The sequence below is a fragment of the Streptomyces sp. NBC_00775 genome (assembly GCF_036347135.1).
Classification (GTDB): Bacteria; Actinomycetota; Actinomycetes; order Streptomycetales; family Streptomycetaceae; genus Streptomyces; species Streptomyces lutosisoli.
In genome coordinates this window covers 738,567-793,447 of sequence record NZ_CP108938.1, presented here as the reverse complement: position 1 = coordinate 793,447, position 54,881 = coordinate 738,567, and the positions used below count along the sequence as shown (strand labels likewise).

Below are 54,881 nucleotides of genomic sequence, written 5' to 3'. Positions count from 1 at the left end.
TTCGTCGGCGCGCACACCGTCGCCGTGGACGGCCGGGTGCTCCTGCATGTGCCGGAGGACAGCGCACTGCTCGCCGCCGCGATCTGCGCGCCGCGCGGCGAGCCGTCCGCCGTCCTCGAGTTCGCCGATGTCGCGCCGGTTCCGGTACGCAACCGGATCCGCGCCCGCCTGTGGCTCGCCGGCTGGTTCATCCCCGAGGACGGTCACCTGGCGTTCCGGCCGACCCGCGCGGTGCTGCGCCGGCCGTCCGGAACGGTCGTGCTCGACCTGGACGAGTTCGCCGACGCGGAGCCCGACCCCCTCGCCCTCGCCGAGGCCCAGCTGCTCACCCATCTCGCCGACGCCCACCCGGACGCCATCGAGCGGCTCACCCGCCTCGTCGAACCGGACAGCCTGCACGGCGCGGTGCGCGTCCAGCCGCTCGCCGTCGACCGCCACGGACTCACGCTGCGGATCGAACGGGCGCGCGGCAACGGCGACGTACGCCTGCCCTTCCACGCGCCCGCCGACGATGTCGCCTCGCTCACGGAACGCATGCACGTCCTGCTGACGCAGGCGAGCGCCGCGTCCTGTCCCCGCGCGCTACAGCGGCAGCGCACAGACGGCGACCGGTGAGGCGAACGGCTCGCCCGCGAGCCGGAGTTCGCCGCTCCCGCCGTCGACGTGGAAGACGCTGACGGTGCTCGACCTCTGGTTCGCCGCGAACAGCAGCCGTTCGTCCGGTGAGAACGCGATGTGGCGCGGGAAGTCGCCGCCGGCCGGAACCGTGTCCAGGAGCCTCAGGCGGGCCCCGTCCGCCTCGATCGCGTAGCGCGTCAGACTGTTGTGGCCGCGGTTGGCGAGATAGGCGTACGACCCGTTCGACGTCACCAGGATCTGCGCCGGGTAACTCGTGCCCTCACCCGTGCCCGTGGACTGCGGGTCGCCCGGGGTGAGCCTGCCGGTGGCCCGGTCGTAGGCGCAGACCACCACCGTGTTGTCGACCTCGTTGGCGAGATAGGCGTGGCGGCCGCCGGGGTGGAACGTGAGATGGCGCGGGCCCGCGCCCGGCCGTGTGTGCGCCTGGGAGACCTCGGTGAGCGTGCCCTTCGACTGGTTCAGCCGGTAGCTGTAGACGGTGTCGGTGCCCAGGTCGACGGCGAGTACATGGCCGCCGTCGGGGCTGGTGACGAACTGGTGGGCGTGCGGGCCCTGTTGACCCGGGCCGGGCGCCGGAGTGGAGTGCGTGACCAGGTCGGTGCGCTCGCCGAGCGCGCCCGAGGCGTCGATGGGGTGCACCGCGACACTGCCCGAGGTGTAGTTCGCGCTCAGCAGCCAGTTCCCGCTCGGATGCACCGACAGATGACAGGGGCCCGCGCCGCCGGTGCCGCGTGTGCCGAGCACCTTGTTCTTGGCGAGCCGTACGGCCGTCACGCCGCCCTCGTCCCGCTCATTGACGGTGTACAGCGTGCGGCCGTCCGGATGCGTCGCGAGATACGACGGGTTGCCGACGCCCGTGATGGTGCCGGTGCCGGTGATCAGGCCCGTCGTGGGGTCGTAGGTGGCGAGGCCGATCCCGGTGCCGCCGCCGTCGACCGAGGTGTAGGTGCCGAGGTACAGCGGGCGGGGGCCGGAGCGATGAGTGGGGGACGGGGAGGCGCCGGTGCCCGGCGCTGTGGGTGTCGCGGGTGTCGTCGGAGCCGCCGCGGGGTCCGCCTCGGGCGCGGCCGGTGCCGGGACCGTCGTCACGGCGGCGGCTCCCGCCAGCGCGCCCACGAAGCGGCGCCTGGTCCAGCCGCCGCCCGCGCCTCGCGCCGGTTCTGCACCACTGCTCATGCCTGCACCTCGGGTGTCGGTTGCCTCAGCTGTGACAGCCACCTTGGCGTGAGAGACCCGTGAAGTGCAAGACCGGCAACGGCCGTTGCATTCTGTGCAACGGCCGTCCTTGTCTCTTCCTCGCTTACCAGTCACCGTCCTCGACCGGCTTGCCCGGCGCGTCCTTGAGCGGCTTCACCTGGTGGGGCGCGGGCTGCTGCCAGGGCTCGTGGTCGTCGCCGAGCCAGTCGCCGACCGGCTGCACCGAGCCCAGCGTGTTCGTGGGGGCCAGGTCGGTGGCGTCCTGGTCGTAGTAGTCGAACCAGGGGAGCCCGGCCCGGGTGTAGGCCGCGCGGTCCACCGGGGACGGCGGGGGAGCCTCTCCGGTGATGCGACGCCACTCCGGAGGCGTCACGAGATGGACGAACACGCGCCCGGCCGGCTCCTTGGCCCACGACTTCAGCGGCCGGTCGTCCCGGTAGACCTCCTGGCGCATCGAACCGCCGACGCCGAGGCCCATCGCCGGAGCGCTCCGTGGACGTCCCGCCGCTCCGCCCACGGGAGGCGGAGCGGCACCCGGTGCGGCCGGCGCGGCCATGGGGAACGCGGCGCCGTAGCCGCCCGCCGCCAGGGTCGGCTCCCTGCGCTCCTCGGCCCTGCGGCGCTCCGCCTCGCGCCACGCGGCCAGCTCCCGGTCGTTGAGCGGGAACGACTGCAGCTGTACGCCGCCCCACACCTCCTCGCCGGTGACCTGACCCTCGACGGTGGCGCCCAGACCGAGAGGCACCGCCACGAACTGGCGGACGGTCCCCTTCCCGGAGTTGATGCCGTCTAGCCACGGCTGGCGGGGCAGCACCACATAGTTCTGCGGTTTCCTGGTGAGACGAGAACTCCACGGCTCGCCCGAGACCGCGCACACCTTGCCTACGCCGACCTGCAAGGCGGCCGGCTCCGACGTCCCGCCGAAACTCAGCCACATGGCCTCGCGCAGATACACCGGCAGCATCACACCGCCGCGCGCCCGCCACTCGGCGGGCACCGTGTCCGCGTAGTCCTCGACGCGCCGTATCGGGAACTCACCGAGCCCCGGAGGCAGCGCGTGCGTGCCCGTCTCGGGCAGCCGCAAGGTCCGTATGAACCGGACCCGCACCCCGCCCGGCAGCCGCAGGGTGTTCCCGTCGATCCGCACGGTGTCCTCGGTCATCCGCCCGACCCCTCGTCGTATCGCTCGGCCGACGTCGTGCCGCCTCCACGCCGTCGGACGAGTCTCGATCCCCGACGTCATACGGCTCCGGCGATGTCGTACCGCTTCCTTACCTAGAACGTCGAGAGGCGGCGGGGCGGTTCCGCTTCCGGCGCAGTCGCCGTGGGACGCGCAGGTGTCGCCGCAGGCGCGTGAGGTGCGGCCGGCGTTCGCGCTCCTCGCGGGTGCAGCGGTCCAGCTCTTCCAGGAGCCGCCGGGTGCGGTGCTCCGTGTCGAGCTCGTCGAGGATGCGGTTGACCTCCGTCAGGACGGCGCCGTGCAGCTGCCACTGACGGGCGTCCCGCTGGACCTCTTCGAGGAACAGCTGGGCCAGCTTGTCGCGGGTGGCGGCCGCCGTGGTGAGTTCCGCGCTGAGCCGCTCCTCGGCCGAGGCGGCGCTCTGGCTCACATCGGTGGTCACCAGGACGGCGAAGCTGACGATGGCGTCGGCGACCTCGGACAGCAGCTGTTCCAGGGCGGCCCCGGCCTGCGGCTCGAACAGCGGCTGGGGTTCGCGCTCCTTGGCGAGATCGGTGAGGCTGCGCGAGAGGACGCGCAGGACCACGGTGCAGATCTCCAGCGTGTCGAGCCCGGTGCGCAGCACCACCCGGTGCAGCAGTCCCTCGCGCACGCGCGGGTTGAGCTTCAGGCTGTCCTCGGCCTGCCGCAGCGCCGCGTCCACCTCGACGATGTCGTGGTCGAGGCGGCGCGCCTCGTGCAGCCGCTCGGCCGCCAGCTCGAAGGGGGTACGGCCGGCGGCCTCCTCGCCGACGCGCAGCATCAACTGGCGCATCCGGCGCGCCAGGTCCTCGATGGACTCACCGGCCTCCTCCACCCACACCGGCGGCGCGAGCACCAGATTGAAGGCGAAGCCCACGAGCGCCCCGATCAGCGTCTCCAGCACCCGCGCCCACGCGGTGTCGCCCACTCTGGTGACGCCGAGGACCAGCATGGCGCTGATCGCCACCTCGGGCACGAACTCGCTGACCCGTACGAGATGTCCCACGGCCAGCGAGGCGACGATGATCAGGGCCAGGCTCCACCAGGTCAGCCCCACGAGGCTGCTGAAAACGATGGCGATGACGACGCCGGCCACCACGGAGTTCACCCGCCGGATTCCGGTGGTGATCGTGGCGTAGACCGTGACCTGCACGACCAGCAGCGCGGTCAGTGGCGCCGTGAGCGGCGCGGGCTCGGGGCTGAGGTGCAGCGCGACGACGTACGCGATGGTCGCGGCGGCCGCCGACCGCAACGTCTGGACGACCACGGGCTCCCGGCGCCGCTCCACGAACCGGGCGACGGACGCCGCCCACTCACCACGTACCTCTTGCATCCTTGGGCTTTTCCCGTTCCACAGCCGTACCGAACGTTTTCATTGCGGACCGTATCTGTCCGCGAGTCGGCCTAGTTTGTTCTCATCAGGCGGAAGGCACAAGGAGGGGACCAGGGGATGAGCAAGGTCGAGGGCGTCGAACTGCTGAGGCGGGCACACACCTGCCTGCGCGAGGTGGTCGCGGCCGTACCGGAGGGGGCATGGGGTTCACCGACGCCGTGCAGTGAGTGGACGGTACGCCAGGTCCTCAACCACGCGCGACTCGATCAGCAGGCGTACGGCGCCGCGATCACCGGCGCGGGATGGCCCGACTCGGACCCCTTCCACCCCGCCGACGCGCTGGACGCCGACGCGCGGGCGGCGCTCGCCAAGGTGCTGCGGGACGTCGCCGACACCTACGCGCAACTGCCCGCCCGCGCCGAGGAGGTGGCGACCCCGCTGGGCCCGCTGCCGCTGCGTCTCGCCGCCGCCGCGGGCGCCATGGACGCGGCGGTGCACGCCTGGGACATCGCCGTCGCGACAGGCCAGGACGCGCCGCTGGACGAGGAGCTGGCCGAGGGCATCTGGGCCGCGGCGGAGCGGCTCGCCGATCATCTCCGGGACTCGTTCGGGGTGTTCGCCGCGGCGCGCGAGGTGTCCGAGGGGCAGAGCCGGGCCGAGGCGCTGCTCGCCTTCCTCGGCCGGGACCCGCACTGGACGCCCGCGGCGTCCTGACGTACTCCCGTCGGGGCTGAGGAACGCCGGCGGGGGAAACCCGCCTGATGAAGCCGGCCGGGGAAAGCAGGCTCTGGAAAGCAGGCTCTGGAAAGCGGGCTCGGGAAAAGTGCAGGGCCGCCCGCGAGGCTTTCTCCCGCCCCCATACGGACGCCTGCCGGATGGTCCGCGGGAGCCCCGCACGGGACCCTCGGATCATCAAATGGCACCGGCCCGCATCCGCTTTGGCCCTGCTCATCTGCCTCGGCACGCCCCTGGCCGGGAGGATCCGCGCTCGGCCGCAGCCACGACATCCTCATCCGCCCTCACCGGGTCGAGGCGGCGCGGCTGCGGGACCGGTAACCGGCCACCTTCGCGAGGTTGCCGCAGCGGTCCATGGAGCACCAGCGGCGGCGGCGGGCCTGGGAGTCGTCCAGGAAGAGCAGCGAGCAGCCGGGGTTCTCGCACTCCTTGACCCTGGCCAGCAGGGGACTGGCGACCAGGAGAACGGCATCCCGGGCCACGGTCGCCAGGGCCGCCGGGGCGGGATCTGCGGCCTTCCACCGCAGGGGCGACCGCGGGCCGTCGTCCCCCTCGCCGAGCTGGGGAGCGAGGTCGGGACGGGCGGCCGCTTCGTTGACCTGAGCGACATCGGCCGGGTCCGGGGCGGCCGAGTCCATCGCGGTGCGTACGAGGCGGTAGAGGGCCTCGCGCAGGGTGCGGGCGTACGCCAGATCGCCCTCGGTGACCCGCGCCGGCGCGTCGTCGGCCCCGGCTCGCAGGTCCGCCTCGGCGATCCAGCGGGCGAGGGCGCCGGTGTCGGGGAGCCGCTCGAAGGGGGTGTCGCCGTGGCGTCTGCCGAGCGTGGCGACGAAGTTCAGGCACGGGCGGCCGCCGATGAAGGGGAACGCCGACATCGGGTCGGGGGCGGGACTGGTCATGACCCGAGCTTAGCGCTTGACACTGGTTCATGGGGTGTCGCATGGTGACACCAGTTGAACCGGTGTCACCGCTCCCGGGTGGGGAGCGGTATCCGGCGTCGCCATGAGAGAGCGGGTAGGGAAATGCGTGCGGTGCGGATCGATGAGTTCGGCGGGCCCGAGGTGCTGGTGCCGGTGGAGGTGCCCGACCCCGTCGCCGGGCCCGGCCAGGTGCTGGTGAAGGTCGTGGCGGCGGGCGTGAACCGGGCGGACGCGCTGGTCCGCGCCGGGCTCTACCACCGGGCCGGACGGCCGCCGCTGATCCCCGGCGTCGAGGCGGCCGGCATCGTCGCCGCGGTGGGGGAGGGCGTGACCGGCCTCCGCGTCGGGCAACGGGTCATGGCCCTGGACGGCGTCAACGCCCCCGGTTTCTATGCCGAGTTCGCCGTCGTACCGGCCACGCAGGTGACCGTCCTGCCGGACGGCGTGGAACTGACGGAGGCCGCGGCCCTGCCCGTCGCCTGGCTCTCCGCCTGGTACTGCCTGCGCCACCTGGCCAAGGTGACCAAGGACGACACCGTGGTGGTGAAGGCCGCCGCGAGCGGGGTCGGCAGCGCGGCGGTGCAGATCGCCGCCGAGACCGGCGCCCGGGTCATCGCGGTCGCCGGTTCACCGGAGAAGACCGCCTGGGCCGCGGAACTGGGCGCCCACGTCACCCTCGACACCTCCGCGCACCCCGACGACGCCGAGGTCGACGAGGTGCTCCGGCTGACCGAGGGGCGCGGCGCGGACGTCGTGCTCGACACCGTCGGTGGCCGCGCCTTCGGGCGAAGCCTGCGCGAGATCGGGCACGGCGGGCGGGTGGTGGCCCTCGCCAATGTCGCGCTGGAGCCGAGCACGATCGACACCCGCGACTTCTACCCCAAGAACGTGGCCGTCCTCGGCTTCCAGCTCACCAATCTGCAGATCCACGGCTACGACCCCCGCGAGGATCTGCGGGAGTTGGCCGATCGGGTCGCGGCCGGCACCTACCGCGTACCGGTGGAGACCGTGCTGCCGCTGGACCGGGCGCGCGCGGCCCACGAGCGCCTGGAGCGGCGCGACAACCGGGGCAAGATCGTGCTCGCCGTCGGGGAGAACTGACACCACCGGGGACGCGAGGCTCAGGCGAGCGTGCCGAGGAGCCCTTCGAGGACCGCTTCCTGCCGCCGGGCTCCGGTGGTGTGCGGAGCGAGCAGGGCGTTGATCTGGAACCCCATGAGGGTCGCCAGCAGGGTGTCGATGACGGGTTCGTCCGGTGTCGTCGCGGTGACCTCTCCGGCCTCGCGGGCCTGCCGCAAGTAGGTCCGCATCTGGTCGCGCCAGAGGCTCATGGCCTGCTCGTGCACGTCGGCCATCCGCTGGTCGTGCAGTGCGCGGTCCCAGAAGGCGATGACCACCCGGGCCTCCAGGAGCCGGACCTCGTCGAGGGGCATGATCTCCAGACAGAGCCTGCGCAGGGCGGTCAGACCGCTCGCGTCCCCGATGGCCTGCTCGGCACGCGTGTTGGTGCTCTCGAACGCGTACTGGAACGCGGCCTGGAGGATCTCGTCCTTGTTGCGGAAGTACGGCGCCAGCGCGCCGTTGGAGTACCCGGCCTCGGCGGCCAGGTCCCGCATGGTGACGGCGTCCAGGCCGCGGCGTGCGATCAGGGCCCACACGGCTTCGACGATCTGCCGACGTCGTACGTCATGGTCGACGATCTTCGGCATCCGTGTGTCGCCCCTCGTCCCGGTTCTCGTCCTCGGCCGCTGCGAGCCTGGCCTTCGTCCAACTCGACCTTAGCCAAGACCGCGACCACGCCCGCGACCACGTCCGTGCCCTCGCCCGTGGTCAGCCGAGCATCCCGGCCATGCCCGCGATCATCAGCAGGCCGCCGGTCTCGCCGAGCAGCGGGGTGCGGCCGGGCGGCGCGGGAACGTCACGCCAGATCCGTGTGAACAGCATGGCCCCGGCCCGGGCGACGGCCCAGCACGCGAGGAAGAACAGGGGCAGCGGCCAGGAACCGTCGCCGTGCGCGTGCGGCCCGTGGGACGGCACCATCGCCGCCGTCAGTACGGCCATCACGGCGAGGTCGACGCTCCGGGCGGCGCACCCGCCGCGGGCGCTCCACGCGCAGGCCGAGGCGGTGGCGGCACAGGCGAACAGCAGCTCACGCACGTCCGCTCCCGGGGCCGTCGCCGTCATCGCGGCGAGCGCGACCGCGTGCGGACCCCACCGCCGTACCGGACCGGGCAGGTGACCGGCCAGGCACAGGGCGGCGCCCGCCAGACCGGTCACCCACAGCAGTTCACGCACGACGGCGCACCGCGGACAGCGCGCCCGCCGCGAAGGCGAGCACGACCAGCGCCTCGAAGGCGTGCGCCAGCCAGGCCGAACCTCCGATCAGTGTGGTGAAGTTGGCCAGCACCAGCCACAGGACGACCGCCAGGCCGACGACGCCGAGCACCGGCGCGACCCGGGTGTGCCACGGCCGGGGGTCCACGCCGGTGCGGGCGAAGTAGGCCACGACGGCGACGCCCACCAGGATCATCAGGACCAGGATCCCGAGCGTGGCCAGCCCGCTCATCCAGGTGAAGAGGTCGAGGACGGGGTCGGCACCGGCGAGTGTGAACACACCGACGATCACCACCGCCGAGACGGTCTGGGCCAGCGAACCGGTGTGCGGCGAACCGTGCCGGGCATGGCTGCGGGCGAGCACCGAGGGGGCGCTGCCCTGGCGGCCCAGCGAGAACAGATAGCGGGCGATGGCGTTGTGGAAGGCGAGCAGCGCGGCGAACAGGCTGGTGAGCAGGAGGACTTCCATGAGGTCGGAGGCCGCCGGGCCGACGTACTGCTCCGCGATCGCGAAGACGAGCCCCGAGGTGTTCTTGCCCGCCGCCTCCTGCACCGTGTCGCTGCCGACGGCCAGCACCACCGCCCAACTGGAGAGGGCGTAGAACACCCCGATCAGGATCACCGCGAGGTAAGTGGCCTTCGGGACGCTGCGCTTGGGGTCGCGGGCCTCCTCGCCGTAGATCGCGGTCGCCTCGAATCCGATGAAGGAGGCGACGGCGAACATCACGCCGATGCCGGGCGATCCGGTGGTGAAGGCATCCGGGGTGAAGGAGGTGAGGTCGATGCCGTCGGCGCCGCCCTGGACCAGTACGGCGACCGCGACCACCGCGACGATGCCGACCTCCAGGATCAGCAGTACCGACAGCAGCTTCGTGCCGACGTCGATGTTGCGGTACCCGAGCAGTGCGACACAGCCGAGGAGCAGCCCGCTCCACAGCCACCAGGGCAGGTCGGGGCCGTGGTACTTCACGACCAGGCCGTCGAGTGTGGTGCCCGCGAGGCCGTAGACGCCCGCCTGGACGGCGCTGTAGGCGAGGAGGGCCAGCCCCGCCGCTCCGGTGCCGGTGACCCTGCCGAGTCCGGCGGTGACGTACGAGTAGAAGGCGCCGGCGTCCACGACGTGCCGGCTCATCGCCGCGTAACCGACGCTGAAGAGCAGCAGCACGACCGCGACGACCAGATAGGCGGCAGGCACGCCGGGGCCGTTGCCGATGGCGAGCATCACCGGCAGCGCGCCGCCGATCGCGGTGAGCGGGGCGGCCGCGGCGACCACCAGGAAGACGATCCCGGCGACCCCGACCGAGCCGCGCAGCCCGGACGCGGGTGCGGTGCCGGCCTCGACGACCTCTGTCTGTTCACTCATGGCAGCTCCCGGTGGAACAGGCGGTGTGGGCTGAGGCGTTGGGCGGCACGTCGAGGGTGGGGTTGCGGTCGAAGAAGCCGACCGGCTTGAGCTTGAAGCCGGTGTAGTCGACCGGCATGATCGGCCAGTCCTCCGGGCGCGGTGCGTGGGTGAGGCCGAAGGTGTGCCAGACGACGATGTCCTGGCCGTCGATGTCACGGTCGGCGGCGGTGTAGGCGGGCAGCCCGGCTCCGCCCGGGTGCTGGTTGACGAAGTCCCCGGCCGGGTAGCGCTCGGCGGGGTCGTAGCGGGTGACCCACAGGTGCCTGGTGGCGAACGCGGCGCGCGCGGCCACGGACGACGCCGGGTCGGCGAGCAGGGCGGGCTTGCCCTCGGGGAACAGCGCGTAGCCGACCGGATGGCCGAGTCGGTTGAGCTCGGTGGGGTTGGAGATGTGCCAGACCCGGTCCACGGAGGCATCCGCGCTGCGCTGGGCCTCGCTCTCCCTGGTCAGCGGCGTACGGCGCAGGCTGAAGGCGTTGCCGCGCGGGTTGTCCGGGCCGATGGGCACGCGAGCGGCGTCGACTTCCTCGACCCGGTTGACGGTCCCGTCGAGCGTCATGTCGAGCCGTGCGCAGAACAGGTGCTGGTGGTAAGGGGCGCCGAGACCCGGCGCGATCTCGGTGGCGTACGGGTAGTCGCCGCCCGGGTGCGCGGAGGTGAAGACGACGCCGGTGGCCTTGGCCTCGAACTCGATGGTGCCGTCGAGGTAGAGGTACCAGTAGAAGCCATAGTCGTAGTTGCCGACGGTGGTGAAGAAGGAGAGCACCATACGGCGCTGGCGGCGCGTCTCGGTGGAGCCCGCCCACAGGTCGGTGTGCTTCCAGAGGATGCCGTAGTCCTCCTCGTGCAGACAGATTGCGTTGGTGAGCGTCCGCGGAGCACCGGATTCGTCGGCGATGACGGCGTCGACGTAGGTGATGTCGCCGAGACAGTCGCAGCCCAGCTCAAGGGAGTTGGCGTAGCGGCCGATCAAGTACTCACCGGTGTCGAAGTAGTTCTGCCAGGACCGTACGGGGGAGGGGTCGGCGTACGGGACGACCATCTCGGCGATGGAGGCGCGGTGGATGAGCGGTCGCTCGCATCCCTTGTCCCGGTCGTCGAAGGCGATCTGATGGAGGATCAGGCCCTCGCGAGCGTCGAAGCCGATGCGCAGCGACCAGTTCTCCCAGCGCAGGAGATGGCCGTCGAGGGTGAAGCTGGGGCCCTCGGGCTGGGTGATCTCCAGGGGCTTCTGGGTGGTGCGGAGCGGACCGGTGACGGCCGGGTCGTCGAAGTTGCCGGACTCGGTGGGTATCGGGACGGGGCCGAGGTCGACGACCTGGTCGACGGTGCGGCCGATGACATCGACGTAGGCGACGAGGCCGTCGACGGGGTGGGCCCAGGCGTGGTCCTTCTCGTGCTCCTGGACGAAGGCGAGCCCGCGCAGGATGCGGCGCCCGGACTCCCGCGGATACTCGTCGCCGTACACACCGGCGGACAGCGGCGCGACCCGGACCCGGGCCACGTCCAGGTCCCGGGCCCGCAGGGCGGCGAGCCACCGTTCGTCCTTGGCGAGGATCTCCTCGACGAGCCCGAACTCCTCGTCCAGTACCGGGAGTTGTCCATCGGCGACGGGGTCCAGGAAGCGGTCGCGGTGCACCGACGCGCGGGACAGCGACACGATCACATCATGGGCCGGTGCTCCGTCCGTGTCCTGGAGCAGGACCCGAGCGCGACGGTCGACCGGTGCGTCCGGTGTGCGGCCGAGCAGATCCTGCTTGGCCGGTTCCTCCAGGCCGAGGTAGGCGAACCGGGTCGTGTCCGTCAGGAGGCCCGCCGCGAGGAGGACGTCGCGTGTGGCGGAGATTTCCTCGGGGGTCAGCGGGTCGAGCGGGTGGGGCGGAGTGCTCATGAAGTCTCCAGGGGAGCGGTGCGATGTTTTTCTTCTACGTACGTAGAGAAAAAATGCGCCACTCATGTTTCCCTCGGGCTCGCGCCCCAGTTTCCCCATGGTTAACAAGTCGCCCGTCACCTCCGCATGGCGACTCAGGTCATGAGCTTCTCCAGGAACGCGGAGAGATTGCGCACCGTGCGGGCGATCTGCTCCTCCACGGTGAGGGTTTCCTCGAAGCGGCTCCCTGGCTGGGGGACCTTCTTGCCGCGTACGTACAAGGAGCAGTCGAGGTCGGCGCAGATGTAGACGCCGACCGAGTTGCCCTCGCGGCCGGCCGCGCCCGCCTTGCGTGCCGTCATCAGCGAGACGCCGTCGCCCGGGTGGGTCGTCAGGCACAGCGAGCACATGCTGCGGCGCAGGAAGCCGCGTTGGGAGGAGGGGAGGCGCAGGGTGATGCCGACGAGGGCGTCGTCCCGCTCGGTGACGACATAGCTGCGGTCGGGGGCTCCGGGGTCCCGCCAGCCCAGGAAGTCGAGGTCGTCCCAGGGGAGTTCGTCGAGATCGCGGGGTATCGCGAGCCGCTTGCCCTCTCCCTTGGAGCAGTTGATGAAGGAGTTGCGGATGTCCTGCTCGGTGAGTGATCTCATGGGGGAGTCCTCCTGGGGGGCGGTGCGCTGACTTCGGCAAAACCTAGGGGTACTAGGTTTTGTCCGAAGCTACCTAGCCTCATGGGAGCGGTCCAATGGATTTCGAGAGGGTCGGTACGTCGCCGTGTCATGGTGGCGCGGCGGGGAGCCGCGGCACGCCGGGGAACAGCTGCCGCACACCGCAGGAGCAGGCTCTGCGTCACGTCGCGGCCCACTCGCGCGGCCCCGCGCTGGACCCGGCGCTGCGGGTGACCCTCAACTTCCACCCGGACCGGCTCGTGCACGGGCTGCCGATCCTGGAGGCTCTGGCCCAGGACGGCACGTACCGCTCGCAGTTCGTCACGGGCACCAGCAACGGCGGGCTGACCGCGCATCCCGGCGGCGACCGCTGGCGCTGGGAGAGCCGGATCTTCGGCACGGCGTACGACTACGCGCCCGCGCACGAGCGCCCCGTGTACGGCGGGCTGAACTTCCGCCGCCAACTGGTCGGCGCGTCACCCCGGTTCGGCTCCTCGCACTTCCGGATGACCGGCGAGGCGCTGCGGCGAGCCACCTTCTGCTACCCCGACAGCGCGGCCGAGCCCTCCGCGTTCGGGGTCGCGGCCGGCATGTCGCTCATCGAGCTGGCCGAGGCGGACGAGCAGGACGCCCTCAACGACTACATCGAGGCGCAGGTGCACGGACAGGTCGTCCTGGCCCTGGACATGGAGGCCCTGGTCCTCGACGCGTCGTACCGCGGCACTCCCGTCGAGGCCGCGGCCCTGCGGCTGCCGTGCCCGGTCGAGTGGCATCCCGGATACCGGCTCTCCGTCGAGGAGTTGCGCCGCCACCCCGACTTCCGGGGGCCGGAGTTCGTCGAACTGGGCGCCAGTATCGCCGTGGACGGTTACCTCGACCCACGGATCATCGGGCACGCGGCACGCACGGGACGCTACGAACCGCAGGACCTGAAGATGGTGTGGCACTGCCTCGCCCGCTTCGGTGCTCCTCAGGGCGCGGGAACGGCCGTGGGCGGCCACACCCCGGGAGCCAGTACCCCCAACGCGTAGGCGCGGGCGACCAGTTCGTACGGGTGGCCGCTCCCCAGCGCTCGGACAGGCGCCGAAGGTGGTAGGTGACACCGTCCACGGTCAGGCCCGTCCCCCGGGCGGCCCGCGGCCGTGGTCGCGCCGGCGCGCAACTGGCCCCGGCTGCCTGCTACTTCGGCCGCGACGCCCCGGACAGGGACATCCTGCACGCCGACGAACTCCGCGCCGCCGAGGCCGCCGGTGCGGTCTCCCCGCGGCCGGCCTTCAGTGCGGCCCCGGCCGACGGCGTGGCGTTCGCGCTGAGCGACCTGATCGCGTCGGGCCGTCACGTCGAGGACGTGTACGCAGCCGGACAAGCCGTGTCCGTCTGTGGGCCCACGTGGCAGAGTGGGCCCACAGACGACTAGGGGGCTGTGGTGGACGGCTGGGAGCGGGCGCGGCAGGTTCTCGACATGGCGGGTCTGCCGTCCGGCGGTCTCGCCGACCGCCGTGCCCTGACGGGCGGGACGTACAACGAGGTCGAGGAGCTGCGACTCACCGACGGCACCCGGTACGTACTGAAAGTCCCTCCGTCGGCCACCACTCCCGGCCTGACGCACGAACAGGAACTCCTCGTCTCCGAGGCCGAGTTCTACCGGGGCGCGGCTACGGTCGGCGTACAGGCGCCCCGGGTTGTCGGAGACCGCTTCGACGGCCATCTGCTGATGACGCACTGCGCCGGCGCGCCCTGGGGCGACCTGCCGCCAGGTGAACAGGCCGCCCTGCGCGAGGAGTTGGGCCGCCTGGTGGCCCGCCTTCACCACGTGACCGGTCCCGGCTTCGGCTACCCCTCCGGTGCCCTCGGCCCCCTCGCCCCCGACTGGCGCACCGCCTTCACCGCCATGTACGACGCCGTCCTGGACGACGCCCGCCGCTACCGCGCCTGGCTGCCCCGCCCCGTGGACGAGGTGGCCCGCACGGCGAAGACCGCGTACGACGCGCTGGACGAGGTCGCCGTGCCCCGCCTCGTCCACTTCGACCTGTGGCAGGGCAACATCCTGGTCGAGCGGACGGAGGCGGGACCCCGGATCGGTGGTCTGATCGACGGCGAGCGCATGTTCTGGGGCGACCCCCTGGCCGACTTCGTCTCGCTGGCCCTGCTCGGCGACATCAGGCAGGACGAGGATTTCCTGACCGGCTATCAAGAGGAGCGCGGCCAAGTCGAGTTCGACGCCCCGGCCCGGCAACGCCTCGCCCTCTACCGCAGCTACCTCTACCTGATCATGCTCGTCGAGACCGTGCCCCGCGCACCAGGCGACGAACACGTCGCCTGGAGACGCGAGGCGGTGGCCCCGGAACTCGTCGCGGCCCTGGACGAGATCGCCTAGGGCAAGGCGTGCGGGCGCCCCCTGGGAGACCCGCGCCAAGGATCCGCATGAGATGACCCGGGGGATGGAGTCCCGCGAGGGGCCGTCCGCCGGCCGGTGTCAGGCCGCGTTGCGCCCCCTCCCGCCATGCGCCCGGATGATGTCCGCGTACCGGTGCCCGCTGCCCTTCACCGTGCGCTTCTGTGTCTTGTAGTCGACGTGCACGAGCCCGAAGCGCTTGTCGTAGCCGTACGCCCACTCGAAGTTGTCGAGCAGCGACCAGGCGAAGTAGCCGGCGAGCGGAACGCCCTTGCGGACGGCTGATGTGCAGGCGGCGAGGTGCTGTTCGAGGTACGCGGTGCGCTCGGGGTCGTCGACGGTTCCGTCGGGGCGTACGACGTCGGGATAGGCGGAGCCGTTCTCCGTGACGTAGATCCTGCGGGCGCCGTAGTCGTCCGTCAGGCGGAGCAGCAGGCGCTCGATGCCGGCGGCGTCGACTTCCCAGTCCATGCCGGTGCGGGGCACTCCGAGACGGCGGACCGTACGCACGCGCGGGGCCGGTCCGCTGGGGTCGTCGGCGACGGTGGACGGGAAGTAGTAGTTGAGGCCCAGCCAGTCCAGCGGCGCGGCCATGGTCTCCAAGTCGCCGGGAAGCTCCGGGAGTTCGACCCCGTACACCTCGCGCATGTCTGCCGGGAAGCCGCGGCCGTGGACCGGGTCCAGCCACCAGCGGTTGGTGTGACCGTCCATTCGGAGGGCGGCCGCGATGTCCTCGGGGCGGTCGGTGGCGGCCTCGACGCTGGCCAGGTTGTTGACGATGCCGACCTGGGCGTTCGGGACCGCCGAACGGATCGCCTGCACCGCCAGACCGTGGCCGAGGAGGAGGTGGTACGAGGCGCGGACCGCGGCCGTGAGATCCGCCAGACCGGGAGCCATCCGCCCTTCGAGGTGTCCGATCCACGCCGAGCACAGCGGCTCGTTGAGCGTGGTCCAGTGCTGGACACGGTCGCCCAGCCGGTCGGCGACGACCGCCGCGTACGAGGCGAAGTGGTGAGCGGTGTCGCGTACCGGCCAGCCGCCCCGGTCCTGGAGCACCTGCGGCAGGTCCCAGTGGTAGAGGGTGACCGAGGGGGTGATGCCCGCCTCCAGGAGGGCGTCGATCAGGCCGTCGTAGAAATCGAGCCCCTTCGCGTTGACCGGGCCGTCGCCGCCCGGCATCACGCGCGGCCAGGCGATCGACAACCGGTAGGCGTTGGTGCCGAGTTGACGCATCAGTGCGATGTCCTCGCGCCAGCGGTGGTAGTGGTCGCAGGCGAGGTCCCCGTCGTCGCCGTTGTCGATCTTGCCGGGGGTGTGCGAGAAGGTGTCCCAGATGGAGGGGGAGCGGCCGTCCTCGGCGACGGCGCCCTCGATCTGGTAGGCCGACGTGGCCGTGCCCCACAGGAAGTCCTCGGGGAGTGCGGCAAGGTCGATGGTCACGGAAGTCCTTTCGTTCTGGGAGGAGTTGGTCACTTGACGGCTCCGGCAGTGAGCCCGGCGACGAGATAGCGCTGGAGCAGCAGGAACCCGGCGACCACGGGCACGCTGACGACGAGCGAGGCGGCCATGATCTGGTTCCAGTACACGTCGTTGAGCGTGGAGTAGCCCTGGAGCCCGACGGCGAGCGTGCGCGTGGTGTCGTTGGTCATCACCGACGCGAACAGCACCTCGCCCCAGGCGGTCATGAAGGCGTAGACGGCGACCGCGACGATGCCCGGAACCGCGGCGGGCACGACCACACGGAACAGGGCCCCGAGCGGCCCGCAGCCGTCGACCAGCGCCGCCTCGTCCAGGTCGCGCGGCACCGAGTCGAAGTACCCGATCAGCATCCAGATCGAGAACGGCAGGGAGAAGGTGAGATACGTGAGGATCAGGCCGCCGCGCGAACCGAACAGGGCGATGCCGGTGGCGTTGCCGATGTTGACGTAGAGGAGGAACAGCGGGAGCAGGAAGAGGATGCCGGGGAACATCTGCGTCGACAGCACGGTGACCGTGAAGACGCGCTTGCCGCGGAAGGAGTAGCGGCTGACCGCGTACGCCGCGAAGACCGCGATCACGACGGAACAGACCGTCGCCGCGCCCGCCACGATCAGCGAGTTCACGAAATACCTCGCCAGCGGGACCGTCGACCAGATGTCGATGTACGGGCGGAACGTGAGCCCGCTCGGCAGCCAGCGGAACTTCCCCGACACGTCCGCGAGCGGCTTCAGGGAGCTGGAGACCATCACGTAGACGGGCACCAGGACGAACCCGGTGAGCAGGGTGAGGAAGATCCGCCGGGACCAGAGGAAGGACCGCGGTGGCGCCATCGGGGAGCGGCGGCTCGTCGTGGAGGTGCTAGACATCGGCCGTCTTCCTTCCTCGGGAGGTCAGCAGCAGGTAGACGCCCGTCACGGCGAGCAGGAAGAGCAGCAGCAGCACGGACATGGCGGAGCCGGTGCCGAAGTTCCAGGTGACGAACGAGGCCTGATAGATGTGGACCGAGATGAGGTCCGCGGCCTCCGGAGCGGTCTTGCCGAACAGGACGTACGGCGTGTTGAAGTCGTTGAACGTCCACAGGAACAGCACCAGGACCAGGACCTGGTTGACCGGGCGCAGTGACGGCAGGGTGATGCGGCGGATCCGTTGCCACATGCCGGCCCCGTCGAGGGCCGCCGCCTCGTACAGCTCGCCCGGGATGTTCTGCAGGCCGGCCATGACGATGAGGAAGGCGAACGGCCAGCCCTTCCACACCGACACGGTGAGCAGGGCGTAGAAGCTGTTGTCGCCGATCAGCCAGAAGGACGGCTTGTCGGTGAGGTGCAGCTGGTCGTGCAGGACGTGGTTCACCAGGCCGTTGTCGTGCTGGAACATGAACACCCAGGTGATGACGGCTGCGTACACCGGCAGTGCGTAGGGGACGAGGAAGAGTGCCCGGAGCAGGCCGCGGCCGCGGAAGGCGTCCTGCATGTAGACCGCGGCGGCCGTGCCGATCAGCCAGCACAGGCCGACCGAGAGCAGGGTGAAGCCGACGGTGACGAGGAACGAGTGGAGCAGCGCCTTGCCGATGGGCGCGCTGAAGTCCACGGAGACCTTGTAGTTGTCGAAGCCGGACCAGGGCGCGGTGCCCCAGTCGCGGATGTAGAACTGGGTGAGTTCCTTGAAGCTCATCACGATGCCGATCACCATCGGCACCAGGTGGACGAGGAGTTCGAGGAGCAGGGCGGGCAGGAGCAGCAGATAGGGCAGTCCGATGCGCCGGACGCGCCCGGTGCGGCGGGGACCGCGTGCCGCACCGGGGGAGCTCTTGCGCACCGTCCGCTCGCCGGAGTCGGCGGAGGCGGCGGTCGTGGTGGTCATGTCGGTGCTCGCGCTCACTTCGTCGGCATCTGCTGCTGGGCCTTCTGGAGCGCCGCCTTCACCGACGCCGTGGTGACCGGGTGTCCGGCGGCGGCAGCGGCGAACAGCTCCTTGACCGCCGTACCGACCGCCGTCTCGAACTGGGACTCGTCGGCGACCTGCGGAAGCGCTGCGGCGCTCTTGGCCAGGGTGTCCTTGAGGACCGCGTTCGCCGGGGTGTTGAAGGTGGCGTCCGTCTGGGCGGTCTTGACCGGCGGGATCGAGCTGTACGCCGTGTTGAGGACCTTCTGCTCCGCGTCACTGGTCATGAACTTCACGAACTTCGTGGCACCGTCGAGGTTGTCGGTGTTCTTGAAGACGGCCAGGTTGATGCCCGCGACCATCGAGTTGACGTTCGTGCCCGTCCCCGGGGTGCCGGACTGCACGGGCACCGGCGCGATGCCGTACGCGTCCTCGCTCATGCCCTGGGACTTCAGGTTGGCGGAGGCGGACTGCCACAGCAGCATCGCGTTCTTGCCCTTGGCGAAGTCGCTCACGGACTGGTTCTGCGCGTACTCGGCGTTGCCCGGCGCGATGATCTTGTCCTTGGCCATCAGGTCGACGTACTGCTTGACCGCGGCGACCGTGCCGTCCGAGGTGAAGTCGGGCTTGCCGTCGGCGGTGAAGAACCCGGCGCCGTGCTGCTGGGCGAAGACGAAGGTGTGATGGATGTTCTCCGACGGGTTCGAACCCTCGGCTCCCAGGCCCCACTTGCCGTCCTTGGAGAGCTTCTTGCCGTCGGCGATCAGCTCGTCCCAGGTGGTCGGCGGCTGGGATATCCCCGCGTCGGCGAACATCTTCTTGTTGTAGTAGAGCGCGTACGCCATCGAGTACAGCGGCACCGCGGCCGGGTCCTTGCCCTGAGCCCCCGTCGAGCCGAGCGCCGAGTCGACGAAGCGGTCCTTGCCGCCGATCTTGGCGAAGTTCTTCGCGTCCCACGGCAGCAGCGCCCCGGTGGCCTGCAACGAGGCGCTCCAGGTGTTGCCGATGTTGAGGACGTCGGGGCCCTGACCGGACGTGGTCGCGGCGAGGATCCGGTTGAGCAGGTCGGACCAGGGCACGACCTCCACCTTGACCTTGATCCCGGTCTGCTTCTCGAACTTGTTGAGTTCGGGCTGGAGGACCTTCTTGTCCACCTCGATGCTGGCGCCCTGGTTGGAGGCCCAGTACGTGAGCGTCTTCGGCGAGTCGTTGGAACCGCCATTTGACGAGCCGCCGCCACAGGCGGTCACGGCGGTCAGCAGGGAGATGGTGACCGCACCGGCGGCCGCGGCTCGGATTCTGCGCATGGCTGGGTATGTCCCTTTCCCGGAGGGAGAGCCACGAGAGCCGTCTGCGTTCACTTCCCGAACGACCCTCATGGCTTAATTTAGGACGTGAGTTAAGACCCGGAAGAAAGTCGCGTCAAGGGATCGCGCAGGGGTATCTTGCAGGTCGGGCAGGCGGGAAGGGATTCTCATGGCGGGGCGGAACGGGCGGACAGTGCGTGACCTGCGGCGGGGCAATCGCACCGCCGTGCTGCAACGGTTGTATTTCGACGGACCGATGAGCCGCTACGAGCTGGGGCCGGCCACGGGTCTGAGTTCCGGTTCGATCAGCAATGTGGTCGCCGAACTCGTTGCCGACGGACTGGTTGAGGAGGCGGGCAGCGTCGACTCCGACGGCGGCCGCCCGCGCACCCTGCTGCGCGTGGTGCCGGGCAGCGGCCACATGATCGGCGTAGACGTCGGCGAAACCCGCGTCCGCGTCGAGCTGTTCGACCTGACCCTCACCGAACTCGCCCGCACCGAACGGCCGTTGGAGCGCCAGGGATACGAGGCCGACCGGCCGCTGAAGCCCCAGGAGTACGACGTCGACGTCATCGTCGGCCATATCCGCGACGGCATCGCCGAGGTCCTCGCCGAGACGGGGATCGCCCCGGAGCAGCTCCTCGGCGTCGGTATCGGCGTCCCCGGCATCGTGGCCCGCACCCCGGAGCGCGGCGCGGTCGTGCACGGCCAGACGATCGGCTGGGACGCCGTCCCGCTCGAATCCCTGCTCCGCTCCACCTGCGAACTCCCCGACACCGTCCCGTACTTCGCGGACAACGGCGCCCGGACCCTCGGCCAGGCCGAGATGTGGTTCGGCGCCGGACGCGGCGCCCGCAACGCGGTCGTGGTCCTCTTCGGCTCCGGCGTCGGCGCCTGCCTCGTCACCGAGGAGGTGGAGAACGGCCGGTCCGTCGAATGGGGGCACCTGACGGTACGCGTCAGGGGGCGCCGCTGCCGCTGCGGCGCCCTGGGCTGCCTGGAGGCCTACGCGGGGGCGGAGGCGCTCCTCGACCGCTGGCGTGAGGCAGGCGGACGCCCGCCCGAGGGCACCGACGAGGAGACGGCGCTCACCGCGATGCTCGCCGCCGCGTACCCGGCCGGGGACACCGAGCCCGACCCGGTGGCGCTCGCCGTCCTGGAGGAGACCGCCGAGTACCTGGGCGCGGGCCTCTCCGACCTGATCAACCTCTTCCAGCCCGAGCGGATCCTCATCGGCGGCTGGGCGGGCCTCCAGCTCGGCACCCGCTTCCTGCCCGCCGTACGCCGGTACGCCGCCTCGTACGCCCTGCGCTACCCCGCCGAGCGCGTCTCCATCGACCTCGGCAGACTCGGCCCGGACGCCGTCACGGTCGGCGCCGCGATCCTGCCACTGGCCGACTTCTTCGCACGGGGCGGGCGGCGCGCCGAACCCGCGAGCGAGGGCCCGCCCCCGGCCTGGCGCACGGCCCTGGAGGAGCGCGCTCCGCACTGATCGACGTCAGCGGGTCCTCCCCGCTCCCGTTCGTATGACCTGTGAGGTAATCGACCAGGCCACCGCCTCCCGGAACCATGAAGGGCGTACCCACTCGCCCGTCACCGGATTCCGGGAGGATCCCCATGCCGTACTTCGAGAGCCCCGTCGATGGCGCCCGGCTGCACTTCGTGGACTACGGGCCCGCCGACGGCCAGGTGGTCGTGTTCGTCAACAGCTCCTACTTCGGTACGGAGATGTGGGAGTACCAGATGCTCCCGCTCGCCGAGGACGGGTTCCGCTGCGTCGGGTTCGACCGGCGGGGGCACGGACGGTCCGACGACGTGTGGGGCGGCTTCGACCTCGACAGCCTCGCCGACGATCTCGACGGGCTGCTCAGGCACCTGGACCTGCGGGAGGTGACGCTGGCCGGGCACTCGCTGGGGACCGCCGAGATCGTGCGCTGCCTGACCCGGCACGGAGCCGGGCGGGTGGCCGGGGTGGCGCTGGTCGCGGGCATGGTGCCGGGCGCCGTCCGGTCCGTGGATCACCCCGGAGGCGTCGACCCGGCGCTCATCCGGGCCGGCAACGACACCTTCCGACGCGACCGGGCCGCGTTCTTCGCGGACGGCGCCCGCGCGTTCTTCGCCCTCGACCTCCCGGGGAACGACCTCTCCGAGGCGTACGTGCGCTCCATGGTCGACCGCTGCCACGGAGCGACCGCGCGAGCCGGGGCGGCCCTGGGCGACCTCGTGGTCACCCTGAACGTGGCCCCCGAACTGGCCAAGCTCGACCTGCCCGTCCTCGTCGTGCACGGCACGCACGACGCGTCGGCGCCCCTGGACCTGACCGGCCGGCGGTCGGCGGAACTGCTGCCCGACAGCACCCTCAAGGTCTACGAGAACGCGGGCCACGGCCTGTTCGCCACGCACGCCGAGCGACTCACGGCGGACCTGCGGGAGTTCATCACCCGCTCATGACCCTGTTCGGTCCTGCGGTCCTGCGGTCGTACGGCCGTCACGCGAACGCGTTCACCCCGGTCAGCTCCGCCGACAGCTCCCACAGGCGCGCGGCCTGCTCGGGGTCGGTCGCGTAGTCGCGTACGCCGACCCGGGTGCCGTCCGCCGGAGCGGGCTCGGCGATGTCGCAGTCCTCGCAGTACACCCCGCCCATGCCGGCCAGCTGCGGCGAGGTCGCGGCCCACACCTGGGTGGCCGCGCCCTGCTCGGGCGTCTTGAAGCCCTCGGGGTTCAGCAGGGTGCCGCTCTCGTCGATCCAGCCGCGCTCGACCATCTCCTCCCTGGGGATGTGACGCTGGAGCGGTGTGAGGATGCCACCGGGGTGCAGGGAGAAGGCCCGTACGCCGGAATCCCGGCCGAGCCGGTCCAGGTGCACGGCGAACAGCACGTTCGCCGTCTTCGCCTGGCCGTACGCCTCCCACTTGTCGTAGCCGTTCTTCCAGTGCACGTCGTCCCAGCGGATGCCGGAGAAGTGGTGAGCGGCGGACGACACGGACACGACGCGCGCTCCGCCCGGCTCGATCGCCGGCCAGAGCCGGTTCACGAGCGCGTAGTGACCGAGGTGGTTGGTCGCGAACTGGGCCTCCCAGCCGGGTCCGACCCGCGTCTCGGGGCAGGCCATGATTCCGGCGTTGTCGATGGCGATGTCGATGACGCGGCCCGAGGCGAGGAACCGCTCGGCGAAGGTGCGCACGCTCTCCAGGTCGCCGAGGTCGAGCTCGTCCACCTCGACCCCGTCGACGCCGTCCAGCGCCTCCCGGGCGACGGCCGGGCGCCGCGCGGGAACGACGACACGGGCGCCGGCTTTGGCGAGCGAGCGCGTCGCCTCCAGTCCGAGGCCTGAGTAGCCGCCCGTGACGATCGCGAGCTTTCCGGAGAGGTCGATGCCGTGAAGGACGTCGTCGGCGGTGCTCCGGGCACCGAAACCCGAGCCGATCTTGTGCTGTGCAGTGGTCATGACGTGCACGCTACGAATTGGAGCGGACTCGAAGTCAAGCGGACGCCGCCGTGCCGGTGAGGGGTGACTCCGCGCCCCGGGCAAAGAGGGCAAAGAAAAGACCCCGACCGGACGGGGGAATCTCGGTCGGGGTCGCCTGTGGTGGGCACGGACGGCGGTCGCCTCACGGCGGGGGCTCCACAGGGCTTCAGCCGAACGATCGTCCCTGTGGGCAAAAGGTTAGGCCCGGGGACACTGTTCCATCCGCACCCACGTCCTGTTCAACGGAGAACCACCGGCAGGTGTTCCCCGGGACCGCGGCGACCCCGGTGACGTGCGTCACGGGGTGTTCACAGCTTCACGGCGACCGCGCCGAACTGGGGAAGTACGGCGGGGGAGCCGGCATCGGCACGCCACTGCGAGCACGGGACGATTCCCGGCGTGATCACCTCCAGGCCGTCGAAGAAGGCCGTGATCTCCGCGCGGCTACGGGCCGTGATCGGCGGGGTGGCGTTCTCGTTCCAGAACTTCATGGCCTCGATGTTGCCCTCGCCGCCGACATCGGCCTCGGTGGTGGGGTGGGTGAGGACGAGACAGCTGCCGGAGGGGACCGCGGCCATGATCCGGCGCACGATGTCCTGTGCCTGCCCGGTGTCGAGGACGAAGTTGAGGATGCCCAGCATCATGACCGCGACCGGTTCGCCGAGGTCGAGGGTCGCGGCGGCGCCCTCGACGATGCTGTCCGGGCGGTGGACGTCGGCGTCGAGGTAGTCGGTCGCTCCCTCGGGCGTGCTGGTCAGCAGCGTACGGGCGTGGACGAGCACGATGGGGTCGTTGTCGACGTAGACGATCCTCGACTCGGGCGCGATCCGCTGGGCGATCTCGTGGGTGTTGTCCAGGGTCGGCAGTCCGGTGCCGATGTCCAGGAACTGCCGCACCCCGCGGTCGGCGGTCAGATGGCGGACCGCGCGGCCCAGGAAGTCGCGGTCGGCGCGTGCCACGTCCCGGATGACCGGGAACATCGCCGCGACCTGGTCACCGACCGCCTGGTCGACCTCGTAGTTGTCCTTGCCGCCGATCCAGTAGTTCCAGACCCGGGCGTTGTGCGCCACGCGGGTATTCAGCCTCGCCGAACCGCCCACCGGGCCCTGGCTCGCGCTCACGTCTTCCCCTCTCCGCGCGCCGAGCGGGTGTGCCGGGCGCATGCGACAGCCGCCACGGCGGCACCGGACCGTCGCCGTCATTGTGCCGCCCGCCGATCTCGGTGTCCGGGGAACCGGGCGGGTCCCTGTCCGCCCGCTCGACGGCACGGGCGTGCCGGGTGGGCGGTTCCGCGCGAGGGACACGTCAGGGGCTCGTCGCGCGTGCCGGTGTCTCCCGGTCCGCCGCCCAGGCCAGTAGCTCCTCCGCGGTCCATGTCGTGATCACCCGCTCGGCCGGCACCTCGCACTCCTCGGCCCGTGCGCAGCCGAGGATCTGCCAGTCGAGCTGGCCGGGGGCGTGGGCGTCGGTGTCCACGGAGAACAGCACGCCCGCGTCGACCGCCCGGCGCAGCAGCCGGCGCGGCGGGTCGAGCCGCTCGGGACGGCTGTTGATCTCCACGGCCGTCCCGGACTCGGCGCAGGCCGCGAACACCGCGTCCGCGTCGAAGTCCGACTCGGGCCGGCCGCGCTCGCCGATCAGCCGGCCGGTGCAGTGCCCGAGCACGTCCGCCAGTGGATTGCGTACGGCGGCGACCATGCGGCGGGTCATCGACCGCGCGTCCATGCGCAGCTTGGAGTGCACGGACACGACGACGACGTCCAGCCGCTCCAGCAACTCCGGCTCCTGGTCGAGCGATCCGTCGTCGAGGATGTCGCACTCGATGCCGGTGAGCAGCCGGAAGGGGGCCCAGCGGTCGTTCAGTTCCGCCACCACGGTCAGTTGTTCGCGCAGGCGCTCGGGGGACAGGCCGCGCGCCACGGTCAGCCGCGGCGAGTGGTCCGTGAGCACCGCCCACTCGTGCCCGAGCCGCGCGGCGGTGCGGCCCATGTCCTCGATCGGACTGCCGCCGTCCGACCAGTCGGAGTGCAGATGGCAGTCCCCGCGCAACAGCGCCCGCAGCCGCTCACCCCCTCGGGCGAGCGGAGCAGCCCCGGTCTCCCGCTCCAGCTTCTCCAGGTAGGCGGGCACCTCACCGGCCAGCGCCTCACGTACCACCTGCGCCGTCTTCGGACCGATCCCCTTGAGCGACTCCAGCGTCCCGGCGGCGGCCCGCTCCGCCACCTCGTCGGCGGGCAGCGCGGCCAGTACGGCCTCCGCGGTGCGGAAGGCACGTACGCGATAGGTGGGGGCCAGGGCCCGCTCCAGCAGGAACGCGATCCGGTCCAGGGCTTCGACGGGGTCCATCGGCACCTCCTGCCTCCAGCGTTGCCCAGCCCTCGGGGGCCCGCACGGCGGAGGACGGGCGGCCCTGCGACTGGGGCGCCACCCGGCCGCTCACCCGGCTGGGCGAACACGCCGACTCCGGCCGTCCGGCCACACGAGGGGCCGCCGGGGCCGAGGTGCTCCCACCGCTCAGCCGCTGCCCCGGGGGAACCGATCTACGCTCTATTCATGACCGAAATCGCGAGCCCCCACATCTCCCACCCACGGATCATGGTGCTCGGGGTACAGCCGGGCACGCCGCCGTTCCGGATCATGGAAATCGACGGCGAAGTGGTCGGCGCGGCCAAGGCGATCACCGATGTCCTGGAGACCGCCGCGGCCTACGGCATCACCGTCCACGATCTCGACGACCCTGAGGTCGTCCGCTGGGTGGGAGGCGACAAGCTCACCTGGAGACCGCGCTGACACCGGGCACGGCTCGCGCGGGCCGGGCAGAGGCTCGGGAGCGCTGGGCAGGGACCCGGGACACCCGTCCGTGAAGCGGTGGCGTACGGCCGTGACGAGGCGGCGCACGGCCACGAAGCGGTGGCGCACGGCCATGAAACGGCAGTGCTCACGCTTGACGCCGCAGCGCCCGGCCATGAAGTCCGAGCGGCCCGTGGAGGCCGGGGGAGCGCGCGGACCTGCGGGTTTCGCGCCGGTGTGAGCCGCTGGGGGCCGAATGCCCCCGCACCCCAGCAAAGATCATCATTCGGCGGGAACCGGGCATGGGCTCGCACCCGCCAGGGCACGTTGATCTTGCCGGGTGATCACGACCGCCCCGGCGCCCCCTCTTCCCTACGGGAGTCGTCATGTTCCGTGGCTTCGCCGTGCCCGCAGCCGCCCTCGCCGCCACCGTCCTGGCCGCCACCACCCTCCTGAGCGCTTCCCCCGCCACCGCGGCAGGCAGGCCGCTGGCCGGAGACGTCTGCTTCTGGACCGCCGCGGGACAGCACGGCTCGTCCTGGTGCTACACCCCACCCGGCTATACGGATGTGCCCGACTTCCTCCACGACAAGGCCGCCTCCTTCCGCTCCAACGCCGACAGCGCCGTGTACGCCATCGACTGGGGCCGCGACACCTGTTACTACCGGCTGATCCGCGCGCACGACCTGGCCGACAACTGGCCCTGGGGCGCCCGGCTCGACGGCGTCGCCGATACGACGATGGGCTGCGAGGTCGGCTGACGCGTGCGATCACTTCGCGCGCTGTGCGCCACCGCGCCCGCGGTGCTGGCCCTGCTGGGAGCGCTGACGCTGACCGGATGCGCCACGACGACGGAGACAACGGGGGCGACGGCCGGGCGGGGCGCCCTCGCGCTGCCCACCACCGAGCGCGGCAAGGACGCTCTCATCGACACCGCCCAGCAGGTGCTCGTCGACCAGTGCCTGACCCGCCAGGGCCTGACCCCGCGCCACCCGTGGGACAAGCGGCGCGCCTCGGGCGACCCGAACCGCCACCCTGTGCCCGCGGACGACCGTGCGCTCCAGGCCGCCCTCTTCGGCCGCGGCCGACCCGAACTCTCCGTCACCCTGGCCACCGGCTACACCGTCACCGCCCACACCGACGGCTGCCTGGCCGCCGCGCAACGTGAGCTGTACGGGGACCAGGCCCGATGGTTCCGAACCCGGGTCGTGGTGAACAATCTGCGGGCCGAGGCCCAGCAGCGCATGCGACGCGACCCGGACTACCGCGCCGCCACCACCCGTTGGGCCCGCTGCGCCACCCCGGCGCACGCCCCCCGGCCCGAACGCCCCGAGACCGCCGTCTCCGCGCGCTGTGCGCGCCAGAGCGGCCTGGCCCGGCTCCGCGCCCGGCTGGAGCCGGCGCTGCTGGCCCGCGTCCGCGCCGACCGGCGCGACCAGCTGACCACCTACGAGCAGCTGCGCACCCGCGCACTGCACCGCGCGGCGGCCCTGTACGCCGAGCGGACCGTTCCGGTAACCCGTGAGAAAGGCAGTACCTCTTCGTGATCATCAAGCGTCTCGCCACCTCCGCCGCAGCGGCCCTCCTCGCCCTCGGGGGCGGTCTGGCGTTCGCCACGCCGTCCGGCGCCGCGGACTGTCCCAGCGGCAACTTCTGCGCCTGGGAGAACGCCAACTTCGACGGTCAGCGCGCCAACTGGTCGGGAGACGACGGCTGGTGGGAGAGCTGGATCGCCGACACCGACTCCTCCTGGGCCAACCACGGCATCTCCGGACCAGGCGTCAAGGACCACGTCAAGGTCTACGAGGACGCCTGGCAGGGCGGCGACATGACGATCTGCCTGGCACCGGGCGAGGAGGTCGGCTACAACGCCGTCGCCAACGACCGCGGCGACTCCCACACCTGGTCCATGGGCTGCTGACCGGCCGACACCGGGCCGCCTCGGTTCCGTCCGCCCGCGGTGGGGGCCGCGGGCGGACGGTCAGAAGCCCTGGGACCGATGACCGAACGACACGGAGGGTCCGGCCGGGGCATCCCGGCCGGACCCTCCGCCCGCCCGCCCGAGCGGTCTCTCAGTCCGCCGTCAGCCCACCGTCCACTTCTGGTTGGCTCCACCGGAACACGACCAGATCTGCAGCCGCGTACCGTTGGCCGAGTTGTTCCCGGTGACGTCCAGGCACTTGTTGGCCTGCGGATTCACGATGTCGTGGGCCGCGGTGACCGTCCACTTCTGGTTCGGGCCGCCGGTGCAGTCCCACAGCTGGACGGTCGAGCCGTCCGCCGTGCCGTTGCCGGTGACGTCCAGGCACTTGCCCAGTGCGCGAAGGGTGCCGTCCGAGGACACGGTCCACTTCTGGGCGGCGGTGCCGTTGCAGTCGTAGAGCTGTACGGCGGTGCCGTTCGCCGGGTTCGCCCCGGCCACGTCCACGCACTTGCCCCCGAGACCCGTGATCGGGGCGCCGGTGCCGCCCGAGCTGTCGCTCGTCGTCACCTTCACCTCGTCCACGACGAGCTGCTGCGGGAAGACGGTGGAGCCGTCGGGGTCGCCGGGCCAGTAGCCGCCGACCGCCAGGTTGAGGATGAGGAAGAACGGCTTGTTGAACACCCACGAGTTGCCGCCCAGATCGGCGGGCGTACGCCGCTGGTAGACCGTCCCGTCCACCGACCAGGTGATCGAGTCGGGCGCCCAGTCGACCGCGAAGGTGTGGAAGGCGTCCGCGAAGGCCTGGCCGTTCGGCAGGGAGTACGCGGCGCCGATGCCACCCGAGCCCGAGTACCCGGGACCGTGGATCGTGCCGTGCACGGTGGACGGCTCGTAGCCGACGTTCTCCATGACGTCGATCTCACCGGAGTTCGGCCAGCCGACCTGTCCGATGTCGTTGCCGAGCATCCAGAACGCGGGCCACATGCCCTGCCCACGCGGAATCTTCATCCGGGCCTCGACATGGCCGTACGCGGTGGTGAACTTCCCGGCGGTGTTCAGCCGGGCCGAGGTGTACTGGCAGGTTCCGTACCAGCACTGGTAGTTGGCCGGATTCTCCTTGCGGGCGGTGATCACCAGATGGCCCTGGCCGTCCAGGGCCGCGTTGTTGCTGCCGGACGTGTAGTACTGCCGCTCGTGGTTGTTGACGTTGTCGCCGGTCTCGATCTGCCACTTGGACGAGTCGACGGCCGAACCGGCGGGCCCGTCGAAGGTGTCCTGGAACGTCACGGCCGCTGCGGCCGCCGCGGCCCCCGCGTGAGCGGGTGCGACGGCGGCGGACGCGGACGCGACGAGAACGGCGGACAACGCGGCGAAGAGGCATCTTCGGAGCAGGCGCGGGGAGTCCATGACTCTCCCTTCCGTACGGCGACCCGGGAGACGGGTGGGCCGACTGAGGTGGGGGTGCATGCTTCGCCTCTTGATTTAAGAAGTGAGGTAAGGGGGTGTCAAGAGTCTGGTCCGGACCTTTACTTGAGGTGACTCGTCAGGCGCGACGACCACTCTTGGGGTGCACCGCCCGGCCGAGCCGGCGCCCCAGTAGCAGATAACCCACCAGTGCCCCCGCCGTGTTGAGGATGACGTCGTCGACGTCGAAGGCGCGCCCGGTGATGAGTGCCCCCTGGACCAGCTCGACCAGCAGCATGACCGCGGCGGTCAGCGCGAGAACGCGCAGGATTCCCCGGGCCTTTGGAGCCAGCACGGGCAGCAGCACACCGAAGGGCACCCCGAGCAGAAGGTTCCCGCCGATCTGCTTGACGGCGTCGCGCAGCTCAGGCTGGGAGAGGTAGGCGTTCAGGGACCGGCCGGGGTGGAGATTGCTGTGGACCAGTGCGGTTGACGCCGGAGACGGTTCCAACGTCAGCCGGGCCAGCGCGGCGGCGAACGCCACCATGGCCGCGAAGGCCAGCGCCATGGTCAGCAGTCGTAGCGGAAGCGGGAGCGCCCCTCGCTCCCGGGGCGGCGCCGAGGCCCGGCCACCGGACTTCGCCGCCGGTGTCTGGCGCTCGGACTTCGTTGTCGGTGTGCGGCGGCCGGATTTCGCTGTCGGTGTCCGGCGCCCGGCTTTCGCGGCACCGCTGCGTAACGCCGTACGGACCATGCGATCCTCCCGGTTTCAACTGCCCTCTGGATAAAGGCGGTTACCCCGGATGGAGGCATAGATGCCGATTGGCACGCCGACTGGGGGAGCTGTGCACCAAGGGGCGGCGAGGGGGCTGTGAGAGGGACGGCCAGAGGGCGCGGCGAGGGTCCAGTGGGGCGATCACCTCACCCCACTGGACCCTCACGCCACTGGACCCTCGCCGCGGCGCCTAGTCGTTCGTCGGCTTCGCGTACGTCGTCGCCATGCCTCCCGCGAAGTCGTACACGATGACCTGTTCGTCGCCCACGACCCATGCGTCGTGCCCCGGCGGGCACACGAACACATCGCCGGGTCCTACTTCTCCTTCGCCGCCGTCGTCCATGCGGATGTGCATCCGTCCCTGGACGACATAGCCGTTGTGGTGGATTTCGCAGCTCTCGGTCCCCGCGAGGGGGGCCACGGACTCGGACCAGCGCCAACCCGGTTCGAAGGTCCCCACGGCGAAGTCGAGCCCGGTCATGTGGACCGCTTCGAGGTGACCGCGGGGGAAATCACGTCGTTCATCCGGCTTGTCGACCGTCTTGATCTCCAGCATGACGGCTCCCTTCACTTGCCCCCTCCATCGTCAGCCCGCCGACAGGGGACTGCCATCCGGGAAGACGACCGCTGCAGGACGGTTGCCCCGTGGGTCGTGGGAGCGCTTCCATGGATGCCATGTCCACGTCACTACGTACAAGGAAACCGCTCCGGTCCGCGCTCGGCGCGCTGCTCGCGGCGCTGGTGCCGTTACTCGCCGCGGTGCTGCTCACCGCACCCCCGGCCTCCGCCGCCCCGGTGGCGACCACCGCCCCCGCGGCCGCCACAGCCTCCCTCACCGAGGTGACGAACTTCGGCACCAATCCCAGCAACCTCCAGATGTACCTCTATGTGCCGGACAGCGTCACCGCCCACCCGGCGGTCCTGGTGGCCGTGCACTACTGCACGGGCTCGGGTCCGGCGATGTACTCCGGCACCGAGTACGCCTCACTGGCCGACCGCTACGGCTTCATCGTCATCTACCCGTCGGTCACCCGCAGCAGCAAGTGCTTCGACGTCTCCTCGCCGCAGGCCCTGAGCCGCGGCGGCGGCAGCGACCCGGTCGGCATCAAGTCCATGATCGACTGGGTCACCCGTACGTACAGCGCCGACACCGGAAGGATCTTCGCCACCGGGATCTCCTCCGGCGCGATGATGACCAACGTCCTGCTCGGCGACTACCCCGACGTGTTCGCGGCGGGCGCCGCGTTCGCCGGGGTGCCGTTCGGCTGCTTCGCCACCACCGACGGATCCGAGTGGAACAGCGCGTGCGCGAACGGCACCGTGACCCACACCCCGCAGGAGTGGGGCGATCTGGTCCGCGCCGCCTACCCCGGCTACAGCGGGCCCCGGCCACGGATGCAGCTGTGGCACGGTACCGACGACGCCACGCTCCAGTACCCCAACTTCGGGGAAGAGATCAAACAGTGGACGAACGTCCTCGGCGTCAGCCAGGCGCCGACCGCCACCGACTCGCCCCAGTCCGGGTGGACCCGCACCCGCTACGGCTCCACCGGGGACCAGGCTCCCGTCGAGGCGATCAGCCTCCAGGGCGTCGGACACAACCTGATGACCACCGGCATGGCGGCCCGCGTCCTGACCTTCTTCGGCCTGGACAGCACCGGCCCCGCACCCCAGCCCCAGCCGGGCGGCTGCCGGGTGGCGGTCACCACCAACGCCTGGAACACCGGCCTGACCGCCTCCGTGACCCTCACCAACACCGGCACCACCGCCGTCAACGGCTGGCAGCTGAGCTTCACGCTTCCCTCCGGCCAGACCATCACCAACGGCTGGGGCGCCACCTACGCGTCGGCCACCGGCACGGTCACCGCGACCAACGCCACGTACAACGGCACGATCGCCCCCGGCGCCGCCGTCACCATCGGCTATCAGGCAAGCCACAGCGGCAACGCCGGGTCGCCCACCGTCTTCACCCTCAACGGCACGGCTTGCAGCGTCACTTGACCAAGGCGTCCTGGCCTCGACGGGTCAGGCGCCGTAGCTGACCGTCACCTCCTCGAAGCCCAGGGAGTGCAGCAGACCTTTGAGCATGCCGGTGGTGTTCGCCTCGGCGCGCGAGGTGAGGCGGCTGTCCTTCGCCGCCTCACCGATGTGCTTGGCCGCGAGCTTCTGCACGGCCTGCTCGCTGTTCGGGTTACCGGAGAAGATGTCGCCGATCCGGTCGAGGAGACCGCGCTGCTTGGAGACGGCGTAGGAGTGGTCGGGGTCGAGCGCGGGTTTGCCCAGCACCGCGTGCGGCAGCCGGAGCGTGGCCGACGTACGGTCGCTGTTGACCGTCACGTCCTTCTCGCCGAGCGTGCCGAGGTCGACATACGCGTCGACCGTGCCGGCCCCCACGTACAGCGTGCGGGTGCCGCGGATCGCGTCGGGCAGGTATTTGGCGTCCTTCTCCAGGTCCACGACCACCTGGAAGTTGCCCGTCGCGGCGTCGTAACGGCTCATGTCCTGGATCGACGTGAGGAGTGCGGGGCCCGACCGGTCGTGCGTCTCGGTGCCGAACAGATCGCGCAGCCCCGGCAATACGGCCAGCCGAAGCCCGGCGAACAGCACCACGAGCACCAGCACGAACGCGGTGACCACTTTCGCCCAGCCGGGCATCCTCCGCTTGGTGGACGTCGAGGGGGGCGTCTGCTTGATGGACGTCGTCATGTCGACGGTCCTCCTTTCAACCGTTCGTGTACCCTCCATGTCCCTTGACAGGCCGTTGTGTTGGCGGATTGATGCCGGTGCCGGGCTCGCGCGGCCAGGTCAGGTACATATGGCCCCCTGCTCCGGCCGTAGTTGGCTGTAGGCCGAGAACGCACTGTGTCTGCTCGTCCACCGAATCCGCTAGACGGGGCGGTCGCCCGAGACGCGGGACCACCACACGCCCTCCCCGCGCGTCAGCCCCGGCAGCCGCAGCTCGACGTCCCGCACCTGCCGGGCCGGCAGCTCGCCGGTGACCAGCCACGCGGTGCGCCCTCCCGTCGTCTCCTTGAACTCCGCTCCGCAGGACGCCAGTTGAGCGGTCACCGGGGCCAGCGCGTCGAGCGGGAGCTCCACCTCGAACGCGTGATACGGCTCGTACACCCGCGTCCCCGCCCGCTCCAGGGCGCGCCGCAGCACGATCGGGGTCAGTCCGCGGAAGTCGGCGGCCGTGCTGAGCGGCGCGGCGAACCCGGAGCGGATGAGCGTGACCCGGTAGTCCGTCACCGGCCGGCCGTACGGACCGGTGAGCAGGGTCGCGTGGACGGTGTCCTCGATCGCCTGGTGGAACGCCCGGGGCAGCGCGCCGAGTTCCGTCTCGTAGGTGAAGACACCGCCGGAGCCGCGCGGTCCCGGTTCGACGCGCAGCCCGACCGTCGCCCAGAATCCGAGGTGCCCGTGCCGCTGGATCTCCTCGGACGCCTCACCGGTGCCCTCCGGGCGTTCCAGGAGCCGCACCCTGCTCGGCTCGAAGTCGGCCTCGATGCCGAAGTCCTGGGCGAGCGTGGCCGCGAGGACCTCCTTCTGGACCTCGCCGTAGAGCAGCAGCGCGGTGCTGCCGGACGCGGCGGGCCCGGCGTGCATCAGGGGGTCCTGATCGGCCAGGGTGAGGAGCGCCGAGCGCAGCGGGGCGGCCTGGGCGGGGTGCCTGGCCCGTACGAGCGTCTCCAGTGTCGGGGCCGCGAACTGCGGTGCCCGGTCGGTGCCGTGGCCGAGTCGGTCGCCGACGCGGATGCCGCCGACTCCTCGCAGCGCGGCGATGTTCCCCGCGGTGAGGGAGGCGGCCCCGGGCTGTCCGACCACCTCCAGTGCGAGCGCCCGGCCGGGCACCGGCACGGTCCGGCCGTCGGCCTCGCGACGCAGGAACGTGAGCCGCTGACGGCGCGTCACCTCACCTTCGTACAGGCGCAGATACGCCGTCCGCTCGCCACCGGGTCCGGGCCGTACGGCGAAGACCGTGCCGCGTGGCTCATCGGCGGGCGGTTCCTCCGGGCGGGGAACCAGCCGGATCACCGCCTCGACCAGCTCGGCGACGCCCTGTCCGCCGAGCGCCGATCCGAAGAGGACCGGATGGACCGAGCCGTCGGCGGTGCGCGCGGTGAGCGCCGCCCACAGCTCGTCGCGTGTCGGCGGCGGGCCGTCCACGAGCGCGGCCAGGACGTCGGAGTCCACCTCGGCGAGCGTGCCGGCCGCGAGGTCGTCCAGCGGGCGCGGCAGCACACGGGCGGACGCGGTGCCGATGTCCGTCACGTGCGTGAGAGGGACGACGTACGGCGTGAGGCGGCGCCGGATGTCGTCGAGCAGCCCGTCCTGCCGTGCTCCCGCCCGGTCGATCTTGTTCACGAAGACGAGGGTGGGCAGGCCGAGCCGCCGCAGGGTCTTCATCAGGACGCGCGTCTGCGCCTGGACACCCTCGACGGCGGAGAGCAGCAGCACGGCGCCGTCCAGGACCTCCAGGGCGCGCTCGACCTCGGCGATGAAGTCGGAGTGCCCGGGGGTGTCGATCAGGTTGACCTGGACGTCCCCGGCGGTGAAGGCGGCGACGGCCGAGCGGACGGTGATGCCGCGCTGCCGCTCGATCTCCCCGTCGTCCGTGCGGGTGTCCCCGGCGTCGACGCTGCCGAGCCGTTCGATGGCGCCGCCGTCGAACAGCAGCCGCTCGGTGAGGCTGGTCTTACCCGCGTCGACGTGGGCCAGAATTCCGATGTTCAGGGTGTGCATGGGTGGTCGAGTCCTCGAGAACAGTCGTCCGGTAGGGGCGCTGAGAAGTTCCGAGGAATCGGCGCATGCGGGTTCTCCTGAATCCGAGGGGGCGCTGGCCACGCCATCATGGCGTGGCCCGGACGGTCGTCCGCAACCGGTTTTCCCCCGGGTCGAGTGCCCGAAAGGTGCCCAGTAGCATGAGGCACGCACCCCGGGTCGATCTTGCCAACCGGCGACGCAACCCGGTTCTCTCATGCGAGGAGCGGTCGTGCGTGACATCGCCGTGTTCAGCGGTAGTGCCCATCCCGAGCTGGCGGCCGAGGTCTGCGCGCATCTCGGTGTGCCCCTCAGCCCGACCCGGGTCAGCCGCTTCGCGAACGACTGCCTGGAGGTCCAGCTCCAGGCCAATTGCCGCGAGCGCGATGTCTTCCTCGTGCAGCCCCTGGTCACACCGGTCCAGGAGCACCTCGTCGAGCTGCTGATGATGTGCGACGCGGCCCGCGGCGCCTCCGCCGGCCGGATCACCGTGGTCATGCCGCACTACTCGTACGCCCGCTCGGACAAGAAGGACATGCCGCGGATCTCCATGGGTGGCCGTCTCGTGGCGGACCTGCTGGTGGCCGCCGGGGCGAGCCGTGTCCTCGCGATGACACTGCACTCTCCGCAGGTGCACGGTTTCTTCTCGGTGCCGGTCGACCATCTGCACGCCCTGCGCGAGCTGGCCGCGCACTTCAGGAACTACGACCTCTCGCGTACGACGGTGGTGTCGCCGGATCTCGGCAACGCCAAGGAGGCGGCGGCGTTCGCGCGGCTCATCGGCGCCCAGGTGGCCGCCGGTGCCAAGCAGCGGTTCGCCGACGACCGGGTGAGCATCAGCTCCGTCATCGGTGAGATCACCGGGCGGGACGTCATCGTGCTGGACGACGAGATCGCCAAGGGCAGCACGGTCCTCGAACTCCTGGAGCGGCTGCGGGAGTTGGGGCCGCGGTCCATCCGGGTCGCCTGCACCCACGGCCTGTTCGCGGCCGGTGCGCTCAAGCGGCTCAGCGACCAGAGCGACGTCCTGGAGATCGTGTGCACGAACACCGTGCCGGTCCCGGTCGCGGAGCACACGGAGAAGCTGCGCATCCTGTCCATCGCCCCGGCGCTCGCCGAGGCGGTGCGGCGCATTCACAACGGTGAGTCCGTCAGCGCCCTGTTCGACGCGCCCCAGAGCGAATAGACAGGAGGGAGCGGAAGTTCCTGCCGATCGCCCGGCCGGGAAGCCGCGAAGCAACGCTCGGCGTCACCCAGGTGATCAGGAGGGCTTGCAGTGGCGAAGGCGAAATTCGAGCGGACCAAGCCGCACGTCAACATCGGCACCATCGGTCACATCGACCACGGTAAGACAACGCTCACCGCGGCCATGACCAAGGTGTTGCACGACCAGTTCCCCGACCTGAACCCCTACACGCCGTTCGACCAGATCGACAAGGCTCCCGAGGAACGCCAGCGCGGCATCACGATCTCGATCGCCCATGTCGAGTACCAGACCGAGAACCGGCACTACGCGCACGTCGACTGTCCCGGGCACGCCGACTACATCAAGAACATGATCACGGGCGCCGCCCAGATGGACGGCGCGATCCTGGTCGTCGCGGCGACCGACGGCCCGATGCCGCAGACCAAGGAACACGTGCTGCTGGCCCGGCAGGTCGGCGTCCCGTACATCGTCGTCGCACTCAACAAGACGGACATGGTGGACGACGAGGAGATCCTGGAACTCGTCGAGCTGGAAGTGCGCGAACTGCTCACGGAGTACGAGTTTCCGGGCGACGACGTCCCGGTCGTGCAGGTCTCCGCGCTCAGGGCCCTCGAAGGCGACCCGAAGTGGAGTCGGTCGATCCTTGAACTCCTCGCGGCGATCGACGAGTTCGTGCCGGAGCCCGTACGCGATGTCGACCGGCCGTTCCTGATGCCGATCGAGGACGTCTTCACCATCACGGGGCGCGGCACGGTCGTCACCGGTCGCATCGAGCGCGGTGTGCTGAGGGTCAACAGCGAGGTCGAGATCATCGGCATCCACGAGCAGAAGACGAAGACCACCGTCACCGGCGTCGAGATGTTCCGCAAACTCCTCGACGAGGGCCGGGCGGGGGAGAACGTCGGACTGCTGCTGCGGGGTGTGAAGCGCGAGGACGTGGAGCGGGGGCAGGTCGTCATCAAGCCGGGCTCGGTCACCCCGCACACGGAGTTCGAGGCGCGCGCGTACATCCTGTCCAAGCACGAGGGTGGCCGGCACACACCGTTCTTCGACAACTACCGGCCGCAGTTCTACTTCCGTACGACGGACGTGACCGGAGTCGTGACCCTGCCCAAGGGCACGGAAATGGTCATGCCCGGCGACAACACCACCATGCATGTGCAGTTGATCCAGCCCATCGCCATGGAGGAGGGGCTGAAGTTCGCCATCCGTGAGGGCGGCAGGACGGTCGGCGCCGGGCAGGTCACCAAGATCCGGAAGTAGCCTCCGGCCGGCTCAGCGCCTCGTCCAGCGACGAGCAGGGCGGCAGGACGCGAGCGAGGCCGGTCACCCGGAGGATGCGCAACGTCAGCGGCTGGGTGCAGACGAGGTGCAGCCGTCCGCCGCGGGCGAGGACGCGGCGCCTGGCCCGGTAGAGCAGCCGCAGGCCCGAGCAGTCGAAGAAGTCGACGGGCCGCAGGTCGATGACGACCTGCGGCGCGTGGCCCCCGGTCGCGGAGTCGAGGACCGGGGTGATCTCCAGCGACGCGAGGATGTCGATCTCCCCGTGGAACTCCAGCACCAGGTGACCGCGGTCCTGGTGGATGCGCAGATGCCGGGTGAGCGGTGCGGGGTCGTGCGCCACGAGTCATCACCTCCAACCGGCAGCTGCCTGCTCCCGAGGGCAGGGGCCAGGTGCACCGGGGGCTGGGGTGACGACATCCAGCGAGCTTGGAGACGTCACCAGGGCACCGGTGGTTGCAAAACCGTTCCTTGCTTTGCAAGTTACCCTCGTTGGAGCGAATTCCAGCATGTTCGATTGACATATGTCTTCGATTTGCGCGGCGAGTCGCCCCTCGGAGTGGATACCGGGGTCCTGCGGGGTGGGGTAACCGAGTTACGACAGCGCGTGCCATGCCTTGGACAGCGCTTGCCTGAACTGGTCGCTCTGGTGCGAGGTGAGGTCCTTGACCATGCGCTCCTCCAGCTCTCGTACGGCGTCCGCGAACCGCCCGAGCACTTCGCGTCCCTCGTCGGTCAGCAGGATCAGCAGCTCGCGTCGGTTGCGCGGATTGCGCTCGCGGCGCACCAGGCCGCGGTTCTCCAGTGAGCGCACCAGATCGGCCATGGACTGCGCCGTCACGAACGAGTCGCGCGCGAGCTGCGCCGCCGACAGGCCGTCGTGCCGCTCCAGGACGGTGAGCGAGGTGTACTGCAACGCGGTGATTCCCGCCGGTTTCACCAACTCGTCGAGGTGTGAGCGCACGACGAGCTCCACCTGCTTGACCATGTAGAGCAGCGACGGGGGTGCCTTGGTTGCCTGGGTGCCGACCATGGGTTCAGCCTAAGGCATTGACAGGAAACCTGTCTGTAACGAGACTGCCAACCAACAGGAATCCTGTTGGTTGAAATCTTGGCGATCAAGGCTGAGGAGTGGGCAATGACGACCACCTTCGAGAGTGGGCCCGGGCGGCTGTTCATCGGTGGACAGTGGCGCGAGGCGGCCGACGGGGCGCGTACGGACGTGATCGATCCGTCCACGGGCCGGGTGGTCACGACCGTCGCGGAGGCGGGCGCGGCCGATGTCGACGCGGCCGTACGCGCCGCACGCGAGGCCTTCGACCACGGCCCCTGGGCCGCGATGAGCGGCCGTGAGCGCGGCCGGGTGCTGCACCGCGTCTCCGAGCTGATCCGCGAGAACGCCGACGAGCTCGCCGCCCTGGAGAGCCTCGACGTCGGCAAGCCCCTCTCCCTGTGCCGCCCCGTCGACGTGCTCACCGCCGCCGACGAGTACGAGTACTGCGCCGCGCTCGCCCAGACCCTGGACGGCGCCACGCGTGACACCCCGCTCAACGCCTTCGCGTACACGCGCCGCGGACCGCTCGGCGTGGTCGCCGCGATCACGCCCTTCAACTTCCCGCTGATCCTGTCCAGTTCGAAGCTCGCCCCGGCACTGGCGGCCGGCAACGCCGTGGTCCACAAGCCCGCCGACGAGACCCCGCTCAGCGCCCTCCATATGGCCCGCCTGCTCCAGGAGGCCGGTGTCCCGGACGGCGTCGTGAACGTCGTCACCGGCAGCGGCCCGGTCGCGGGCGAGGCGCTGCTGCGCAACCCCGGCATCGACAAGGTCGCCTTCACCGGGTCCACCGCGGTCGGCCGGCACGCCGCGAGCGTCGCCGGGGAGGCGCTCAAGCCGGTCACCATGGAGCTGGGCGGCAACGCGGCCCACGTGGTCTTCGCGGACGCCGACCTGGAGAAGGCGATCGGCGCGATCATCAAGGGCTTCGTCTTCAACACCGGACAGTTCTGCATGGGCGGCCCCCGGCTGCTGGTGGCGCGCGAGGTGTACAGCACCGTGGTCGGCATCCTCGCCGACGCCGTGCCCGGTGTGCCCGTCGGCGACCCCCGGCAGCCCGAGACCGTCGTCGGGCCGATGGCGGGGGAGAAGCATCTGCGCAAGGTCGAGGAGTACGTCGACCTGGCCCGCAAGGAGGGCGGCCGCATCGTCTGCGGCGGTGAGCGCCTCGACCTGAACGGCGGCTACTACTACAAGCCCACCGTGATCGCCGACCTGTCCAACGACTCCCGCGTCGTCCAGGAGGAGATCTTCGGTCCCGTCCTCACCGTCCAGCCCTTCGACTCCGAGGACGAGGCCGTCGAACTGGCCAACTCCACCCCGTACGGACTGGCTTCGGGCATCCAGACCACCGATCTCACCCGCGCGCACCGCGTCGCCGACCGGCTCCAGGCGGGCATCGTCTGGATCAACGACTGGGCGATGCTCGACCCCGCGGTTCCCTTCGGCGGGGTCAAGGACTCCGGCTTCGGACGGGAGTACGGGCCCGAGGCGCTCGCCGCCTACACCAAGGTCAAGTCCGTTGTCGTCTCGCTCGACTGAGCGCGCTCACAGAGGAGTTCATGCGATGTCCACCATCACTCGCGCCGCCGTGGTCGAGTCCGGGGGAGCGCCGTTCACGCTCGCCGACGTCGAACTGGACGAGCCAGGTCCGGGCGAAGCCCTTGTCCGTATGGTGGCCGCCGGGCTGTGCCACACCGACCTCGGTGCGGCGAGCGGCGGTCTGCCCTTCCCGCTGCCCGGGGTCCTGGGCCACGAGGGGGCGGGTGTCGTCGAAGCAGTCGGCCCGAACGTCACCTCAGTGGCCCCCGGCGACCATGTCGTGCTCTCGTTCAGTTCCTGCGGCGGCTGTCACAACTGCCGTGACGGGCACCCGGCGTACTGCGCCACCTGGCTGCCGCTGAACCTCATAGGCGGCCGGCGCGCCGACGGAAGCAGCACGATCAGCCGCGACGGGACGCCGCTCGGCGGCCACTTCTTCGGCCAGTCCTCCTTCGCCGAGCGGGCGTTGGTCGACGAGCGCAGCCTCGTCAAGGTCGACCCGAACGTCCAGCTGGAGTCCATCGCCCCACTGGGCTGCGGGGTGCAGACAGGGGTCGGCGCCGTCTGGAACGTACTGAAGCCCGCGGCGGGGAGCAGCCTCGTCGTCCTCGGCGCCGGAGCCGTCGGCCTGTCCGCGGTGATGGCGGCGGCCCTGACCCCCGCGACCACGGTCATCGCCGTCGACAAGGTCGCCGAACGGCTCGAACTGGCACGGGAGTTGGGCGCCACGCACACCGTGAACGCGGGCGAGGCCGATGTCGCCGAGGCGGTGCTCGCCCTCACCGACGGCCGCGGCGCCGACGGTGTCGTGGAGACCACCGGCAGCGTCGCCGTGCTGCGCAAGGGCGCCGACGCACTCGCCCCGCGCGGCACCCTGGTCGTCGTCGGCGCGCCGCCCTTCGGCACCGAAGTCGCCCTGGACGTCAACGCGTTGCTGCCGGGCAAGAAGGTCGTGGGCCTCACCCTCGGCGACAGCGAGACCCAGACCTCCATTCCCGCCCTGGTCCGGCTCGTCCAGGACGGACGGCTCCCGCTGCACCGACTCATCAGCCACTATCCGTTCGAGGACATCGAGCAGGCGGTGCGGGACATGAGTGCGGGCAAGACGATCAAGCCCGTACTCACATTCTGAGACGCCCGTCCTCACGTGCTGAGACGGCCGATCCGTCCCTCGACCGGTCTCCCCAGGCCCGTCGGCCGATCCGTCAGTCGACCAGCAGCACCAGCTTCCCCGTGGTCCGGCCGGTGTCGCCCAGCGCGTGCGCCTTGGCGGCATCGGCCAGCGGGAAGGTCTCGGCGATCGTGGCGCGCAGCTTCCCCGCCTCGACGAGGTCCGCGATCGCCGTCATGCCGGTGTGGTCGGCGTCGACGAGCATCCGCACCGCCCGTACGCCGAGCCGCTCGGCCTCCTCGGGGAACTCGTCCGACCCGACCGGCAGGATCGAGACCACCACTCCGCCAGGCCGGAGCACGCGCAGCGAGCGGACCGCGGTCTCGCCCCCGATCGTGTCCAGCACGACGTCGACGTCCCGCACGGCCTCGGTGAAGTCGACGCCGCGGTAGTCGATGGCCTCGTCCACGCCGATCCCGCGCAGGAAGTCGTGCTTGCCCGCGCTCGCCGTACCGATCACATACGCGCCGAGCGCCTTGGCGATCTGCACGGCCACATGGCCGACCCCGCCGGCCGCGGCGTGGATCAGTACGCGCTGCCCCGGCTGGAGGTTCGCCTGCTCGGTCAGGGCCTGCCACGCGGTCAGGGAGACCAGCGGGAGCGCGCCCGCCTGCGCGTGGTCGATTCCGGACGGCTTCAGCGCGAAGAAGCGGGCCGGGGCGGTCACGTACTCGGCGTGCGAGCCGTGGCCGAACGGATAGCGCAGCATGCCGAAGACCTCGTCGCCGGGCTGGAAGAGGGCGACGCCGATCCCGGTCGCCTCGACCACGCCGGAGACGTCCCAGCCGAGGACGAAGGGCGGCTCACCGAGGAATCCGCCGGTGGCGCGGTGCTTCCAGTCGGTCGGGTTGACCCCGGCGGCCCGCACCCGGACCAGCACTTCGTTCGGCCGCGGCGCGGGCCGCTCCACCTGTACTTCCTTCAAGACCTCGGGACCGCCGAGGACGTCCTGGCTGATGGCTCGCATCGTGTTCACAGTGCTCATGGTGAACCAGCCTGCCGGGGCCCGCCCCGCAAGAAAATGGCATGATTGCCAACCTTCGATAGAATCGTGCCATGGGACATGTGGAACGGATCGTGGTCCTGGCGCTGGACGGCGTCTACCCCTTCGAGCTGGGCATCCCCAGCCGGATCTTCGGCGCGGCGGACGGCCGGTACGAGGTGGTGACCTGCACCGTCGACGGACGGCCGGTCCGCACCAACGCCGATTTCTCGGTCACCGTCGACCACGGTCCCGAGGCGCTGCGCACGGCGGACACGGTGGTGATCGCGGCGATCGCTCCGGCGAGGCTCGCCGTGGAGCCCTCCGACGAGCTCACCGCCGCGCTCGGGCAGATCCGGCCCGGCGCCCGCCTCGTCTCCATCTGCACGGGTGCGTTCGTCCTGGCGGCGGCGGGTCTGCTGGACGGGCATCGGGCTACCACGCACTGGCAGGTGGCCGACGAGTTCCGGCGTCTGTTCCCGCGTGTGTCGCTGGACCCGGACGTGCTGTTCGTCGACGACGACTCGGTCCTCACCTCGGCGGGCGCCGCGTCCGGCATCGACGTCTGCCTGCACATCGTGCGCAAGGACCACGGCAGCGCGCTGGCCAACAAGGTGGCCCGGCGCTGTGTCGTCCCGCCGCTGCGGGAGGGCGGCCAGGCCCAGTACATCGAGCAGCCCGTCCCGGAACCCTCGGCGACGAGCACGGCCGCCACCCGCGCCTGGGCCCTGGCGCGGCTCGACGACCCGCTGACACTCACCGATCTCGCCGGCCACGCCCGGATGAGCCTGCGCACCTTCGCCCGCCGGTTCAACGACGAGGTGGGCATGAGCCCCGGCCGCTGGCTCATCCAGCAGCGGGTCTCCCGGGCCCGCCATCTGCTGGAGTCCAGCGACCTGTCGGTGGACCAGATCGCGGGCGAGGTCGGCTTCGCGACCGGCACCTCGCTGCGCCAGCATCTGCACGCGGCGATCGGCGTCTCACCGCAGGCCTACCGGCGCACGTTCCAGGCGACCCGCTAGCCACCGAACGATCCCGGCCACTCGTGCGTCGTAGGAGGGCACACGCGAGTCGGAGGAACAGGGGTGGGGATGCGCAAGCGGATCGTGGCGACGGTGGTGCTGGTCGGTCTGACGGCGGTGGGCTGTGACGAGGGGATCCGGGAGGACCTCGTGGTCACCGGTACGCCCCCGGCCACGCCGTACGCCGGGCGGCTGGACCTGCCCTTCAAGGAGAGCGCCGACGGCAGCCCGCGCGAGGCCGAGACGAGTTCGGGCTCGGCCGGGCAGGCCCTGGAATGCGACCACGGGATCTTCGAGGGCACCGGGGGCGACGGGTGGGGCAAGGGTGACGGAGGCTCGACGCCGGAGGAGGGACTGAACACGTACTTCGACATGTACAAGCCCGAGGTGCCGGATCACGGCTACCGGGTGGAACGCAAGGAGAAGGACCGCGTGCTGTTCTCGTACGACGTCAAGGGCAGGACCAAGGTCGCCGTCGTCGTCGCCAAGGACCAGCCGAACCGCCCCGGCTGGGGCCCGGAGACCAGTGCCTCCTGCGACCCGGCCGAATTCCCGGCGAGCTACACCGACTCGAAGGGCTACGAGATCTGGCTCGACCGCGATGGCAACCGCGTGCCCACCTCCGTCGTGAGCAGCTCCGTGGGTCCGGAGCACTGCGACTGGGAGAGCACGCACTTCCTCGGCCTGGGACAGGGCGAGAAGGGCAGGCAGTACGTGCGCGACCCGCACGGGGTGCTCGGGACCGAGTCGCTCACCGCCCCGTACGACGGGGACGTCCGTATGCCCGCCGACGCCCATGACACCGGCTACCACTACCACGACTGGGAACTGTGGCTGGCGGCCGACAAGGCGACGGCCTACGTCCGCACCTCCGACGGGGTGGAGGCATGGCCCGCCACGAAGGACGGAGTGGGCTGCATGTAAGGCGTCAGCGGCTCATGTGCAGCGCGACGAGCAGCTGCCAGACCCGATCGGCGATTTCCTGAGGGGTGCCCTCCAGCAGCCCGTGCAGCCAGTCGGCGAGGACCCCCGCGAACGTGGCGGCCACCGCGGAGGCCACGAGCGGGGCGTCCGGGGCGCCCACCAGGGTGCGCTCGGCCAGGCTGCGGGCGCGCAGATCCCGGTGCAGCACGAGACCGAGCGGGCCGCCGCCGCCCGGGCTCAGGAGCGCGCGGTAGAGGCCGGCGCGCGGGGCCAGCTCGGCGAAGAACGTGCGGAGCGCGGGCGGCGCGGACACCGGGTCGGGCCGTCCGCGCCACGCGTGCAGCGCCTCCACGGCGTCCCGTACGACATCGGCGCAGGCGTCGACGGCCAGCGCCTCCAGGTCGGCGTAGTGCACGTAGAACGTGGCCCGGCCGACGCCGGCCCGCCGCACCAGTGCGGCGACGCCGACCTCCTCCAGCGGTCGCTCGGCACACTCCTCCAGTAGCGCCTGCCGCAGCTTCGCCCGGGTCCGGGCGGCCCGCGGGTCCTCCGGCGTCACCGCGCGACGAGGACGGCGGCCAGGGCGAGCGCGCCGGGCAGGGCCTGCGCGAAGAGGATCCGACGGTTCGCGGTGACCGATCCGTACACACCCGCGATCACGACGCAGCACAGGAAGAAGACCTGTGCGTCGAAGCCGGTCGGATCCGCCGCGATCAGTCCCCACACCAGGCCCGCCGCCAGGAACCCGTTGTAGAGCCCCTGGTTCGCGGCCAGCGGGGCGGTCGCCCGGGCCATCTCCGCGTCGAACCCGTGCAGTCCCCGCCCCGGCTTCTTCTCCCACAGGAACATCTCCAGCACCAGGATGTACGCGTGCAGCGCGGCCACCAGGCCCACCAGCACGTTCGCAACCGTTTCCATCGTCAGCAAGCTCCGTCGTTCGTCGTCATTTCATGGACAGGTGTCCACTATAGCTGGACGTCTGTCCATGAAGTCCAGGGGCGCGTCCGGTTGTCTCGCGCGCCCCCGGGGTAGCGATGCCCCCGATTTCTGTTCGCTGAGGGGGAGTTGACGTGTCGGGCAGCCTCGCGCCGGGTGGGTGGAGCGGGAGTGAACGCGGGATGTGGGCCGCTTTCCGGAGGGGGGAGTGGTTCGCGGACGAGGGGGAGGTCCGGGCGTCCGTCGTACGGAGACTGTTGCTGGCGCCGCCGCCGGCCGAGGCGGGACATCTGCCGCGGCTGAGGCTCAGGGATGTGCGGATCACCGGGCGGCTGGACCTGGCCGAGGCGGTCGTCCCCGGGACCCTGCGGTTGCGCAACTGCCGTTTCGAGCAGGCCCCTTGCCTCGACGGCGCGTCGGTGGGGGCGCTGGAGATGCGGGACTGTGTGCTGCCCGGACTGTCGGCCGTGGGCGTCACGATCGGCTGGAAGTGCGAGATCTCCGGGTGCCGGGTGGAGGGGCCCATCGACCTTTACGGCGCCTCGATCGGCGGCACCCTGCACCTGGAGAACAGCCGTCTGACGGGACACGGCGAGCGACGCGGCGAGCGGGCGCTGCAACTGCTGTGCGCCACCATCGGCGGGGACATCCAGGCGGGCACGGGGCTGCACGTCGACGGCTGCACGGACCTCAGGGACACCTCGGTACGCGGCAGCGTCGTCCTCAAGCGCGCCGAGCTGCTCAACCCGTCGGGCATCGCGCTCAAGGCCAACAGGCTGCACATAGGGGGGAACTTGAGCTGCGGCGGGCTCGTCGCCGAAGGCACCGTCGACCTGTGTGACGCCCGGGTGGGCGGCGGCGCCCTCTTCGAAGGCGCCTCGCTCACCGCCGAACACGGGCCCGCGCTGCGTGCCCACGGCATAGACGTGGGTGCCGTGTTCAACTGCTGCGACGGGTTCACCGCGCGCGGCAGGGTCACGCTCAGCAGCATCACCGTACGCAGCCGGGTCTGCTTCCAGGACGCCGTCATCGACGTACCGCCCGGCACCCCCGCCCTCACCTGTCGCCGCTCCACCGCGTCCGAACTCGCCCTCACCACGCGCGAGCCCGTGCGCGGCACCGTCGACCTCAGCCACACCCGCCTGACCGTCCTGCGCGGCACACCGGACAGCTGGCCGAACACGGTGCGGCTGGAAGCGGTCGTCTACGACAGCCTGCTGCCCCAACTCCCCGCCGTACAACGGCTTCCGCTGCTCACCCGCGATCCCGAGGGCTTCACCCCGCAGCCGTACGAGCAACTCGCGGCCGCCTACCGGCTGCACGGTCACGACGGCGACGCCCGCACGGTGCTGCTCGCCAAACAGCGGCGGCTGCGCACCACCCTGCCGTGGCCGGGGCGGGTGTGGAGCAGGCTCCAGGACGTCACCGTCGGCTACGGCTATCGGCCCATGCGCGCCATGTGGTGGCTGTACGCGATCATGCTCAGTGGGATCCTGCTGTTCACGCGGTGGCCCCCGCAAGCGGTCGATCCGGGCAAGCCGCCCCACTTCCAGGCGGCGATCTACACCCTCGACCTGGTGCTGCCGCTCGTCGACTTCGGGCAGGAGCAGGCTTTCAGCCCCCGCGGCGGCCTGCAATGGGCGGCCGTGGTCCTCGTCTGCCTGGGCTGGCTGCTCGCCACGACGGCCGCCGCGGGCGCCAACCGTATGCTCCGCAGAGCATGAGCCCGGCGGTCGCGGCGCGCTCGGGGCCCAGTGGTTCGAGCGACCTCAGTGAGCTCAACGGGTCGCGGCCGCAAGCCGCAGAGCGAGCGCCCGTAACGCCAGCTGCATCTCGAACTGGGCCGTAGGATCGTGGAGTTGGCCCCCGAACAGTTCGTCCAGCTGCCGCATCCGGTACCGCACCGTCTGCGGATGCACGGCGAGCCGCGCCGCCACCTCACTGGCGTTGTGCCCGCACTGCAACCAGCTCAACAGCGTCTCCGTGAGCCGCTCCCGCTGCGGCGAGCGCATCGCGTCCAGCGGGCTCAGCCGGCGCTCGGCCATCGCGTCCACCAGGGCCTCGTCGCGGAAGAGCAGCAGCGTCGTCAGATGCTCCTGGCAGCGCACCATCTCCGTGTCCGGCAGGATGCCCCGCCGCACCAGATCGAGCGCCTCGGCCGCCCATCGCAACGACCGCGCGCCTTCCTGGAGCGCGACGGTCGGCCCCATCGCCGCCCGCAACCCGTGCAGCGCCCCGGCGACGGCCCGCGCGCGCCCCGGCCCGTCCGGATCAGGCACGACCAGGACGGACGGCTGCACATCGAACCGCGCCAGGAACTCCGGCGGCACGATCGGCGCCGCCGCCGCCCGGGCCTTGGACATGACCGGCCACGACGTCGCCGCGGGCTGCGGCCCGTGGTCGATCGCGACGACCGCCAGCGCCCGCGGCAGCGGCCAGCGCGCCGTGTGCGCGAGATCGCTGATCGCCTCGGCCGACGCGGGCGGATCCGCGGTGAGCAGATCGATCAGCCGCGTACGCCGCTGCCGCAACTCGCCCGCCGCGTGCAGCCGTGCCTCCGTGTAGCCCGCGGTCGTCGCGGCCGCCATCTCGTCCAGATGCAGGAACAGCGCCTCGCCGAAGGCGGCCAGCACATTGCGGGGCAGCAGCTCGGCGTCGACCAGCGCGTTGACCCGGCGCCAGGTCACCCGCGCGCCGAGGCGCAGCGCGGACTGGAACGAATCGAGACTGCGCCCCTCGTCCGCCTCACCGCGCCCGATGCGCTGGTACGTCTCCTTCACCGGCTCCCAGTCGGTGTCCGGCTTCGCCATCCGCTCCAGGAACCCCTGCAACGCGTGCTCCACACCCCGGTGCACGACGTGCATGTACGTGTCGTCCGTCGGGCGCGCGTACTCGGGGATCTCGGTCCGGATCGCCCGTACGACCTCTTCCCCGATGTCGTCGAAGAACGGTCTGAGGTGGTCGTGCAGATCCGAGGGGAACGCCTTGAACGGGCCGCCTTCTTCGTCGTCCATCGGTCGGGCTCCCTCCTGCGCACCGGTCAGGGGCTCGGCGACGATACTCGCAAGTAACCAGTCGTGGCTCATCAACGGCGGGCGGACATCGGGGTGTTGATTGTCACTTCGTGACAACTCGGGTGGCCCTGCGAAAGGCCGGAGTCCTGTCCCTGGCACCCGGCCCCGGGCTCGGCATCACGGACGCCGAGCCCGGGGTGGGGTTCCTGGCAGCTGCGCCGTAGGGAGACAGGTCGGGGCCGCGGGTGGTGGCTCGCGGTGTCAGCCCCCTGTGGCGTGGGAGCTCCGCCGGGTCCGTTCGCGGGGCCGGGCGGTCATCTGCAGGGTGCTGGGCCGTACCGTGGCGCGGGCCACGGGGCGGATGCTCTGGCCGGGGGCGGCCGGGATCTCCCACGCCCCGATTCGGGTCGTCCGCAGGGTGCGGCGGGTGACGAGCCAGCCGGTGTGGTGCAGACGGAGGGCCTCGGTGATGACGCGGCCCAGATAGGGCAGATGGGGCAAGTCGTCGAAGGTGACCGGCCGGTCGGCGACGACCTCGTCGAGTTCGGCCTGGACCCGCTCGTCGATGCCGGGGTTGCGGGCGAGCTCGTACATCACCCAGGACAGTACGGACGCGGTCGTCTCCGTGCCGGCCACCGCGAGAGTGAGGATCTCCGAGCAGATCTGGTGCCCCGTCAGCGGCTTGCCGCTCCCCTCGTCCTCGGCCTGGAGCAGCATGGAGAGCATGTCGCCGCTGTCACGACCGGGAGGCCCGGAGCTGATCGACCGCGTCGCCGATGGTGGCGCGCACGGCGTCGCGCGCGGCGGTGAAGCGCCGGTTGGCGGGCAGCGGCAGGCGTTCCGCCCAGTCCGGCGGCAGGATCCGGGTGCCGACGCCGTTCATGACGACCGACAGGTCCCGGCGCAGCTGGTGGAAGGCCTGTTCGTCGATGCTGCCCGAGAAGACGGTCGCGGCGAGCATGTCCAGGCTGAGCTTGACCATGACCTCGCGTACGTCGAGGAGTTGGCCCGGCCGCCAGGCGGTCATGGTGGTGGTGACCTGGTCGCGCATGAGCGGTATCGCGTGGCCGAGCAGCGGGAGTGACACCGCTGCCTTGGGTATGGGGGAGGTGTTGCGGCAGTCACGGCGTTCAGTGAGTCCTTTCACGATGATGGCGCCGTGATCACTTCCCTGCTCGGCGCCCGCCGTAATCCCCTCCGGTCGCGTGTTGTCGGCCACGTGGAGTCCCGGCCGGTCGGACCCGGGAGTGTGGGCGACGCCCCCCGCCGATTGGATCGCAGCTCCGTGTCAGCGATTGCGGTGATAGCGCACGGAATTGTCGAGATGAGCACTCCTGTCGGAACGTGATCGATTACTCGCCGTTATGCGGAGGGGAGTTGATCCTTTCGATCTCAAACCCGATAAGCTCCCCTGCGGCGCTGCGAGTTGACGCGAACACACTCGGTCGCCCTCGCGCCGCGTGCTCGACACATTCGGCGCCTGCATATCCCCCCGTTCGATCGTGTTGCTTTCGAAGGATGCAGATGGAACTTGCCACTCCGCCCCCGGCGGCGCGGGCACCGGTCGGCTGGTACAGCTGGTGGCTGATGCCGGTCGCCTTAGGAGCAGGAACGGTCGTCACCGCGGTCGCGGGACCCGACCAGATCCAGATACCCGCGACCTTCGTCGGCGCCGCGGCCACCGCGGCCGGCGCCGTCTGCGTACGACTTCTCCTCCGCGCCCAGCACCAACTGCGCCGCAACAGCGGCGACTTCCGCGCCCAGCAGGCCGAGCACTCGCAGCAGTGGCAGCAGCATGTGGCCGGTCTGGAACGGAAGTTCGCGGCCGAGCGGTCCGCGCTGGAGGGCCAGCTGTCCGAGCAGGCCCAGCTCTTCGAAGCGCGGCTCGCCGAGCAGGTCGACGCCTACGAAACGCGACTTGCCGAGGAGGCCAAGGCCTACGAGACGCGGCTCACCGGAGAGGCGCGGGGCTACGAGTCCCGGCTCACCGAAGAGGCGCAGGTCTGGCAGGAGCAACTCGCCCTGCAACAGGACGCGGTCGCCCGGCTCGGTGACACCCGTCTGCCCGACGCGCTCAAGCGGCTGCGGGCCGGTGACGCCATCGACGACATCCTGATGTCCGTCGCCGAGGAGAGCGACGCGAGCCCCGAGTTGCGCGCCGACATCCGCAAGGTGCTCAGGACCGCGCTGATCGGTGTCGAGGAGGAGTTCGACCGCTCCACCTCGGCCGAGCAGGCCGTGATCAGCATCGGCAACCGTATCCACGTGCTGACGAGCAAGCTGCGCGGCCGTCTGCACGAGATGCAGGGCGAGCACGGCCGGCTGCCCGCGGTGGCCCAGGGCCTGATGGAACTGGACCAGGAGATCGGCCCCGCCGACTGTCTCGCCGCCAGTATCGGCGTGCTCGGCGGTTCGGACCGGCCCGGACGCCAGTGGCAGGAACCGCAGCGACTGCTCAGCGTGGTCCGCGGCGGTATCGGCCGCATCAAGGACTTCGACCGCGTCCAGGTCCGCCACCTGCCCGAACTCGGCGTCGACGGCGGTCTGGTGGACCACCTCACGCTGATCTTCGCCCACCTTCTGGACAACGCGGTGCGCTACTCGCCGCCCACCGAACCCGTGGTCGTCTCCGGCAAGGAGGTCCCCAACGGCGTCGGCATCGAGATCCAGGACGCGGGCAAGGGCCTCAACGAGGAGAAGAAGCGCGAGGCCGAGCAGTCACTGGAAGGCGTCGCGGCCGGCCCCGGGCTCGGCGGCCTCTCGGAGGACGCCAACCTCGGGCTTCGCGTGGTCGGCGCCCTGGCGCGCCGGTACGGCATCCGGGTCACCTTCTCGGACTCGCCCTGGCTCGGCACCTCGGTGGTCGTCGTGGTTCCCCACAAGTACTTCAGCCCGTTGGCCGCCCCCGTCGCGGAACCGGTGGCCCCGGCCGCCGCGGTCGAGACCGCGTCCGCCCGCGAGTCGGTGGAGGCCCCGCCCGCGGCCGGCGCCGGCGACGTGGACACCACGCCCGGCGGTCTGCCGCGTCGCAGGAGCAGGCGTACCGACGCGCCGGCCACACCGGTGAGGTCCGTCGAGCGGACCGAGGAGCCCGTGGCCGCCGTGCCGCCGGACACCTCGTTCGCCGGTCTCGCGGCCTTCGCCACCGCCGGACGCGAGAGCGCCCCGCCGCGTGAGCCGGCCGCGGACGCCGTACGCGAGATGACCGCCGGACGCGAGTCCAACGAGCACCGCACTGAAGAGAGCGACTAGTCCACATGACGCAACAGGGAACCGACGTGAGCTGGGCGCTCCGCGATCTGACGGAGAGCATCCAGGAGATCCGCTTCGCCCTCGTGGCCTCCAGCGACGGCAAGGCCATCACCTCCTACGGCGCCGACGACCCCGACGACGTGGACCGCTTCGCCGCCGTGGTCGCGGGCCTGCAGGCGCTGGCCCAGCCCGTCGCCGCGCAGTTCCCGCAGTACGCGGGGCAGTTGCGCCTCGCGATGATCGAGGTGGACGGCGGCCATCTCTTCGTGGTGCGGGCCGGCGTGGAGACGTACCTCGGAGTCCTCGCCAAGGAAGGGCTTGACCAGGGCCTGCTCGGACACCAGATGAGGGACCTGGCGCGAAGGATGGGTGAGCTTCTCGGCACCACTCCGCGCCTGGAGGAGCACTCTGGATGAGTGGTCCCCGCCGGCCCACGGACCCGTCCGGTCTCGAGCGCTACTACGTCCTCACCGGTGGCCGCAGCGGACCGGGCGGTTCGGCGTCGACTCTTGACGTGGCGACCCTCATCGTCTCGCACGCCGCGGCCGTCCCCGGCATGCAGCACGAGCACGAGGAGATCCTCCGGCGCTGCCGCGATCCGCTGTCGGTGGCCGAACTGGGCGCCCACCTCGGATTGCCCTTCAACATTCTCGCGGTGCTCCTGGCCGATCTGCTGGACGCAGGCCGCGTCGAAGCCCGCGATCCCATTCCGGCGTCAGGCGCCGGCAGCGGGCCCGACCTCGCGCTCCTTGAGGAGGTACTCAGTGGACTTCAAAGGCTTTGACCATCCCGACCGGCAGACGGACGGGGGCACCCGCTCGGTGAAGGTGATGATCGCCGGCGGTTTCGGCACCGGAAAGACCACGATGGTGCGCTCGGTCAGCGACATCAAGCCGCTGACCACCGAGGAGACCCTGACCCAGGCGAGTGCGGACGTCGACAACCTGATCGGGGTGGCGGACAAGCAGGAGACCACCGTCAGCCTCGACTTCGGCAAGATCGGCATCAACGACCAGCTGGTGCTGTACCTGTTCGGAACGCCGGGGCAGGAACGGTTCTGGTTCCTGTGGAACGGGCTGTTCAAGGGCGCCCTCGGGGCGGTGGTCCTGGTGGACACCCGGCGGCTGGCCTCAAGCTTCCGGGCCATCGAGGAGATGGAACGGCAGGACGTCCCCTTCGTCATCGCCCTGAACGTCTTCCCCGACTCCAAGGACCACCCGATCGAAGAGATCCGCGACGCCCTGGACATCCCCCCGCACACCCCGATCGTGGCCTGCGACGCCCGCGACCGGACCTCCAGCCGTGACGTCCTCGTCGCCCTGATACGTCACTTGAAGGAACGCTCTGCCGTCGCACTGGAGTCCCGATGAACGCCCAGCCCTTAAACGATCCCGAGGCACCGCGCGGCTGCCCCGTCGCCCACGGTTCGGCCGAGCTCACCCGGCTGCACGGGCCGGAGGCGGCGACCGACCCGCTCGGCATCTACGAGCGGCTGCGCAAGGAGCACGGCTCCGTGGCGCCGGTACTGCTGGAGGGTGACGTCCCGGCCTGGCTGGTGCTGGGGTACCGGGACAGTCGGCGGGTGCTCGACAACCCCCGCCAGTTCGCCCGGGACTCGCGGAACTGGCGGGACTGGCGGGAGGGCCGGATCGCGGAGACCTCTCCGTTGGTTCCGATGCTCGGCTGGCGTCCCGACTGCGTGTCCCTGGACGGCGAGGAGCACCGCAGGCTGCGCGGCGCCGTCAACGACGTACTGCAGGCTGCTGCCGGCCGCGGGGTCCGGCGCCACGCCACGAATTTCGCCAACAAGCAGATCGACACGTTCGCGGACAGCGGCCGCGCCGATCTGGTGGCGGACTACGCCGACCTGCTGCCGATGCTCGTGATGTCCCGCATTCTGGGGCTGGCCGAGGCGGAGGGGCGCCGGCTTGTCAAGTCCTGCGCCCAGGTGCTCAAGGGCGGCGAGGACGCCGTGGTGCACGACGGCATGATCAGAGAGATCTTCGGTGAACTCGCCGAGCGCAGGCGGTCCGAACCAGGCTCCGACCTCGCCACCGGCCTGCTGGAGCATCACGCGGCCCTCGACCACGACGAAGTCGTCCATCACCTGCGCGTGGTGCTGATCGCCGCGCACGTCACGACCAATCTGCTGGCCCGGGTGCTGCAGCTGGTCCTGACCGACGCCTCCCGGCTCTCCGGGCTGATCAGCGGTGAGCTGAACATCTCGGCGGTGGTGGAGGAGGTCATGTGGAACTCTCCGCCGCTGGCCGTCCTGCCGGGGCGCTTCGCCGCCAGCGATGTCGAACTGGGCGGGCACCGCATCGAGGAGGGCGACCTGCTCGTTCTCGGTCTCGGCCCGGGCAACCTCGACCCCGAGGTCCGGCCCGACCCGGGTGTCTCGGTGCAGGGCAACCAGTCGCACCTGGCGTTCGGCGCGGGCCCGCACGAGTGCCCGGGGCAGAGCATCGGGCAGTCCATGATCGAGGTTGCGGTGGACGTCCTGCTGCACCGGCTGCCGGGCCTGCGGCTGGCTGTGCCGGCGGATGAGCTCACCGCGACCGCCTCCACCTGGGATTCCCGGCTGGACAGGCTGCCCGTCGAGTTCCCGGTGTGAACACGCCGCTGCCCGGTCGGAAACCCGACCGGGCAGCGCGTTGTCTTACCCGGCTTTGAGACGTCAGCCGTCGAGCCAGTCGCCCTCGACGCCGGTGGGACGGTATCCCGTGGCGTTCCAGAGGAAGTGCGGGTGGGCGCAGCCGAACATGTAGGCGAGCAGCGCGGTGTCTTCCCTCCCGGTTTGCGGGTCGTACAGGGTGTAGAACGTTTCGGATCCGACTACGCCGGCGTCTTGTTGGACATGACGAGCGCGCTCCGGGGACGGTGCGGCGCTGGATGCCTCCACGGCGGCGATGTAGGTGCGGCGCAGGATCTCCCATGTGCTGTCGATGTTGCCGTACCAGGGGCCGTGCAGTGCTTCGAAGGCATGGAGCTCGGCGTCGAAGAGGGGCCACGTCTCGGGGTGTTCGGCTCGGCAGCGTGCGGACAGCTCGGCGGTCCGGGCGCTCAGTGCCGGCGCGGTGGGCCGCGGGGCGAAGGTGAGGGTGGTGCCGTGGGTGAGGATGCCGGTGCATGCGTTGGGCTGCAGGTCGCACAGCGGGCAGTCCTCGGCCGGGGGGAGGCCCTCGGTGATGCCGTCGAACCACAGGGCGTGGCGGCCCGTCAGCCCTAGCCAGACGACGGTGCTGGGCATCAGCCAGGTGTTCCACATGGGGGGATGCGCCTCGGGCATGCAGCCGTACTTGACGCTGGCGATGGCGCAGGCGGCGTAGAGGACCTTGGTGTGGGTGGGTATGTCGGCGAGCCAGAAGTTGCTGATCTCGCCGGTGAGGGCGTCGGCTCGTACGTCGGTCATGTCGTCGATGACGCGGCACAGCAGCAGGGAGGCGAGGTGTTCTTCCTGCCAGAGTTCGGTGTCGGGTGAGACGTGCCAGAACAGGCAGTCCAGCATCTGCAGGAGTGAGTAGGTGCTCTGGCTGAGTGGGTTGGTCTGAGGGAGCGAGACGCTGCCCGCGTGGTGCTGCTGGAGCCAGTACTCGTCGACGGATCGCTTATGGGCTGCGAAAAGCCCGCAGACCAGGGCCCTGGCGCTGTTGGTGCTGAAACTCTCGGCCAAACGGCCTTCGATGAGCTGGGTGAGGCGCGCGGTGTCGATGGTGTCGATCACGCGTTTGTATTCGTGGAAGAGGAGGATGTCGTCCTCGAACGAGTGCCGGAGGCCAAGGTCTTGTTCCAGGTCGTTCATCTGCCGGGCCAAGGTCCATCCACCGGTCAGGACACTGTCGAGTTCCTCGCGGTATGGCCAGGCCTTGACGGTGAGGGGACGACCGGCGCTCTGCCGCCAGCCGTAGTCATCCAGCGTGCGTGCGGGGGGCGTGGGCAACCGACGGCACAGAGGGCAGGCGCAGCCGGTTGTCCGCTCCTCCTCGTGCGGCGGGGCGAGGGCCCGGCT

General features: G+C 70.8%; 54 protein-coding genes and 1 pseudogene (2 of these 55 cut by a window edge). 24 read left to right on the top strand and 31 right to left on the bottom strand.

Annotation, left to right across the window (positions count from 1 at the left end; all coding sequences use genetic code 11):
- A protein-coding gene (locus tag OIC96_RS03790; protein WP_330309305.1) for a DUF2470 domain-containing protein crosses the window boundary here: on the top strand, positions 1-615 show its 3' portion. Its footprint begins 111 nt before the window's first position; 615 of the gene's 726 nt are visible here — the last part of the coding sequence; its start codon lies beyond the left edge, outside the window; its stop codon occupies positions 613-615.
- On the opposite strand, the gene OIC96_RS03785 is transcribed toward OIC96_RS03790, so the two are convergent.
- The 3 genes from OIC96_RS03785 to OIC96_RS03775 all read right to left on the bottom strand — a co-directional run bounded on the left by OIC96_RS03785 (position 583) and on the right by OIC96_RS03775 (position 4,370).
- Positions 583-1,815, bottom strand: coding sequence for a lactonase family protein (locus tag OIC96_RS03785; RefSeq protein ID WP_330309306.1), 1,233 nt, complete (start codon positions 1,813-1,815; stop codon positions 583-585). The two genes, OIC96_RS03790 and OIC96_RS03785, sit on opposite strands and share 33 nt — an antisense overlap.
- 124 nt (positions 1,816-1,939) lie before the next feature.
- Positions 1,940-2,998, bottom strand: a complete 1,059-nt coding sequence (locus OIC96_RS03780) for a hypothetical protein (RefSeq protein ID WP_330309307.1) — start codon at positions 2,996-2,998, stop codon at positions 1,940-1,942.
- 109 nt (positions 2,999-3,107) lie between these two features.
- Complete coding sequence (locus OIC96_RS03775; protein ID WP_330309308.1) at positions 3,108-4,370, bottom strand: FUSC family protein; 1,263 nt, start codon at positions 4,368-4,370, stop codon at positions 3,108-3,110.
- A 117-nt stretch (positions 4,371-4,487) separates the two neighbouring features.
- On the opposite strand from OIC96_RS03775, the gene OIC96_RS03770 reads away from it, so the two are divergent.
- Positions 4,488-5,084, top strand: coding sequence for a TIGR03086 family metal-binding protein (locus tag OIC96_RS03770; protein WP_330309309.1), 597 nt, complete (start codon positions 4,488-4,490; stop codon positions 5,082-5,084).
- Between the two features lie 305 nt (positions 5,085-5,389).
- Here the strand turns inward: OIC96_RS03770 and OIC96_RS03765 are convergent, their stop codons facing one another.
- Positions 5,390-6,004 (bottom strand): CGNR zinc finger domain-containing protein, encoded by a 615-nt coding sequence (locus tag OIC96_RS03765; RefSeq protein WP_330309310.1) that lies wholly within the window; start codon positions 6,002-6,004, stop codon positions 5,390-5,392.
- Positions 6,005-6,127: 123 nt separating this feature from the next.
- Here OIC96_RS03765 and OIC96_RS03760 point away from each other — a divergent pair, with 123 nt between their 5' ends.
- Positions 6,128-7,126, top strand: coding sequence for a quinone oxidoreductase family protein (locus OIC96_RS03760; RefSeq protein WP_330309311.1), 999 nt, complete (start codon positions 6,128-6,130; stop codon positions 7,124-7,126).
- 20 nt (positions 7,127-7,146) lie between these two features.
- Here OIC96_RS03760 and OIC96_RS03755 read toward each other — a convergent pair whose 3' ends face one another.
- The 5 genes from OIC96_RS03755 to OIC96_RS03735 all read right to left on the bottom strand — a co-directional run bounded on the left by OIC96_RS03755 (position 7,147) and on the right by OIC96_RS03735 (position 12,284).
- Positions 7,147-7,734: a TetR/AcrR family transcriptional regulator gene (locus tag OIC96_RS03755; RefSeq protein WP_330309312.1), complete on the bottom strand. Its 588-nt coding sequence runs from the start codon at positions 7,732-7,734 to the stop codon at positions 7,147-7,149.
- A 121-nt stretch (positions 7,735-7,855) separates the two neighbouring features.
- On the bottom strand, positions 7,856-8,320 hold the full coding sequence (locus OIC96_RS03750; protein WP_330309313.1) for a hypothetical protein: 465 nt from the start codon (positions 8,318-8,320) through the stop codon (positions 7,856-7,858).
- The gene (locus tag OIC96_RS03745; protein WP_330309314.1) at positions 8,313-9,722 is read right to left on the bottom strand and encodes an APC family permease; all 1,410 of its coding nucleotides are present in this window, start codon (positions 9,720-9,722) and stop codon (positions 8,313-8,315) included. The genes OIC96_RS03750 and OIC96_RS03745 overlap by 8 nt, the downstream gene beginning before the upstream one ends.
- Entirely contained in the window at positions 9,715-11,655 is a 1,941-nt protein-coding gene (locus OIC96_RS03740; protein ID WP_330309315.1) for a primary-amine oxidase, read from the bottom strand. Before OIC96_RS03740 ends, OIC96_RS03745 begins: the two co-directional genes overlap by 8 nt.
- 134 nt (positions 11,656-11,789) lie before the next feature.
- On the bottom strand, positions 11,790-12,284 hold the full coding sequence (locus OIC96_RS03735) for an FBP domain-containing protein (RefSeq protein ID WP_330309316.1): 495 nt from the start codon (positions 12,282-12,284) through the stop codon (positions 11,790-11,792).
- 95 nt (positions 12,285-12,379) lie between these two features.
- On the opposite strand from OIC96_RS03735, the gene OIC96_RS03730 reads away from it, so the two are divergent.
- Positions 12,380-13,333, top strand: a complete 954-nt coding sequence (locus tag OIC96_RS03730; RefSeq protein ID WP_330309317.1) for a DUF3626 domain-containing protein — start codon at positions 12,380-12,382, stop codon at positions 13,331-13,333.
- Here the strand turns inward: OIC96_RS03730 and OIC96_RS03725 are convergent.
- A pseudogene (locus OIC96_RS03725) lies at positions 13,273-13,464 on the bottom strand (diguanylate cyclase); the annotation flags it as partial. The gene OIC96_RS03730 and the pseudogene OIC96_RS03725 sit on opposite strands and share 61 nt — an antisense overlap.
- Positions 13,465-13,728: 264 nt before the next feature.
- Between OIC96_RS03725 and OIC96_RS03715 the strand changes: the two are divergent.
- Positions 13,729-14,679, top strand: coding sequence for a phosphotransferase family protein (locus OIC96_RS03715; RefSeq protein WP_330309319.1), 951 nt, complete (start codon positions 13,729-13,731; stop codon positions 14,677-14,679).
- 99 nt (positions 14,680-14,778) lie between these two features.
- Here the strand turns inward: OIC96_RS03715 and OIC96_RS03710 are convergent, their stop codons facing one another.
- The 4 genes from OIC96_RS03710 to OIC96_RS03695 are packed head-to-tail and all read right to left on the bottom strand — an operon-like array spanning position 14,779 to position 19,364.
- The gene (locus OIC96_RS03710) at positions 14,779-16,137 is read right to left on the bottom strand and encodes a GH1 family beta-glucosidase (protein ID WP_330309320.1); all 1,359 of its coding nucleotides are present in this window, start codon (positions 16,135-16,137) and stop codon (positions 14,779-14,781) included.
- 29 nt (positions 16,138-16,166) lie between these two features.
- Complete coding sequence (locus tag OIC96_RS03705; RefSeq protein WP_327435335.1) at positions 16,167-17,006, bottom strand: carbohydrate ABC transporter permease; 840 nt, start codon at positions 17,004-17,006, stop codon at positions 16,167-16,169.
- 28 nt (positions 17,007-17,034) lie between these two features.
- Positions 17,035-18,036: a carbohydrate ABC transporter permease gene (locus tag OIC96_RS03700; protein ID WP_330310397.1), complete on the bottom strand. Its 1,002-nt coding sequence runs from the start codon at positions 18,034-18,036 to the stop codon at positions 17,035-17,037.
- A 14-nt stretch (positions 18,037-18,050) separates the two neighbouring features.
- On the bottom strand, positions 18,051-19,364 hold the full coding sequence (locus OIC96_RS03695; RefSeq protein ID WP_330309321.1) for an ABC transporter substrate-binding protein: 1,314 nt from the start codon (positions 19,362-19,364) through the stop codon (positions 18,051-18,053).
- 169 nt (positions 19,365-19,533) lie between these two features.
- On the opposite strand from OIC96_RS03695, the gene OIC96_RS03690 reads away from it, so the two are divergent.
- Positions 19,534-20,856: an ROK family transcriptional regulator gene (locus OIC96_RS03690; RefSeq protein ID WP_330309322.1), complete on the top strand. Its 1,323-nt coding sequence runs from the start codon at positions 19,534-19,536 to the stop codon at positions 20,854-20,856.
- Between the two features lie 125 nt (positions 20,857-20,981).
- Positions 20,982-21,815 carry an alpha/beta fold hydrolase gene (locus OIC96_RS03685; RefSeq protein ID WP_330309323.1) on the top strand — a complete coding sequence of 278 codons (834 nt, stop codon included), beginning with the start codon at positions 20,982-20,984 and terminating at the stop codon, positions 21,813-21,815.
- Positions 21,816-21,852: 37 nt separating this feature from the next.
- On the opposite strand, the gene OIC96_RS03680 is transcribed toward OIC96_RS03685, so the two are convergent.
- The 3 genes from OIC96_RS03680 to OIC96_RS03670 form a co-directional block, all read right to left on the bottom strand.
- Positions 21,853-22,812, bottom strand: a complete 960-nt coding sequence (locus OIC96_RS03680; protein WP_330309324.1) for an SDR family NAD(P)-dependent oxidoreductase — start codon at positions 22,810-22,812, stop codon at positions 21,853-21,855.
- A 329-nt stretch (positions 22,813-23,141) separates the two neighbouring features.
- Complete coding sequence (locus tag OIC96_RS03675; protein WP_330309325.1) at positions 23,142-23,954, bottom strand: SAM-dependent methyltransferase; 813 nt, start codon at positions 23,952-23,954, stop codon at positions 23,142-23,144.
- 184 nt (positions 23,955-24,138) lie between these two features.
- Positions 24,139-25,179: a PHP domain-containing protein gene (locus OIC96_RS03670; protein WP_330309326.1), complete on the bottom strand. Its 1,041-nt coding sequence runs from the start codon at positions 25,177-25,179 to the stop codon at positions 24,139-24,141.
- Positions 25,180-25,386: 207 nt separating this feature from the next.
- On the opposite strand from OIC96_RS03670, the gene OIC96_RS03665 reads away from it, so the two are divergent.
- The 4 genes from OIC96_RS03665 to OIC96_RS03650 all read left to right on the top strand — a co-directional run bounded on the left by OIC96_RS03665 (position 25,387) and on the right by OIC96_RS03650 (position 27,544).
- Positions 25,387-25,623 carry a hypothetical protein gene (locus tag OIC96_RS03665; RefSeq protein ID WP_330309327.1) on the top strand — a complete coding sequence of 79 codons (237 nt, stop codon included), beginning with the start codon at positions 25,387-25,389 and terminating at the stop codon, positions 25,621-25,623.
- Positions 25,624-26,009: 386 nt separating this feature from the next.
- Positions 26,010-26,384, top strand: a complete 375-nt coding sequence (locus OIC96_RS03660; protein ID WP_330309328.1) for a hypothetical protein — start codon at positions 26,010-26,012, stop codon at positions 26,382-26,384.
- A 3-nt stretch (positions 26,385-26,387) separates the two neighbouring features.
- A complete protein-coding gene (locus tag OIC96_RS03655) occupies positions 26,388-27,170 on the top strand; it encodes a hypothetical protein (protein WP_330309329.1) in 783 nt (260 codons plus the stop codon).
- Between the two features lie 2 nt (positions 27,171-27,172).
- On the top strand, positions 27,173-27,544 hold the full coding sequence (locus tag OIC96_RS03650; RefSeq protein WP_406502300.1) for a peptidase inhibitor family I36 protein: 372 nt from the start codon (positions 27,173-27,175) through the stop codon (positions 27,542-27,544).
- Positions 27,545-27,706: 162 nt separating this feature from the next.
- Here OIC96_RS03650 and OIC96_RS03645 read toward each other — a convergent pair whose 3' ends face one another.
- The 3 genes from OIC96_RS03645 to OIC96_RS03635 form a co-directional block, all read right to left on the bottom strand.
- Positions 27,707-28,954, bottom strand: coding sequence for a ricin-type beta-trefoil lectin domain protein (locus tag OIC96_RS03645; RefSeq protein ID WP_330309331.1), 1,248 nt, complete (start codon positions 28,952-28,954; stop codon positions 27,707-27,709).
- A 136-nt stretch (positions 28,955-29,090) separates the two neighbouring features.
- Positions 29,091-29,705 (bottom strand): VanZ family protein, encoded by a 615-nt coding sequence (locus OIC96_RS03640; RefSeq protein ID WP_330309332.1) that lies wholly within the window; start codon positions 29,703-29,705, stop codon positions 29,091-29,093.
- 211 nt (positions 29,706-29,916) lie between these two features.
- Entirely contained in the window at positions 29,917-30,282 is a 366-nt protein-coding gene (locus OIC96_RS03635; RefSeq protein ID WP_330309333.1) for a cupin domain-containing protein, read from the bottom strand.
- A gap of 119 nt (positions 30,283-30,401) precedes the next feature.
- On the opposite strand from OIC96_RS03635, the gene OIC96_RS03630 reads away from it, so the two are divergent.
- A complete protein-coding gene (locus OIC96_RS03630) occupies positions 30,402-31,727 on the top strand; it encodes an extracellular catalytic domain type 1 short-chain-length polyhydroxyalkanoate depolymerase (RefSeq protein WP_330309334.1) in 1,326 nt (441 codons plus the stop codon).
- A gap of 24 nt (positions 31,728-31,751) precedes the next feature.
- Here OIC96_RS03630 and OIC96_RS03625 read toward each other — a convergent pair whose 3' ends face one another.
- The gene (locus OIC96_RS03625) at positions 31,752-32,432 is read right to left on the bottom strand and encodes a DUF4230 domain-containing protein (protein ID WP_330309335.1); all 681 of its coding nucleotides are present in this window, start codon (positions 32,430-32,432) and stop codon (positions 31,752-31,754) included.
- A 180-nt stretch (positions 32,433-32,612) separates the two neighbouring features.
- Positions 32,613-34,469: a tetracycline resistance ribosomal protection protein Otr(A) gene (otr(A), locus tag OIC96_RS03620; RefSeq protein WP_330309336.1), complete on the bottom strand. Its 1,857-nt coding sequence runs from the start codon at positions 34,467-34,469 to the stop codon at positions 32,613-32,615.
- Between the two features lie 250 nt (positions 34,470-34,719).
- On the opposite strand from otr(A), the gene OIC96_RS03615 reads away from it, so the two are divergent.
- Both OIC96_RS03615 and tuf read left to right on the top strand, forming a co-directional pair.
- Positions 34,720-35,673, top strand: a complete 954-nt coding sequence (locus tag OIC96_RS03615; protein ID WP_330309337.1) for a ribose-phosphate diphosphokinase — start codon at positions 34,720-34,722, stop codon at positions 35,671-35,673.
- Positions 35,674-35,763: 90 nt separating this feature from the next.
- Entirely contained in the window at positions 35,764-36,957 is a 1,194-nt protein-coding gene (gene tuf, locus OIC96_RS03610) for an elongation factor Tu (protein WP_330309338.1), read from the top strand.
- Here tuf and OIC96_RS03605 read toward each other — a convergent pair.
- Together OIC96_RS03605 and OIC96_RS03600 are read right to left on the bottom strand one after the other, a co-directional pair.
- Positions 36,938-37,318, bottom strand: a complete 381-nt coding sequence (locus OIC96_RS03605) for an anti-sigma factor antagonist (RefSeq protein WP_330309339.1) — start codon at positions 37,316-37,318, stop codon at positions 36,938-36,940. The genes tuf and OIC96_RS03605 overlap by 20 nt on opposite strands.
- 252 nt (positions 37,319-37,570) lie before the next feature.
- Positions 37,571-38,008, bottom strand: coding sequence for a MarR family winged helix-turn-helix transcriptional regulator (locus OIC96_RS03600; RefSeq protein WP_330309340.1), 438 nt, complete (start codon positions 38,006-38,008; stop codon positions 37,571-37,573).
- Between the two features lie 105 nt (positions 38,009-38,113).
- On the opposite strand from OIC96_RS03600, the gene OIC96_RS03595 reads away from it, so the two are divergent.
- On the top strand, positions 38,114-39,571 hold the full coding sequence (locus OIC96_RS03595; protein ID WP_330309341.1) for an aldehyde dehydrogenase family protein: 1,458 nt from the start codon (positions 38,114-38,116) through the stop codon (positions 39,569-39,571).
- Positions 39,572-39,596: 25 nt separating this feature from the next.
- Positions 39,597-40,703, top strand: coding sequence for an NAD(P)-dependent alcohol dehydrogenase (locus tag OIC96_RS03590; protein ID WP_330309342.1), 1,107 nt, complete (start codon positions 39,597-39,599; stop codon positions 40,701-40,703).
- Between the two features lie 73 nt (positions 40,704-40,776).
- Here the strand turns inward: OIC96_RS03590 and OIC96_RS03585 are convergent, their stop codons facing one another.
- Positions 40,777-41,727 (bottom strand): NADP-dependent oxidoreductase, encoded by a 951-nt coding sequence (locus tag OIC96_RS03585; protein WP_330309343.1) that lies wholly within the window; start codon positions 41,725-41,727, stop codon positions 40,777-40,779.
- Positions 41,728-41,798: 71 nt separating this feature from the next.
- On the opposite strand from OIC96_RS03585, the gene OIC96_RS03580 reads away from it, so the two are divergent.
- Both OIC96_RS03580 and OIC96_RS03575 read left to right on the top strand, forming a co-directional pair.
- Positions 41,799-42,746 (top strand): GlxA family transcriptional regulator, encoded by a 948-nt coding sequence (locus OIC96_RS03580; protein ID WP_330309344.1) that lies wholly within the window; start codon positions 41,799-41,801, stop codon positions 42,744-42,746.
- A gap of 69 nt (positions 42,747-42,815) precedes the next feature.
- Entirely contained in the window at positions 42,816-43,670 is an 855-nt protein-coding gene (locus OIC96_RS03575; protein ID WP_330309345.1) for a hypothetical protein, read from the top strand.
- A 4-nt stretch (positions 43,671-43,674) separates the two neighbouring features.
- On the opposite strand, the gene OIC96_RS03570 is transcribed toward OIC96_RS03575, so the two are convergent.
- Positions 43,675-44,229, bottom strand: a complete 555-nt coding sequence (locus tag OIC96_RS03570; protein ID WP_330309346.1) for a TetR/AcrR family transcriptional regulator — start codon at positions 44,227-44,229, stop codon at positions 43,675-43,677.
- The gene (locus tag OIC96_RS03565) at positions 44,226-44,588 is read right to left on the bottom strand and encodes a DUF1304 domain-containing protein (protein ID WP_330309347.1); all 363 of its coding nucleotides are present in this window, start codon (positions 44,586-44,588) and stop codon (positions 44,226-44,228) included. Before OIC96_RS03565 ends, OIC96_RS03570 begins: the two co-directional genes overlap by 4 nt.
- A 152-nt stretch (positions 44,589-44,740) precedes the next feature.
- Here OIC96_RS03565 and OIC96_RS03560 point away from each other — a divergent pair, with 152 nt between their 5' ends.
- Positions 44,741-46,330 carry an oxidoreductase gene (locus OIC96_RS03560; RefSeq protein WP_330309348.1) on the top strand — a complete coding sequence of 530 codons (1,590 nt, stop codon included), beginning with the start codon at positions 44,741-44,743 and terminating at the stop codon, positions 46,328-46,330.
- A gap of 54 nt (positions 46,331-46,384) precedes the next feature.
- On the opposite strand, the gene OIC96_RS03555 is transcribed toward OIC96_RS03560, so the two are convergent.
- The 3 genes from OIC96_RS03555 to OIC96_RS03545 form a co-directional block, all read right to left on the bottom strand.
- On the bottom strand, positions 46,385-47,620 hold the full coding sequence (locus tag OIC96_RS03555) for a PucR family transcriptional regulator (RefSeq protein ID WP_330309349.1): 1,236 nt from the start codon (positions 47,618-47,620) through the stop codon (positions 46,385-46,387).
- Positions 47,621-47,881: 261 nt separating this feature from the next.
- Entirely contained in the window at positions 47,882-48,346 is a 465-nt protein-coding gene (locus tag OIC96_RS03550) for a cytochrome P450 (protein WP_330309350.1), read from the bottom strand.
- A gap of 10 nt (positions 48,347-48,356) precedes the next feature.
- Complete coding sequence (locus tag OIC96_RS03545; protein WP_330309351.1) at positions 48,357-48,839, bottom strand: hypothetical protein; 483 nt, start codon at positions 48,837-48,839, stop codon at positions 48,357-48,359.
- A 305-nt stretch (positions 48,840-49,144) separates the two neighbouring features.
- Between OIC96_RS03545 and OIC96_RS03540 the strand changes: the two genes are divergently transcribed.
- From OIC96_RS03540 to OIC96_RS03520, 5 genes are read left to right on the top strand one after another with little or no spacing between them, the layout of a single operon-like run.
- Positions 49,145-50,872 (top strand): ATP-binding protein, encoded by a 1,728-nt coding sequence (locus tag OIC96_RS03540; protein ID WP_330309352.1) that lies wholly within the window; start codon positions 49,145-49,147, stop codon positions 50,870-50,872.
- 5 nt (positions 50,873-50,877) lie between these two features.
- Positions 50,878-51,288 carry a roadblock/LC7 domain-containing protein gene (locus tag OIC96_RS03535; protein WP_327434039.1) on the top strand — a complete coding sequence of 137 codons (411 nt, stop codon included), beginning with the start codon at positions 50,878-50,880 and terminating at the stop codon, positions 51,286-51,288.
- Complete coding sequence (locus tag OIC96_RS03530) at positions 51,285-51,656, top strand: DUF742 domain-containing protein (protein ID WP_330309353.1); 372 nt, start codon at positions 51,285-51,287, stop codon at positions 51,654-51,656. The genes OIC96_RS03535 and OIC96_RS03530 overlap by 4 nt, the downstream gene beginning before the upstream one ends.
- On the top strand, positions 51,637-52,242 hold the full coding sequence (locus OIC96_RS03525; RefSeq protein WP_327434041.1) for a GTP-binding protein: 606 nt from the start codon (positions 51,637-51,639) through the stop codon (positions 52,240-52,242). Before OIC96_RS03530 ends, OIC96_RS03525 begins: the two co-directional genes overlap by 20 nt.
- Complete coding sequence (locus tag OIC96_RS03520; protein WP_330309354.1) at positions 52,239-53,486, top strand: cytochrome P450; 1,248 nt, start codon at positions 52,239-52,241, stop codon at positions 53,484-53,486. The genes OIC96_RS03525 and OIC96_RS03520 overlap by 4 nt, the downstream gene beginning before the upstream one ends.
- A 63-nt stretch (positions 53,487-53,549) precedes the next feature.
- On the opposite strand, the gene OIC96_RS03515 is transcribed toward OIC96_RS03520, so the two are convergent.
- Positions 53,550-54,881, bottom strand: partial view of a hypothetical protein gene (locus OIC96_RS03515; protein ID WP_330309355.1) — the 3' portion only. It continues 399 nt past the right edge of the window; 1,332 of the gene's 1,731 nt are visible here — the last part of the coding sequence; the start codon falls outside the window, past its right edge — the gene reads right to left on this strand; its stop codon occupies positions 53,550-53,552.

Excerpts from the sequence above, each read along its gene's own strand:
- OIC96_RS03680 (WP_330309324.1), bottom strand. The coding sequence starts at position 22,812 with ATGACCACTGCACAGCACAAGATCGGCTCGGGTTTCGGTGCCCGGAGC.
- OIC96_RS03755 (WP_330309312.1), bottom strand. The coding sequence starts at position 7,734 with ATGCCGAAGATCGTCGACCATGACGTACGACGTCGGCAGATCGTCGAA.
- OIC96_RS03765 (WP_330309310.1), bottom strand. The coding sequence starts at position 6,004 with ATGACCAGTCCCGCCCCCGACCCGATGTCGGCGTTCCCCTTCATCGGC.
- OIC96_RS03665 (WP_330309327.1), top strand. The coding sequence starts at position 25,387 with ATGACCGAAATCGCGAGCCCCCACATCTCCCACCCACGGATCATGGTG.
- OIC96_RS03600 (WP_330309340.1), bottom strand. The coding sequence starts at position 38,008 with ATGGTCGGCACCCAGGCAACCAAGGCACCCCCGTCGCTGCTCTACATG.
- OIC96_RS03520 (WP_330309354.1), top strand. The coding sequence starts at position 52,239 with ATGAACGCCCAGCCCTTAAACGATCCCGAGGCACCGCGCGGCTGCCCC.
- OIC96_RS03635 (WP_330309333.1), bottom strand. The coding sequence starts at position 30,282 with ATGCTGGAGATCAAGACGGTCGACAAGCCGGATGAACGACGTGATTTC.
- OIC96_RS03540 (WP_330309352.1), top strand. The coding sequence starts at position 49,145 with ATGGAACTTGCCACTCCGCCCCCGGCGGCGCGGGCACCGGTCGGCTGG.
- OIC96_RS03690 (WP_330309322.1), top strand. The coding sequence starts at position 19,534 with ATGGCGGGGCGGAACGGGCGGACAGTGCGTGACCTGCGGCGGGGCAAT.
- OIC96_RS03580 (WP_330309344.1), top strand. The coding sequence starts at position 41,799 with ATGGGACATGTGGAACGGATCGTGGTCCTGGCGCTGGACGGCGTCTAC.
- OIC96_RS03535 (WP_327434039.1), top strand. The coding sequence starts at position 50,878 with ATGACGCAACAGGGAACCGACGTGAGCTGGGCGCTCCGCGATCTGACG.
- OIC96_RS03730 (WP_330309317.1), top strand. The coding sequence starts at position 12,380 with ATGGATTTCGAGAGGGTCGGTACGTCGCCGTGTCATGGTGGCGCGGCG.
- OIC96_RS03670 (WP_330309326.1), bottom strand. The coding sequence starts at position 25,179 with ATGGACCCCGTCGAAGCCCTGGACCGGATCGCGTTCCTGCTGGAGCGG.
- OIC96_RS03565 (WP_330309347.1), bottom strand. The coding sequence starts at position 44,588 with ATGGAAACGGTTGCGAACGTGCTGGTGGGCCTGGTGGCCGCGCTGCAC.
- OIC96_RS03700 (WP_330310397.1), bottom strand. The coding sequence starts at position 18,036 with ATGACCACCACGACCGCCGCCTCCGCCGACTCCGGCGAGCGGACGGTG.
- OIC96_RS03555 (WP_330309349.1), bottom strand. The coding sequence starts at position 47,620 with ATGGACGACGAAGAAGGCGGCCCGTTCAAGGCGTTCCCCTCGGATCTG.
- OIC96_RS03705 (WP_327435335.1), bottom strand. The coding sequence starts at position 17,006 with ATGGCGCCACCGCGGTCCTTCCTCTGGTCCCGGCGGATCTTCCTCACC.
- OIC96_RS03775 (WP_330309308.1), bottom strand. The coding sequence starts at position 4,370 with ATGCAAGAGGTACGTGGTGAGTGGGCGGCGTCCGTCGCCCGGTTCGTG.
- OIC96_RS03745 (WP_330309314.1), bottom strand. The coding sequence starts at position 9,722 with ATGAGTGAACAGACAGAGGTCGTCGAGGCCGGCACCGCACCCGCGTCC.
- OIC96_RS03530 (WP_330309353.1), top strand. The coding sequence starts at position 51,285 with ATGAGTGGTCCCCGCCGGCCCACGGACCCGTCCGGTCTCGAGCGCTAC.
- OIC96_RS03550 (WP_330309350.1), bottom strand. The coding sequence starts at position 48,346 with ATGCTCTCCATGCTGCTCCAGGCCGAGGACGAGGGGAGCGGCAAGCCG.
- OIC96_RS03740 (WP_330309315.1), bottom strand. The coding sequence starts at position 11,655 with ATGAGCACTCCGCCCCACCCGCTCGACCCGCTGACCCCCGAGGAAATC.
- OIC96_RS03585 (WP_330309343.1), bottom strand. The coding sequence starts at position 41,727 with ATGAGCACTGTGAACACGATGCGAGCCATCAGCCAGGACGTCCTCGGC.
- OIC96_RS03770 (WP_330309309.1), top strand. The coding sequence starts at position 4,488 with ATGAGCAAGGTCGAGGGCGTCGAACTGCTGAGGCGGGCACACACCTGC.
- OIC96_RS03640 (WP_330309332.1), bottom strand. The coding sequence starts at position 29,705 with ATGGTCCGTACGGCGTTACGCAGCGGTGCCGCGAAAGCCGGGCGCCGG.
- OIC96_RS03595 (WP_330309341.1), top strand. The coding sequence starts at position 38,114 with ATGACGACCACCTTCGAGAGTGGGCCCGGGCGGCTGTTCATCGGTGGA.
- OIC96_RS03760 (WP_330309311.1), top strand. The coding sequence starts at position 6,128 with ATGCGTGCGGTGCGGATCGATGAGTTCGGCGGGCCCGAGGTGCTGGTG.
- OIC96_RS03625 (WP_330309335.1), bottom strand. The coding sequence starts at position 32,432 with ATGACGACGTCCATCAAGCAGACGCCCCCCTCGACGTCCACCAAGCGG.
- OIC96_RS03780 (WP_330309307.1), bottom strand. The coding sequence starts at position 2,998 with ATGACCGAGGACACCGTGCGGATCGACGGGAACACCCTGCGGCTGCCG.
- OIC96_RS03590 (WP_330309342.1), top strand. The coding sequence starts at position 39,597 with ATGTCCACCATCACTCGCGCCGCCGTGGTCGAGTCCGGGGGAGCGCCG.
- OIC96_RS03575 (WP_330309345.1), top strand. The coding sequence starts at position 42,816 with ATGCGCAAGCGGATCGTGGCGACGGTGGTGCTGGTCGGTCTGACGGCG.
- OIC96_RS03695 (WP_330309321.1), bottom strand. The coding sequence starts at position 19,364 with ATGCGCAGAATCCGAGCCGCGGCCGCCGGTGCGGTCACCATCTCCCTG.
- OIC96_RS03660 (WP_330309328.1), top strand. The coding sequence starts at position 26,010 with ATGTTCCGTGGCTTCGCCGTGCCCGCAGCCGCCCTCGCCGCCACCGTC.
- OIC96_RS03685 (WP_330309323.1), top strand. The coding sequence starts at position 20,982 with ATGCCGTACTTCGAGAGCCCCGTCGATGGCGCCCGGCTGCACTTCGTG.
- OIC96_RS03645 (WP_330309331.1), bottom strand. The coding sequence starts at position 28,954 with ATGGACTCCCCGCGCCTGCTCCGAAGATGCCTCTTCGCCGCGTTGTCC.
- OIC96_RS03785 (WP_330309306.1), bottom strand. The coding sequence starts at position 1,815 with ATGAGCAGTGGTGCAGAACCGGCGCGAGGCGCGGGCGGCGGCTGGACC.
- OIC96_RS03735 (WP_330309316.1), bottom strand. The coding sequence starts at position 12,284 with ATGAGATCACTCACCGAGCAGGACATCCGCAACTCCTTCATCAACTGC.
- OIC96_RS03630 (WP_330309334.1), top strand. The coding sequence starts at position 30,402 with ATGTCCACGTCACTACGTACAAGGAAACCGCTCCGGTCCGCGCTCGGC.